Source organism: Bacteroidia bacterium, assembly GCA_019695265.1.
Classification (GTDB): Bacteria; Bacteroidota; Bacteroidia; order JAIBAJ01; family JAIBAJ01; genus JAIBAJ01.
On sequence record JAIBAJ010000019.1, the window covers coordinates 1 to 44444 of the forward strand.

Here is a 44444-nt window from a genome sequence, read left to right on the forward strand (position 1 = left end):
CCGCCCAAACTAGCTTTTTGCTAAACCACCAGCAACTTGCAAGGGCGTTCGGGTCACGCTATCGGCTGTAATCCTCGTCCCACTTGGCTAGCGCCGCGTGGTCCTGTGGGTTACTTGCCTCTATCGTTGCCCGAGGCACAACCTACAAAAGGAATCACTCATCCAACTTGTAACGGTATCTATTAATACCTTGCTATCCTTTTTTGGTAAAGCAAGAAAAAACCTTGCTATTGAGGAAAATGATTACCTAAATCATAGATAATAATTGGCTTAAATATTTATAAGCCATTCCTAAAATTGAACCTTATTAAACCGACACACCAAAATCTCGTAAAGCATCGTTTAACGAAGTCTTTAAATCCGTTGATTCTTTTCGCTTACCAATAATCAGGGCACATGGCACCTGATAGGTTCCCGCTGGAAATTCTTTAGAATAGGCACCAGGAATTACTACAGACCGCTCAGGAATATAGGATTGGTACGTTTTTGGGGAATCTCCGGTAACATCAATAATTTTAGTGGAAGCAGTCAATACCACATTAGCCCCAAGAACTGCTTCTTTTCCTATTCTTACGCCTTCTACTACAATACACCGAGACCCTATAAAACATCCATCTTCTACAATAACCGGCGAAGCCTGTAAAGGCTCCAATACTCCTCCTATCCCAACACCTCCGCTCAAATGAACATTCTTTCCTATTTGGGCGCACGATCCAACAGTTGCCCACGTATCAACCATGGTACCTCCATCTACGTAAGCGCCAATATTTACATACGAAGGCATTAAGATAACTCCCGGAGCTAAATACGAACCATACCGGGCAATCGCATGAGGAACAACCCGAACTCCCAAATCTTTATACCCCTTCTTAAGCTTCATTTTATCATAAAATTCCATTGGTCCACTTTCCCATACCTCCATTTTTTGAATTCCAAAATAAAGTAATACAGCCTTTTTTACCCATTCGTTAACCTTCCATTCGCCTTCACTTGATTCTGCCACCCGAAGCTCTCCCTTATCCAGCATCGCAATGGCATGGTGAATTGCAAGTTTAACTTCCTCTTTTTCAAGCAGTTTTCTATCTACCCAAGCCGATTCTATCAAGTCTTTCATTTGATCCATTTTTTTGCAAACTTAGTTTTTATTCAGAATTAAACCATTTATTCAGTACTTTGCAAGGATGTTAACTAGAGAAGAGGCAATTCAAATTTGTATTCATTCACTTGAAGAAAAAATTAAGTTCATTCAAAATCAATTAAATGAACTTAGCCAAGGTATCGAAAATGACGGTAAAAGTTCGGCAGGCGATAAACACGAAACCTCCATCTCTATGATGCAATTGGAACAAGAAAAACTGGGCGAACAGCTATTCTTGACCTTGGATCAACATGCCAATCTGCTGAAATTAACTAACCAGGAATTTTTACCAATTGCTTGCAATGGTCGACTCATCCTTACTTCTAATGGGTATTATTTCCTTGGTGTTAGTTTAGGAAAAGTAACTACAACTGCAGGAACTACCTTTTTTGCACTAAGCATTCAAAGCCCTTTCGGGAAATTATTGGTAGGAAAAAAAATGGGAGAGAGTTTCCAATTCAATGGCAAAAATTATCAGATTTTAAATATCGAATAATTCTAAGCCCAAACTTTAGTGCCTTCAGTACAATTGGTACAAATATCAATCTCTGATCTCGACTTTAACAAGGACGTTCTGAACTGTGTATAATTCTCATTATGCCAAAGTTCCTGGAAATCAACTTGCTTTAAATCACCTAATTGATGTGTAGCATCTTTATCAAAACAACATGGGACAACTAAACCATCCCAAGTAATTACACAAGAATGCCATAGTTTCCAACAATGATTAGATAAGGAATTTTTAATGGTCCATTTTCCTGGTTCTGTCTCTTTATACCTGCTATACTTATCAATAGTTGGAATTAAATCGTTACCATTTTCATACTCATAAACCTGGGCTGTTTTAAATCTAACCTCATCAACACCTATCTCCTTACCTAGTTTCTTTACATCCTCAATTTGATGCTCATTCGGCTTTACCACCAAAAACTGAAAAATGATGTGTGGAGTTGAACTTTTTAACTCCCTTTTCCATTTAACAACATTTTTTGCTCCTTCTATCACCTTTTCTAATTGCCCTCCTACTCTATAATTCTGATATGTTTCTTGGGTAGTTCCATCAATAGAAATAATTAAACGATCTAAGCCACTTAAAATGGTCCTTTTTGCTACCTCATCTTTTAAATAATGTGCGTTTGTGCTTGTGGCAGTATATATTCCTTTATCTGATGCATATTTCACCATATCAAGAAACTTGGTATTCAGGTAAGGTTCTCCCTGAAAATAAAAAATAAGATAATTGAGACTAGGGGCCAATTGATCTATAGTCCTCTTAAAAAAATCTTGATTCAACATTCCGGTTGGACGAGAAAATGCCCTCAAACCACTTGGACATTCCGGACATCTTAAATTGCAACTGGTAGTAGGCTCTATGCTGATACTTATAGGTAAGCCCCATTGGACAGGCTTTCTTAAATACTTAGATACATAATAACTTGAAACTACTTTAGCCATGTTCCAAACACGACCGGGACTAAGCTTTAAAGTATAATTCAAAGCATCCCTAAATTGACTTCCATTCATAGATTTGTCGCAAAGGTAATCATAGGAATAATACCACTAATGATGATACTTTTCATTCCTTAAAATTGTAAATGCTCTATAAAGTTGCTCTGCAATAATTGCCCTAACCATTTGATGAGTAAAGGTCATTGATGACAACGAAATCAAACCATTGGCGCGTTTATAAACATTTTCGGAAAACCCAAATGCTCCACCGGTTACAAAAAAAATATTCTTGCCTGCCATAAATTGCTTCTGAAGAAATTGCGAAAATTCAACCGAGGAATACGTTTTCCCCTTTTCATCAAACAACAATACTATATCAGCAGGCTTAATTAATTTGAATAAATTTTCTTCTTCAATCAGCTTTAATGAAGCAACACTCATTTGCCCTTTTGAATCAGGCAAGCAAATATGCTGAACGTTTGCATAATGGGAAAGCCGGTCTAAATAGTCTTTCTCTAGAACTTCTATACTTTTATCGTTGGTCCTCCCCTGGTGAACAATTGTTATTTTCAAATGTTACAATTGATTTATTGAACTTGCAAAATTAAACAACCATGATTCTGCAAACCGGAAGGAGCAGTGGTATTCCCACCTGCATAAAAACTATCGAAGGCATATTTACAAGCCCTAACTGATATAGTGTAGGTTCCCGCTGTGGAAATATCAACGTATCCGGTCATTGACCATAAACCAATTGTACCAGACCAGCCACTTGCATCATTTACATCTACTACCTGATACATTTGAGGTATACCAACTCCGTTATTAAAGACTTGAATTACACAACCTGAACCTCCGTAAGTAGAAGAAAAGGTTTCCAAATTACCCGTTGTAAAAATATTTATCCTTGCAGGAACTGTTGTTATAGTGATGCTTTGAGTTAAATTGGTTATTTGAGTAAAAGTTGGATAGGTGGACGAAACCGATGTTCGAGTTGCATAAGCACCATAATAGGAATTAAAGGCACTAGCCCCGGTTGCTCCGGTCGCTCCGGTGCTGCCATTTGCACCGGAAGGCCCTGTAGGTCCGGTTGCCCCATTAGTACCACTTGCTCCTGACGGACCAGTTGGACCGGTTACCCCATCAACTCCACTTGGACCAGTAACACCTGTTACACCTGTAGCTCCTGTTGCTCCATTTGCTCCACTTGATCCTGATGGACCGGTTGGACCGGTTACCCCATCAACACCACTTGGACCAGTAACACCGGTTACACCTGTTGCTCCATTAACACCACTTGCTCCTGATGGACCGGTTGGACCGGTTACTCCATCAACACCACTTGGACCAGTAACACCAGTTACACCTGTTGCTCCTGTTGCTCCAATAGCACCACTTGCTCCTGATGGACCAGTTGGACCGGTTACCCCATCAACACCACTTGGACCAGTAACACCAGTTGCTCCGGTTGCTCCATTATTTCCTGTTGCTCCTGTTGCACCGGCAACACCACTTGGTCCTGCGACACCAGTTGCTCCTGTTGCTCCATTATTTCCTGTGGCTCCTGTGGCTCCTGTGGCTCCTGTGGCTCCTGTTGCACCGGCAACACCACTTGGTCCAGCAACACCGGTTGCTCCGGTTGCTCCATTACTTCCTGTGGCTCCTGTGGCTCCAGTTGCACCAGCAACACCACTTGGTCCTGCGACACCGGTTGCTCCGGTTGCTCCATTATTTCCTGTGGCTCCTGTGGCTCCTGTGGCACCAGCAACACCACTTGGTCCAGCAACACCGGTTGCTCCGGTTGCTCCATTATTTCCTGTTGCTCCTGTGGCTCCATTAACACCACTTGGCCCAGTTGCACCAACAGCTCCTGTGGCTCCTGCACTGCCTGTTGGACCGGTTACTCCATTCGCACCGGTTACCCCAATTGGTCCTGTAGGTCCTGTAACTCCGGCAATTCCATTGGTTCCAGTTGGACCTGTAGGACCTGTAGGACCAATTGCATAAACCCAAACAGTTCCATCAAAATACCAAAATCCATCCAAATTATTTGTCTGGTATATCATCAACCCTGTTGCGGGTGATACAATGGCATTTTTTTGTGCCTCAGTCATTCTTGGAACCAAAAAACCTTGGTTACCTGATTGAAGTTCAAGTATGGCAGAAGGGTTCGGATTATTAGTTCCAATTCCCATATTCTGCTGAGAATTAGCCAAAAAGGATATAGAAACTAATGATCCAATTAATAGAGGGAGTAATTGTCTTTTCATTTTATTGCCGACCAATGTAATAATAAAATGAATTGACAAAAAAAAAGCCTTCAATTTGAAGGCTTTTTTTTAATATGCAAGCTTAATGTTTAATTACAATTATACTCGAGTTTTCTGTTCCGGCAACAGGAGAAGACACTCTCCATAATTTATAAAAATAGGTACCTGCAGACAATCCGGATTCACGTTCACTAATGCTATTTGAAATAAAAGTATTTGCTGCCGGTGGAGTTGAACCTGAATTTCCAATCAATGTTCCGGCGCTTCCAGAGCCGGATACATTATCTCTGGTTAATTTAGTAAAAACATCACTTGTGGTTGATGTTTTTACTGAATAATTACAATTAACTATAGCAGTTTCACCTGCTGCTATTGTTACCGATGCTTCTCCTACAAATACGTAGGTTCCAGTGCTTGTGGAAATGGTTAATACCGCAGAATTTAAAGTTCCCACATCTCCTGATAAATCGTCAGTAATTGTAAAAGTCCAAACACCATTCGGACTTGTTCCTGCAAAACTTGACATTGGCTGCTCGGGTATAAAACTACCTGCGAAAGGCGCTGTACCTGCTGTAATGGAACCACTTCCTGCATCCGTAAAAATGGTATTGGAATAATTATCCCCGGAGCCTCCATTGTCTGAGCTTAAATCAATGGTAACTCCTCCTCCGGGATTCGACAAAGTCATATCCAAATCATTATCGAAGGTATGTGTAATATTAACAGTCAGAATAACATCGCAAACAGTTCCGGTTAGTCCGGTAACATTGAATGTGGTGCTTTGAGTTGCCAAATCGTTAATTGTCAATGGCAAGGTAAGTGCTGTGAAATTAGTCCCTAATCCACAACCTGAACCTGCTGTTAAAACATTCGAATTAGAATCGAAAGAAGAAGATGACAAAATCCCTGTTGGTCCTGTTGGTCCTGTTGGCCCTGTTGATCCTGTTGATCCTGTTACTCCGCTAGCACCGGTAGGTCCGGTTGCCCCTCCACCACCACCGACAATGACTACAGAGTTTCCATTTGAAATACTCAAGGTATTTGTTCCGGAATTGTAGCTTAAAGTTTGTGAATCAGGGCCCGTTGGTCCAGTAACTCCATCAACACCGCTTGGACCGGTTGCCCCTGTTGCTCCAGTTGGTCCAACACCACCTGTGACACCATCAACTCCACTAGGACCAGTTGCACCAGTTGGTCCTGTAGGACCGGCAGATCCTGTAGGACCAACCCCTCCTGTAACACCATCAACCCCACTCGGCCCGGTGGCTCCAGTTGGCCCGGTAATACCTGTAGGTCCAACACTGCCTGTAACACCATCAACTCCACTTGGACCTGTTGGCCCAGTTGAACCTGATAATCCAGTAACACCGGTTGCTCCTATCGAACCTGTAGCTCCATCAACTCCACTTGGACCTGTAGCTCCTGTAGCACCGGTAATACCTGTTGCTCCAACCAAACCTGTTGAACCTGTAGCACCAGTAGCTCCGGTAGCTCCAGCCAAACCTGCTGGACCAGTAGCTCCAACTGCTCCTGTTGCTCCTGTTGCTCCTGTTGACCCTGACAATCCAGTTGGCCCTGTCGCACCGGCTGCTCCTACAGCTCCGGCAACTCCGGTTGGCCCGGTAATACCTGTTACTCCATTTATTCCTGCTGGTCCAGTAGGGCCTGCCGGACCAATAGATAACACCCAAATTGTTCCATTAAAATACCAAAACCCGGTTTGATTATTCGTCTGATAAATCAATAGGCCTGTGGCAGGTGCTACAATAGAATTTTTTTGTGCTTCCGTCATCCTTGGAATCAAAATCCCTTGTGTTGAAGAATTTAATTCTAACAATGAAGATGCATCGGGGGTACTGGTTCCAATACCCATATTTTGCTGGGAAAAAGAACATAATGGCAAACTAATTGCCGCCAAAATGATTAGCTTATTAATTGTATTTTTCATTTTTCAATGGCTAAAAGTATACAATAAGGAGATAAAGTTTCACTTCCTCTAATTCCCAATTTCCTTTCCCCCTGTTTTAGGTATTATTTCGAAAATACTGAAAAAAAGGAATTTATTTGAAACAACGATTATTATTAAATTCAGCTCATTAAATTTCAAACAGATTTTATTCCTATTCCTTTGGAAGCCCATGAAATATAAAAAACCTCAACCTATTTCTGCATATTTATTTTTTTTCCATATACATGCCATATTCATACATTCCCGGGAATTGTTATTTATAATTAATTAGGAAAATATTTTTTACTCCTTAAGTCTTAATCTTATCTTCTCAACTTCTCTTCATCGAAAAGAACTTATGCAGGATAAGATAAACAAATGCTTCGCAACCTTAAAATGCCTTCCTAATTGGAATTTGGTCGAGATCACATTAGCAGGCACCAAACTTTTCTACCTAAAATTAGAAACCAATTCTAAATTGGTAAATTTTAGACCGGGTAATTCTTTCAAGAACACTAGTTGCTATTAGGCTAAAATGATTTGCCCTCTATCAAAAATTAATATGATGAATGCCTGAAAAGTTAGAAATGCAACACATGCCAGGATACAACGGGGAGGCACTATGGTTAATAAGGATAACTATAGTTAAGGTAAAGGCACTGATATTCAAGCTTTCGAAAAACAACTTTTGCATCAGCACATGCTACTTATATTATCAAAATTGAATGAGAGAATTTATCCAATAACATGGCAATTAACTAGGAGGTTGCGCATCGGGCAACGATAGAGGCAAGTAGCCCACAGTCGCACGCGGCGCTAGCCAAGTGCGGCGAGGACTACAGCCGATAGCGTGACCCGAACGCCCGTGCAGGTTGTTTTGGATTTAATAAAAAGCTAATTGGGCGGAGGGGGCCCGCATAAAAATTATAAAAAGTCGTTTTCTCCTAATTGATTTTTCTACAGACTTAATTTATTCCAGTCGAATCACATTTATTGAAATCAAATCTTTTACACTACTATTGAACAAAAAAAGGCATCCTTTCGAATGCCTCTTTTGAATTTTATTTGAAAAAAGATTAATTCTTATAACCGGTATTAAGTAAAATTTTCACCTTACCGTTTTGACTGTCCTCCAAGGCAACGCCAATATAAACACCTTGACCTTGCAACTTTGTCAATTTCCCGCTTTCATCTAAAGTAAGGTACTCACCTTTATTAATTACTTCTCCCTTTTTCAAATTAACATAAACCATACCTTTTGACTGAAAAATATCAGTCATCAGTTGATTCGAATTAGGGTCCGGTTTGTTGTATATACCAATAAACTTATCCAAATTTTCTTTATTGGCTAGAAACCAATTTCCTCCAAGTAATTTACCATTGGTAGAACAAATAGCATCGCCGGTTTCAAAATCATGTTTCTTAGTATCAGCGTTTTGAGCATGCATGTAGGATGCTCCAAAAACAAATAGAAGTGTTAGTAGTTTTTTCATAGTGGTTAAGGTCTAATTTCGATAACATTAAGGTAAGAGTGTCCGAGGAAAAATGATTCATTGCTGCCGGAATATCCGTTTGACATCCAAAACTCTACAGCATAGGTATTACTTCCTGCTGGTGCACCACTATCATTTATTGACATATCAACATTTCCGGTAATAATGTTATATGCAACTCCTCCTTCAGAAGTCCAGGCAGCAGTTCTTCCAATTTCAGTTCCATTTCTGGTAATTCGAAATGCTATAATCTCAGACTCGTAAAAATTCAAAAAATCTGTTCTCCATTTGCCGGTAAAAGTTACTAAAACATTGGAACCGGATGTAATTGTCCTAGTTACTGTAAGTCCGGTTGCTTGAAAAGTTCCAGGCGTATAGCCTGAGTTTACAGATGCAGCATTGCTATAGGTTCCGGTATTATTACTAACCAATTGCACTTCTGTTGTGCGAGTAGCAGTCGAAATCCCTTGACCGGTAGTGGATGAACTTCCGGTTGCACCTGTGGCACCTGTGGCACCTGTGGCACCTGTAACACCTGTGGCACCTGTAGCACCATTACTTCCATTTGCTCCGGTTGGGCCGGTTGGGCCTGTAGCTCCAGATCCGGAACCGTTTAAAATAACGGAATTACCATTGCTTATGGAAAGTGTGTTTGTGCCTGAATTAAATGATAAGGTCTGAACATCTGGACCAGTTGGACCTGTTGGGCCGGTTACACCATCAACACCTGATGGACCTGTAACCCCGGTAGATCCGGTGGCACCTGCTAATCCGGTTGCCCCTGTTACCCCATCTGCTCCGGAAGGTCCTGTTGCTCCTGTTGCTCCGGCAGCTCCAGTTGCACCAGCGGCTCCGGTTGCTCCGGTTAAGCCTGTAGGTCCGGTAACACCATCTGCTCCGGAAGGACCAGTAACTCCCGTTGCACCAGCGGCTCCGGTTGCCCCGGTCAATCCGGTTGGCCCGGTTACGCCATCAACACCTGATGGTCCAGTTACCCCGGTAGCACCAGCTGCTCCAGTTGCTCCAGTTGCTCCTGCGGTTCCTGTAGCTCCAGTTGCTCCAGTTGCTCCAGCCAGGCCGGTAGCCCCGGTTGCTCCAGCCACTCCAGTTGCTCCAACAGCGCCTGTTGCGCCTGCAGCTCCAGTTGCTCCGGCCACACCGGTTGCCCCGGTTGCGCCAACAGCTCCGGTTGCGCCGGTTGCACCTGCAGCACCAACTGAACCAGCAGGTCCTGTTGCACCTGTTGCTCCCGCCAAGCCATTACTTCCGGTTGGTCCGGTTGGTCCGGCAGGGCCCATTGAAAAAACCCAAACCGTGCCATCAAAATACCAAAATCCAGCTTGGTTATTGGTTTGATAAATTAATAAACCTGTGGCAGGTGAAACAATCGCATTCTTTTGTGCTTCCGTCATCCTGGAAATTAACAAACCTTGATTGGTTGAATTTAACTCAAGTAAAGAGGAAGGGTCGGGATTGGCTGTACCAACTCCCATGTTTTGCTGAGAATTGGCAGTGTAACCAATAACCAGACCGAAAACTGATAGTAAATAACGCTTCATTAAATGTTTAGAAAATGGGTTTGAAAAGACTGGCAAATCTAAACAAATTTAAAATAAACATTATATATTTTTTAAATACAAATTTTCTTAAAGTGTTTCTACCTTCTAGCTTGCCTATTACATTCGCCAAAAGATAATTTTTCTTGAAATAATGATTAAACAACTCCTTAGCGTTATTGCACTTACCTTACTGTTTCACAATGCTTTACCTCAAAAAAGGAACTACAAATTTGCAACTGTAATCAATCCCGAAAATGTCACCATAGCCAGAGATAAATGGGGCGTTCCTCACATTTTCGGCAAAACAGATGCCGAAGTAGGATACGGCCTTGGATGGGCAAATTGTGAAGATGACTTCGAAACTATGCAGGAATTAATCTTCGCAGGCCGAGGATTAAGTGGTAAATTGTTAGGGGTAGAAGGCGCAAAAAGAGACTTCATTTACTACTCGCTTGGAATGGACGATATAGTAGATAAAGATTTTGAAAAGAAAATTTCTCCAGAATTCAAAACTTACCTGGAAGGTTATGTTCAAGGGGTCAATAGATACGCTGAATTACATCCCAATGAAGTAAAGGCAAAAGGGGTTTTCCCGTTGGAACCAAAAGATGCCATAAAATCATATGTTTTTGCACTATCCATTATTTCCGGGGCCCATGATGACGTTAGCCAAATCATTGATGGAAATTACGAAAAAAAACCTGTTGCCATGGGTAGCAATGCCATGGCTTTTAATTCCAATAAAACTAAGGATGGAAGTAGTATTCTGGTCGTTAACCCCCATCAACCAATTTCCGGACCTTTTTCATGGTATGAAGCTCACTTATGCAGCGAAGAAGGTTTGAATGTGCTTGGAGCTATGTTCCCTGGAGGAGGTTTGGTATTTTTAGGTTCCAACCAGAACCTTGGTTGGGCACATACCTGGAATCAACTTGACTTGGTAGACGTTTTTAAATTGGAAATGCATCCAAGAAAAAAAGGATACTATAAGTTTGATGGACATTGGCAAAAATTAGAAAAATCTACCATTAAATTAAAGGTAAAATTAAATAGCTGGCTCACCATAACCGTAAGGAAAAAACAACTTTGGAGTGTTTATGGTGCCAGCTTCCAATCTAAAAATAAAAAAGATTACTTTGCTGTAAAGTTCGGAGCCAATGAGGAAATCCGCTGCTCTGAACAGTGGTATAGAATGAATAAGGCTAAAAACTTTACCGAATTCTCCAATGCTGTTAAAATGAATGCCGGCCCACGATTTAATATCGTTTATGCCGACCGATACGATACCATCATGTACATCTGTAACGGAATGGTTCCAAAACGCCCTAAAGGATATGATTGGAGCGGAATAGTTCCCGGAAACACCTCCAAAACCTTATGGAATTCATACCACGATTTCTATGAAAAACCTCTTTACATTAATCCTTCTTGCGGCTATGTTTGGAATACCAACAATACCCCGTTTAACGCATCGGGCAAGGAGTGCAACCTAAATAGCAAAAAATGGGATGATGAAGGATATTGGAATTTTGATCCGGGCGACAACAATAGGGCTGAACGATTCATGGAACTAATCAAAAAATTCGACCGAGTTGATGTTCAGGATGTAATGACTTTAAAATTCGATTACACCTTCCCCGGTAGCAGCAGATTCTTGGATTCCCTACATATCATTCAAAAAATCAATCCGGATAAATACCCCGACATTGCATCCTTATTGGATCGAATGAAAAAATGGAACAAAATAGCTGACAGAACAAACAAAGAAGCCAGCCTTTTTTTAATTTCCTTAAATTACATATTTAAAAAAGCAAACCTTTGGGATAATTCTTTTCGGTTAGGTTTTCATTTGCCCGAAGATTTATATGTGGAAGGCGTAAGATATGCCAAGGATTACCTATTAAAGCATTTCAATAGCCTGGAAGTTCCTTTAGGTGAAATTCAACAACTTAGGCGAGGCCAATACAAGGTTCCATTGGATGGAGTAGCAGACAATTTATCTCCTAACTATACCGAAGAACAAAACGACGGTTGGTACAAACCTTGGGTTGGTGATAGCTATGTTCAAATTACTAAATTCTCCAAAAACTTAACTTTTCCGGAAATTGAATCATTAATACCTTACGGAGCCAGCAATAGACCAGATTCCCCACACTATACTGACCAAATGGAATTATATGCCAACCATAAAACCAAAACCATGAGTATGGATAAAGTAAAAATTATGGCTGAGGCAGAAAAGATTTACCACCCAAGGTAAACTCTTGGCCTAGTTTGTCGTAAAATTGTACCTCATTTTTATCTAAGGTATGATTGTTGCATCATATTGTCCGGGTAAATGCCAAGATGGAAGAACCAAAGCTAGAAAATCAAGAAATCCCAATACCAAAGCCTAAAAGCCCGTGGTATAAAACCCTACTGAGGGGGCTTTTCTTATTTTTGGGATTCCTTTTTATTTTACTATTCTCTGCCTATACAGCCTTCCGTAGTCCTTTAGTTCAAACAAAATTAACCCAATTCCTAGCCAAAGAATTTTCTAAAATTATCCATGCTAAGGTTGAAATTAAAGGGGTCGATATTGAATTAATAAATAAGGTTGTTCTGGAAGGATTGTATGTGGAAGACCAACACCGGGATACCCTGGCATACATTGCAAAACTTAAAGCAGGATTGTATTCTATCGACCTAACTAACCATTTTATATCCGGTCAAAAAGTTAAAATCGAAGACCTGAAGTTTTATCTTAGACACTACAAAAACGAAGAAGACCTTAACCTGCAATTTATTATTGATGCCTTGGCCTCCAAGGATACTACCACCGACACCACCCGCACGCCTCGGTGGGTTTTTAACTTTGACGGATTATCCATAAAAAACGGGGCATTTAAGTTTAACGACTTCCGCAAAGAACGATACTCACCGGGAATGGAATTTACCTTCCTGGATATTAAAAATATACAATTGGATTTTGACCATGTTAAAATTGAAGGAGATACCATCAATGCCCACATTAATCAACTACAAGCAATGGATAAATGTGGATTTAACCTTCAACACTTTGCTGGCGAAGCTTCCGTTTCTCCCCGCTTTGTTCATGTTAAAAACCTGGAAATTAAAACTCCTTTCTCCGATTTAGATTTGGATCTGGAATTTAACTACCGAGAATGGAACGATTGGGAGGATTTCGAAGACAGCGTTAAAATGAATGCTCAAATCCGTCCTAGCCATGTCAATTTTATTGATATAGGTTTTTTTGCAAGACCTCTGTTTAGATTAGATATTCCATTAGATATTACCGGGAAAATTAAAGGTCCGGTTTCCAACCTGAAAGCTAAAAAACTGGATGTTAGGTTTGGATCAAATACCCATATCGCAGGTAATTTCGACATTTCCGGCTTGCCCGATATCGACCAAACATTCTTTACACTTGATTTCTCCACACTTACTAGCAATTATTCTGATGTAACTTCCATTCCAATCCCTCCTTATTCTGAAAACAAATTTATTCCGGTTCCTGAAATTTTTAATAAACTGGGACTCCTTCAATTCAATGGAAACTTTACAGGGTTCTACTATGACTTTGTTGCCTATGGAAACTTTCAAACCGCCATAGGGCGCGTAGAAACTGATATTTCCATGAAAAATGTTGCTAATCCTGATCTTTGTACTTATTCCGGAAAGGTTTTCACCGAAGGCTTCCAACTTGGTGTTCTAACTGAAAATGAAAATTTGCTTGGTGCCGTTACCGCTAATGTCACAGCCAATGGGAAAGGACTTACCTCCCAATCCTTGGATGCAAAAATTCAAGGAAATGTGGGTGAATTAAACTTCAACAAATACACCTACCAGGACCTAGATTTGGATGGAACTTTTATTAAAAAGACATTCCAGGGTCGGGTAATAAGCCACGACAATAACTTAAAAATGGTGTTCAATGGAAAAATGAACTTTACCGATTCCTTACCGGCATTCGACTTCCACGCAGACCTCGAAAAAGCTAATTTGGATAAAATAAACCTGTTTAAAATTGATTCCAACATCTGTGTTTCAGGAATTATTGATGTTAATTTTACCGGTAATAACATTGATAATGCCATTGGTTCTGCAACCATAGCTAAATTAAGGTATTCCCAACAAAAGGATTCAACTTTTGTTAAAAACATAAAACTTAAAATTGAGAAATTCAACCAACTTAAAACCATAACCCTTCAATCTGATGTAGCAGATGCAAACCTCCAGGGTGATTTCAAATTTGCCGACATTCCGGAAGCAGTAAATGGACTTCTATTCAAATACTTACCAAGATACAGCTCTACTTTCGAATTACTTAAATACCCTTTAAACCTCAATGCAGACCTTCAACTTAAGGATACCCGATTATTGGAAATAATGTTTGCTCCCAATTTACACTTGGTGAAAGAGGCTTCCATTAGTGCAAAATACAATTCTCAATCGGGCACATTCCTTATCAATGGAAATATCCCTTCCTTAAAAATTAATAAAAATTACTTCCAAAACATCCGGGTGGATGGAAAAAACTCTGGAAACTCGTTAGACTTGAATGTTGAAAGCGATCGTTTTGTTTTTGGAGATTCAGTTTGGGTTGATAATATTTCATTAAAAACATTAACCCATAAGGATAGTCTTGATTTTGACCTTTCATGGAAAAATACCGATTCGGTTAAAAACCAAGGTAGTATTCGCGGAATTTGCGCTTTTAACGATGGAAGAAAAATCAAATTGGATTTGCATAGTTCTGAAATTTACCTCGTCGACTCTTTGTGGAATATTTCTCCATTTTCCAAAATAGAAATTGATACCAACACCATTCATTTCAATCGTCTACAATTTAAAAGCAGAGACCAGGAATTAGTGGTAAATGGCACCATTTCGCACAACAAAAACGACATGCTAACCTTGACCATCAAGGATTTTGAATTATCAAATCTAAATGCCCTTACAAAAAATGCAGGAATTGCTTTGCTTGGGAAAATCAATGGAAGAGCTGACATTGCCGATGTTTATGACGATCTTATCGTGACATCAAACATCAAGGTCAATAAACTAAATTTAAACAAGGAATTAGTAGGTGACGGAGATATCAAAAGCATATATGATTTAGTGAATAAGGCTGTTCGAATCGACGCCGGTTTTACCCGAGACGACTATAAAACCCTTTCAGTAAATGGTTATTACTATCCAGAACGTGAAGAAAATGCACTCAACTTTGATGTGCTTTTGGAAAAATTACCTCTTAAAGTAGCACAACCTTTTACCAAAGGCATAGTTTCTAATTTGGGCGGAACTGCTACCGGTATGATTCACTTCGGTGGAACCTTCGAAAAAATCCAAACTCAAGGAACCGTAAAATTTAATCATGCTGTTGCTACCATTGACTATTTAAATACCACTTACACCTTCGACCATTCCGTTAAACTTACTCCTGAAGCTATCGAAATCAATGAACTCAAACTCCTCGATGGTGAAAAAAACGAAGGAATAGTCAATGGAAAAGTTTACCATCACCATTTTAGCAAAATTGAATTCGAACTAAATTTAAAAGCGAAAAAATTGATAGCCCTAAATACCAATGGGCTTCAAAACAATATGTACTTTGGAAAGGCCTACGTAACCGGACTCTTAAAAATGAGAGGTGACCCAAAAAACATACTCTTTGAGGCAGGATTAAAAACAGAAAAAGGCACACAGTTTAATATCCCGCTTGGAGGAACTAGCGAAGTAGGAACCATTGATTTTGTTAGGTTTGTTTCTAAAAAAGAAAAAAATATTAATCAAAAAAAAGCTACCAAGATAGATGCAACCGGAATTTCAGTAAACCTCAATTTAGATGTTACAACCGATGCAGAAGTAAAAATAATCTTCGATGAAAAAGTTGGAGATATCATAACAGGAAGGGGTACCGGCAATATTGAGTTAGGAATCAATACCAAAGGAAACTTTGAAATGTTTGGTGAATTCACTATCGAAAGCGGTGGTTATCTGTTTACGTTGCAAAACCTAATTAACAAACAATTTGTTATTGAAAAAGCAGGTACAATTAAATGGTCCGGTAATCCCTTTGATGCTGATTTAAACCTGGTTGCCAATTATCCAACCAAAGCATCCGTTTACGACCTTTTACTCGATCCCCAATACCAAACAAGTTCCTACAAAATCGATTGTAAAATGTTAATGACAGGTCGATTAATGAATCCTACCATCAACTTTGATATTGACCTGCCCAATGCAACTGCCGATATTCGTCGAAATGTAGAAAATGCCATTCCTGCAGAAGATAAAAACAAACAGGTTTTTGGTTTACTCGTTTTAAATCGCTTCTTCCCCTCCTCTACCAGCGCCAATGTTTCAGGCAGCAACTCCGTAATTGGGGCAGGAAACCAAGGTACCAGCAATGCCAGTTCCCTTGCCAACAGCACCAGCGAATTGTTGAGTAGTCAGCTCAGTAACATGCTTTCCCAAATAAGCAAGGATTTTGACGTTGGGGTGAAATACCGCCCCGGTGACCCACTTACCAGTCAGGAATTGGAAGTGCTTTTTTCAACCCAAATCTTTAATAACCGAATCAGTATTGATGGGGCCTTGGGTTATAAACAAAATAACAGCGGTGCAAGCTCCAGCCAAACCAATATACTCGGCGATATTAACGTGGAATACAAAATCACTTCCGATGGACGCTTTCGTGCAAAAGCATTCAACAAAACCAACGATGTTAATTTGGTCAATTCCAACGCTGCTCCTTATACCCAAGGAATCGGAATCTCGGTAAGAAGAGAATTTGATACTCTCGGCGAATTGTTTAAAATCTTCTTAAAAAAGAAGCAAACAGCCAACAATCCTACTTAAATAAATGTATTCAATTCTCATTCATCTTTTCTTTGCCTTTTAGAATTACCCTTTGAACTATCAACTAAAATATGGATTATTAGGAATTGTATTGACCATGATACTTTATTCGTGTAGCTCGACCCGAAGGTTGAATTCCAATGAATACCTGTTAGTTAAAAATGAAATAGTACTTAATAACCCCAAAGTATCAAAAGAAGATCTTAACTCACTTATCAAACAAAAGCCCAACCGTAAAATATTCGGTTACTGGCGATTCCATTTGATGCTTCACAATTGGGGAAGTGGTAAAAACGATTCAACAAAATTCAAACGTTGGCTTCGGAAAATAGGTGAAGCCCCGGTTGTGCTGGATTCCTTCCAAACGCAACGAACCAAGTCTCAACTTTTGGCCTATTTGAAAAATAAAGGATATTTTCATGGAAAAGTCAGCGATTCGGTTACTGTAAAAAAGAAAAAAGCTAAAGTGCATTATTACATCGAACCGGGCATTCCATACACCATTCGTAATTACACGTATGCGGCCGATGATTCCATCCTTATTTTAATTGCTCACAGCGCAGAACGTATCAATAAATTAGTATTTCCCGGACATGTTTTTGATTCGGATATCCTGGACGAAGAAAGAGCCAAACTTACCCGTGAAATGAAAATGAAAGGGTATTTTTACTTTGAAAAAGATTATATCCGTTTCGATGCAGACACCTCGGTTGGCAATCGTCAGGTTGATTTGAAATGCATCATCAATACCCCCCTCGTTCCCGATTCCATTAAACCGGATTCTCTAGTCCCGGGACACCATCAGATTTACAAACTGGGTAAAATTTTCATTCATACCCAATTTAACCCCAAAGCATTAGAATTTGGGAAACTCGATACCATCGTTTATAATGGATATATTTTCACCTACCAAAAGAAACTTAAATTCAATCCGGAAACCCTGCTCGATAATATCTTTCTGCATTCCGGACGTGGTTACCAAATAAATCAAATTGAACAAACTTACAGACGACTTGGAGACCTCAAAAACTTTCGGTTTACCAATATTTCTTTTGCTCCCGATACCAGCCGAAAAAATGAAAACATTCTCCAAACCTATATTGCATTAACACCTTCGCCAAAGCAGGCTTTTAGCTTCGATTTCCAGGGTACCAATACCTCCAGCAACCTCGGTATTTCCTTTAACGTAGGCTACCAAAACCGAAATATTTTTACAGGTGCCGAAATGCTTGAAGTAAAGCTCCTCGGCGGATTGGAAAACCAAATCGTATCCAGTAGCGTGGACCGAAGAATCTGGAACCTCCCCTTCAACACCCTGGAAGGCGGGGGAGAGATCAACCTCTATTTCCCTAAATTCATTTTGCCCTTTGGTCTCTCCAAATTGTCTCAAAGAGTTAGTGCTCCCAAAACCCAGTTAAAAACCCAATACAATTTGCAACAACGTCCGGATTTTACCCGAAACAACCTGCGATTCTCCTACGGAATTAGCTTCAAAAAAGGTAATTTCCATAAGTTTTTTCTAAACATCTATGAAATTAACCGGGTAAATGTGTACGACCAAAGTCAGGCATTTACCGACCGCCTCAATGCCATTAACGACCTGGCAGTGCGCTTTTCCTATCAACCTCACTTTACCACATCCACTAATTTTACCTACCAATACAGCAACCAAATTGTCTCCAAACTAAGAAGCTTTTCTTACTTCCGTTTTTACCTTGAATCCGCCGGTAGCACGGTTTACGGAATTGCCAAATTAGCCAAAGCCAAAACCGATACGTCCGGAAATTACCTCATTGGAGGAATTCCATTTTCACAGTATATCAAAACCGAAATCGATTACCGGCATTATTTTATCATCAATACCTGGAGCCAATTTGTTGTTCGATTTAACGGTGGTTTAGGAATTCCTCTTACCAATTTAAAAACTCTTCCGTATGAGAGTAACTTTTTCGGTGGTGGAGCCAATGGTATCAGGGCCTGGAAATTTAGGCGTTTGGGTCCGGGTTCATCCGAAGCCTCCCTGCTCGATCAGTTTGGAGATACCAAACTGGAATTCAATGCAGAATACCGTTTTGGAGTTTACAAATTCTTTAAAGCTGCCCTTTTTGCCGATGCCGGAAACGTGTGGTTTACCCCGTGGAATGCCATTAAAAGTCCGAAAGGAACCTTTGCCTTTAGCCGCTTTTACAAGGAAATTGCAGTGGGTGCCGGCTTAGGCTTGAGACTTGATTTTAACTTCTTCATCATCCGTTTAGATGTTGCCTTAAAACTTCATAATCCGGTAAAACCCGAAGGTCAACGTTGGTTCTCTGACTTGACTTACCAAAAAGACGAAAATTCACCTGCTAAATTTAATATCTTAAAAGTGCCTGAATATCAAATCGGTATTGGTTATCCTTTCTAGTATTTCTTCAAGAAAAGCCTATTTTCTAAACTTCATTATCCTATTCGTAAAGGTATTTTTAAAAACTAGTTGGCGGGTCCCATTCGCCTACCAGCCGGTATAAAAACTCCAACTGAACTACAAGGCTCATGGTCGGGCTATCGGCTGTAGTCCTCGTCAACCGCAGTACCGAAAGGATTCGGTACTGCGGTTTCCTGTGGGCTACTTGCCTCTATCCCTACCCGAAAGAAGGTGCAAGTTCGAACCACCATACATGATCCAAAAGGAACAACCATCATAAGCTTAAATTAATACAATAGTCAAAAATCAAATTTACATCGATATTATTGACAATTAAAGTTCAAAAAACTATACTAAGGGCTTGCACCCGGGGCAACGATAGAGGCAAGTAGCTTTAAGGCAACGCAGCGATTAGCGGAGTTGTCTTAAACTACAGCCGAAAGCGTGACCCGAACGCCTTGCACAAAGTATGAATTTTGCAACTATTTGGTTGGCGGAAGGGGGCCCCCCAACTTATAATAAAAGAATATTTAAACTGAATTTATTCGTTAAAAAAAACCGTAGTTGCACCCATTCCATACCGATTATAATCTCCATTGGTAATTGTTACCGCCGGATAAGTACGTAAAATTTTCAATGTCTCCTCTTTTAATACGCCGGCACCAACCCCATGAATAAAAGTCACCTTTTGGGTGTGCTCTGCCATTGCCCGATCCATCACACGCCTCACTTCCTTGAGCTGAATCATCAACTTTTCGTGGTTGCTTAGTCCCACAAAATAGGTTTCCAGCTTTTCAATGTGCAAATCTACCTCCAATTCTACCTTCACAACCGGAACCAAACGAGGGGCAGGAACCTTGATTTTGGGCTTCTCCATGGTAATCGGATGTGAAACTATTTTCTTCTCGGCAGCCAAAACCAATAAGGGTTTTGAAAAATTAGAATAGTCTAGAAACAAATTGGAATTGAATAACTTAGGTGACTTTACTTTCAACAAATCATCTACCACCTCCACTGATTTTTTAATAGGCAAATGATAGGCAATTGCCTGCAAGGAAATCGTTTTCAAGTCACCTAAATCTTCCGGAAAGAAAGTAGAAACGATGCAATTTGAAAGGGCATCAATGGAGCCATGAAAAAGCGTATACCAATTCCCTGCCTTCTCTGAACGAATAGAAAAATAATAAGGCCAAGGATCAGAATTAATTAAAAATAAATCCCAATTCTGAATGGAATTTGATTGTTTATTCTGAACAAAACCACATTTAAGATGAGACAATTTATGGACTTTATTCAATTGAAAACTATCGTTTGAAACAGATTTTAAATCAGGTATTGAAATAGGCTTAACAGCCGTAACAGGCTCGGGTTTATTCGTACTTAGAGGTACAGGGGCTACTTGAGAGGGTGAAGCAAGTGATTTGGCGGACTTTACTTTTACCAACTGACTTAGGGGATAAGGAACTTCAAATCCCAAGTCATTTTTAACAAGCACCGACACTTTATCGAGCAAACGAATGATCATTCCGTGCCCTTCCTCATTTAAAAACCTAACCTCGTCACCCGGAGAAAACATGGCACAAATATAAACCAAGCCCTACTTTGATTTCCATCAGGGTTTGTAAAATAAACATAAAAACCTCTTACTTTTGAAGTATCAATTAAAATACAACCCAACATGAAAAAGCTATTAACCTTAATTATCCTGCTCGTTTCCAATCAGTTATATAGCCAGGACACCTTATACTTTTTGGGTGGAAGTAAAGAAATAGCCAAGGTAGATCAGGTAAATCCGAAAGAGGTTCATTACCATTTGTGGAACTTACCCAATGGTCCGGAAATCATTGTATTGCGAGGAAAATTGGAAAAGATTGTATTTTCAAATGGTATGCCCATGAAATTTAACAGTGCCGAGGATAAAGCGTTGCAAAAGAAAGTGTTGAAGAATCAGGTTATGACTGATTTTAATAGAAATACAGTTGGAATTAACTTAGCAGAATTGTTTCTTTTCAGAATTGGAGGAAGTTACGAGCGAATTTTAGGAAAAAAAGGGTGGTTTTCCATTCGAGTGCCATTTTCCGTTTCATTAAAAGACAAAAAAGCTACGTTTAGAGAAGAAGTTTCTTACTACCCTTACTATGCCGACTATGCTTATGAATACGATAATGGTTACGAAATGGGAGGAAGAAATTATTCCATGTATATCCCAAGGTTAGGCAATTCCTCCAATTTTTCACCGGCAAGTATGGTTTATGAATTAAGTTCCAAAGATATTTACCTCAATTATGGCAATTCGTTTTATACCGGATTGGGAGGCAGATGCTATTTTGGAGGACAAAAACGTAAAAATTTTTATTTAGGACTAGAGTTTCAAGGTGGTATGTTTACGTATAGTTTGCAAAACCTTTTGAGTACTTCATACGATAGCAATGGAGACCTGATTTCCGTTAGCTGGGAAAACACTCAAGGCAAGGTAGGGAGCATGTTTGGCTATTTACTTGAAATTGGCGGCAGAATTAATTCCATGCAAAATCGGCTTAGTTTGAGTATTGGTGCAGGTTTTGGACAACGTTTTCTTTTCAATGTACCCACCCAATCAGGCAATAGAAACAATGGATTTCCATTTTTGTTCAACAACCTTACGTTTCAGCCACACCTGCAACTGGGTTATAGCTTTGGTAAAAGCAAACAAGCTAAATAGGGTCAGCTATAAACACCCAATAGATTCATTATAAATTATCCCGAAATTGTCATTTGAAACGAACCCCGAGCTAGTGATAGTTAGGTTTTCTTACCAATTAAGATTACTTGAAAACCTTACTATCACTTGTCTTGAAACGTAGTTTAAAATTTCTAATGACAATTTTAGGATTATTTAAACCGTAATTTTAATCATACTAGTGCAAGGTTTTGAAATAGATTTTCAGATTTCCTTGCATCCATATTCTTCGAAGATTACTTTGGATCGTTAGTCAGAAATACAGCATCTGATTCGTTGCCTGTTGTTCGCAGTATGAAGTATACAGCTTCACCATGGCGCCTTGCATCTGCTGAAATTCTAACTTTTTCAGCTAACCCTAAATAGGTTGGGATAAACCTAAATCCGGCATTAGAAATCTATTACAGCTTCCAACTGCTTCAAATACAAGGTTTCAGAACAATTTATAAAGCTGAATTTGGGTCAAAAGAAACTTAAGCAATTTAGCACGTTCAATCCCAAAGCGGATTTATTTTCAGAAAAACCGAGTTAGGAGGAAGCATTCTTCCATTGATCATACCCAAGTTCTTGCCATGGCATACCCCGGTTAAAGCGATAAGGCCATGGATAAAGGTTTTCGCCTTGGTCATCCTTCATGGTTCTAACATCCCCTTTAATACTCCCAGGATTTCCAACGAAGAAAGAAAAGGCAGGCAAGTTTATATTAACGTTGCTCATACTACCAACCAGGCAATTATCTTGAATTATTATTCCGGCATGGATGACAGAATGTACACCTATTTGAGAATACTCCCCAATGCTAGGACCCTGAACCAGATGAGTTGGAGGAAACTTATCGTTGGTAAGCACCACAAATGGATAAATCATCACAAAATCGTGCAATTGACTGAACTGACAAATATGCACATTGCTGTGAAGTCTTACATAATTTCCAAATTTAGATTCACCCTGAATATCCGACAAGGTACCAAAGGAGACATGATGCCCAATTTGGTTATTTTCACGGATGGTTACATGATGACCACAAGCAAAATGCTCACCGATGGAATTTCCTGCATACACAACGGTATTACTTCGAATGAGTGCATTTGCACCGATTAAGGTATCCGGATGCATATAATCAGGATTTTGATAATAGGCCTGAAGCGGTTCACCAAGGGTACAATTGTCGCCAATATAGGAATGGGGACCGATTTTTACCCCATCATAAATTTTTACATTTTGTCCAATATAAACGCTTGGATGTATTTCTACATCCTTCCCCGAACGAATATGAGCATAACGTGTACTCAATTAATTTCAGAATAAAACTTGTGCAAAATTATAAGTACCCAAATTCGATTATATAAATGAGTTTCACCGGCAAAAAAACGGGCTTTTAGCTTTTCAACAACTTCGTACTTTACCCAACCTGTATGTTCAATTGTTGACTTACTCAGGTATTGATCAATTAAAAACTTCAAATCTTTTTGCAACCATTTTTCCAAAGGGATAGAAAATCCCCATTTGGGTCGGTCAAATATTTTTTGAGGCAACAATTCAAACAAGGCCTTTTTCAATAGGTATTTTGAAATACCTTGTTTCCACCGAAGGCTTTCGTCCAAACTGTAGGCAAATTCTACCAAGCGGTAATCTAACAGAGGACAACGCGTTTCAAGGGAGTAACGCATGGATGCCCGATCCACTTTAACCAAAAGATCATCCTTAAGGTAATATCCTGCATCAAAAAAAGATTGCCATTCCGGCCAGGATAGGGAATCAGGTTTGGAGATAGAGTCAAAATCCAGTATAAGCTTTGTTGGGTTTACCAACAATTCGGAAAGTTCAGTTCTAGAAAAAAGCGATTGTTCTTGTGAAAAAATATGAGAGCATCGTTCATGAAGTTGATTGTATTTGAACAATTCGGAAACCCTTTTGAAGCGATTATTTCCGAGTGACAAGGCCATTCCTATTGGAGATCTAAAAAGCTGCACCAATGGATTAGAAAGTCTTTTAGCCCAAACATAGGAACCATAACCTAGAAACAACTCATCACCACCATCGCCAGAAAGTGTCACTGTAACATGCTTTCGAGCTAATTTGGAAACTAACAAAGTTGGGAGAGCTGAACTATCTGAAAACGGCTCGTCGTAGACGTTACCCATTTCAGACACCAAACCCAAGGCATCTTGTTCAGTAACTGTAAATTGATGATGATTGGTTCCAAGGTGATTGGCTACTTCTTGGGCATATTTGCTTTCGTTATGTTTAGCATCAGTAAACCCGATAGAAAAGGTATTTAATTTACCTGAAACATGTTTAGATGCAATGGCAGTTACCAAACTACTATCAATTCCACCACTAAGGAAAGTACCAAAAGGCACATCGCTGATTAGGCGGTAAGCAACCGAAGTATGAAGGAGTTCCTTTAAGGTATTAAAAGCAAGCTCTTCATCTTGAATTTTTGGTTGGGAAAATACGGTTTGAAGCTCCCAATATTTCTCCATACGAAAGGTATTACCATCATAAACGCCGTATGACGCCGCAGGAAATTTTTGCACCTCCTGAAAAATGGTAGTTGGTTCAGGAATATAACCCAGGTGAAGAAAATCTTGAATGGATTGGGAATTAACTGTCAGTTTCAAACCCAAGCTTTTCAGTTTCAAAGATTTTAACTCCGAGCTAAAATAGAGAGTTCCATTCTGAATGGTATAAAACAAGGGCTTTTTACCTAGCCTATCCCGAAAAAAATGGAGTTTACGTTCCTGCTTATCCCAAACAATGAAAATAAACATACCATTAAATTCCTTCACACAGGCGGGACCCAGTTTAGAAAACAGTTCCAAAATCACCTCCGTATCACCTGAAGTCTTGGTTTCAAGAGAGTACTTTGATTTAAGTTCGTTGTAATTATATATTTCTCCGTTAAAAATGGTAATATATCGGCCATTGTGACTAAGCATAGGTTGATTAGCCGAAGTGGATAAATCGATAATACTTAATCGTCTATGTCCTAATCCGATACCATTTTCTTCAAACAAACCTTGAGAATCAGGCCCCCGATGTTGGATACAAGTTGCCATTTGCGACAAGGTATCCGATGGCAAAGTTTGTTTTGAATAATATCCTACTACACCACACATAACAATTAGCCTAATGATTTAATCATGTTAGCAAGTAATTCAGCCTGAAAGCGGCGATTATATTTATCCAACAAAATTGGATGATGAGAAACTTCACCGGTTTGAGTCCACTCATCATAATATTTATCTAAAGCAGTAGTAATTTCTTCTTTGTAGGAAAAAACATCTCCACCTTTTGATTCCATTAATATATTCTCAAGTACCCCTTTATCATTTTTCACCAAAAGAATTTTCCTTTCAGAAAGCAAGTATTCAAACACTTTTGCATGGAGTGATTTTGCTTTTTCATCGGTCAAAAGCAAGAGCAGGTTCGATTCTTTCAATTTTGTTAATACCTTCTCATGAGGAATCCGTGGTGTAGTTTTGATAAATGGAAGAAGAAAATCATCATATTTAATTAACCGATCTTTCTGTTCCGGATAAAACTCAATACCTAAAAAGAGTAATTGAACATTGGTCAGGTTTCGGTTGATAATAAACTGTTTAAAACCATCCAGAAATAGCTCCAATTGGTGGTATGGATAAAGAATACCGGCATAGGTTATAGTAAATACATCCTTTCGTTGACTGATATTTTGAACATTTTCAAACAAGCTGGTATCGTAGCCATTAAAAACCACTTTTACATCTTTATGAGAATACTTCTGTTTAAAATCTTCTGCATAGGTTGGCGATGCATTTGTTATTATGGAAACGCTATCCAAATATTTCTTTTCACAATATTCAAAAAACTTATTTACGAGAATCTCAATAGGAGTTTTTGGAATGTTTACTGAATTGGTAGTCCAACCATCACGGTAATCTGAAATCCATGGAATGTTGTTTTTAATTGATAATTCGTAAGCGTACTTAAACAGGAAGAATGGTTCGCCTGTAGCAATGATAACATCACAACCATCATAGTCAATTACCCTTTGACCTTGCTTTTGAAACAAAAAAGTATTATCGGAACCACTGGAAATAAACTTTGCTACTGAATAATAAAAGGTTAGGAACCTTCGAATAAAGTTCATTCGATCCATCCCAAATTTTAATATTACCTTATCCCTCAAATTTGGAAAGTAAGGAACTCGAATAATAGTTCCATTCTCTAGATTAGATCTTGTTTCGAAATTTTGTTCAGAGCCTCTTACAACATCCACCGGGCTTTGTTTTGCACTATCCCATTGCCTTGTGATTACAATAGGATAAATTCCGAATTCATGAAAAAACTTAAACCAGCTAAAAGGTCTTAAAGCTCCAATAGAGGTATAAGGAGGAAAGTCATGAGCCAAAATAATGACTTTCTTCATTTCAGAAGCAAAATCTGGCAGATAGAACTGACTAAGAATTTTATGTAAAACAGCCGTTGATTCCTTTCGGGTATATTTGTTTTGAAATTCTTGGTTAGAAATTAAAGTTTCGTATCTTTTTGATTCATAAATTTGGTACAACTCATTTAGCTTAGTAAATGCATCTTCAGAAGTATTACTAATTTGACCAAGATTATAACCAGATAAGGTATTCTCAATAATATCTCCATCAGAAGGACAAGCTAAAATTGGTTTACCGAAGCCAATATATTCATATAGTTTACTGGATGGGATTCCTACTAAATTCTTGTGAGAAACCATCAATAATAGATGGGCATTACTTTGAATTCTGAAAACTTCTTGCTTAGAAACCCTTGGGGTAATTTCAACAAAACTTTCATATCCGGAAAGGAATTTATAAATACGCTCTGCTTGAATTTTATCAAATAATAGACCTGGGAAATAAATTTTTATATTCTTCTTTTCCCTATTCAAATCCACCAATTTTTTAAAGGCTTTCAAAAAAATCTCAATTTCTTGAGTGGTATATAATGAACCATTGTAAACAATTGAAAACGGAAGATTTGCATCCTGAATAATTGGAGTTGCATTTATTGCAAAATCTTCCTCAAAAAAACCATTTAACATTACATAACCCGGTCTTTTTACAAATTCAGAAATTTTGACTTTATAGGCTTCAGATACTGAAGTTATTGCTTCCGCAGTACCTACCCATTTCTTTTCACTGTAAATCTTTAACCTGTTAAATGCCAAATCAATAAGTCCAAATTTTTTATTAAAATCAGACGTGTTCCAATCATCTCTATAATCTGCCAACCATTTTATTTTATGTTTTTTTTGAAGGAGATAACCAAACCTGAAAAGAGTAAATGGATTAGCAGTTACCACCAAATACCTGATATCCTTATTCTTTTCTAAATACTGATCGGCAAAATCAAAGATATTCTTAAAGGGTATAAAAAAGTTGGTGAAATTCTCAGAAACCAACTCCAAAAAAGTTAAAATTCGTCTCCAAAAACCATATTTTGACTCCCCGTAATTTACAAAAAGTTTATCCCTTAAGCTACTGTCGTAAGGGAGATAATACACTTCATACCCTTCATTTTTTTCATGAACAACCTCTACACCTGAGGGTTTTAATACATCCCGAGGAGTACTTATGGGAATATCCCAATTTCGGGTAATAATAATCGGATAATACCCAAAGGTCTTTAGGTATTTTGCCCAACCAAAAGCCCTTTGTGAGGCAGTAAGATTACAGGGTGGAAAAAAATAAGAGAGAATTAGTACTTTTTTCATAGTTAGGATTCGTCCGACTTGTTGCTTAATGAATTCATGTGAATTTTCATTCAATCCATAATTATAGTACCTCTTTCATCTCGAGAACTCCTTTCCAATTAGAAAGTTTAAGTAGCAGTTTATTTTTCTTAGGAATACGGTTTTTAAGCGGACTCAAATTAAATGTAAACCAAGTCTGCTTGGAATCTTTACAATTCTCCAATTGGGAAGAATGAACAAGAATTAAATTTGTTCGAGGCGGCATGGATTTTTGAATATTTCCATCATTCATCAAATCAAAATGAAAGCCATTACATCCTCCTTGGAAAGAAATTTTAACCAGCAATAAACTATCATTTTTTACAAATGCAGTATCAACACTAAAATCCGGTTCTATGGAATGAACAAAACCAGGTTGTATTTGCAAATACTTCTCAGGCGCTGTGTCACCCAATCCGGTTTTGGCTTGATGCCCCGATTTACAGGAATAAGCCAAAACCAGTATGGCAAGAATGCCTCCTTTTAATAGATTGGAAATCTGCATTCCTATTCTTTTACAAATTTCTTAACAAGTCTTTGACCATTTATTTCCATTTCAAAAAAGTAGAATCCCTTTGACCAATTAGAACAATCCAAAGAAATAGCATTGGTGCCTATTCCAGTAACAGAATTGATGATTTTTTCTCCAACAATGTTTCTAATTTGAACATTCGAAAAAATTCCACCGGTGGAATGAACCTCTACAATCGTTGAACCTGGATTAGGATACAAATCAATTCGTTTTGACAAATCTTCCAAACCAATAGCTGAGTCAGTCCTTAAGTTAATATTGTCTAAATACAAATCATTACCATACCCATTTACTCCTTGGAAGCGAATCAAAACACTAGACGAACCTATATAAGAATCTAAATTGATGGTTTCGGTTCTCCACTGACTAGCAGAAGGAACAAAATTAGAATTGGTAACATTAGAGCCTCCATTGGTTGCTAATTGAGTATTTCCTTTCTGATAAACATAAGTCCATGATCCTCCACAATCGGCAGAAACCAACACATTTAAGCTATCGAAATTGGTATTACTGTACCTGGCATAGGCCACATCAAAAGTTAGCACCACCGGTGATTGTAAATTAGTAAAGTCGGCATAAGGAAGGTTCAAATTATCCTTTGCCCCATCACTTTGGTAATCGAAAAATGCAATTTTTGCTGAAGAAGAAGAGTTTCCAAATCCACCGGCAAGAGTCGTTCTTTCCCAAGTAATATCGGCATCATCATTGTCGATGGAATACCCTGCCGAAGGAAAAGTACCTGCTTGAAATCCCTCTGCAATTGGTAAGGCTACCGGACTTGGCACCAATAAAGTCACTGTTACATTTCTCGAATTATTATTGGAATTTTCATCGCTAACTCCATTTACAGCTAATAAATTAAAACCAATAGCGTTTGATCCGGCATTTAAATTTAATGCTGGCACGTTGAGTGTTGTTGAAGCTCCCGAAGCTAAACTTGGACCTGAGTAAGTTACGGTATCAACCGGTACGCCGTTCAATGTAATTTGAATAAGAGCCGAATTCACTGCATCCGAACCATTGTTTTTAAATGTAAAAACAGGATTGATTGTTTCTGTACATGTTACCAACCCGTTTCCTGGTGCGTTTACCGATTGAATACTTCCATCCAAGGTATAGGCAATTGCATTGGGATCATAGGTATCAACAGTTAATGGTGCTAAATTTTGAGGATCTAACCATTCTTTAAGTCTGGTCGCAGAGGAGGATCCAGCATCCCAAGAAACAGAAAATTTACCATAATAATCATTCAATTGACTGGCCGAATTGCCACAGGCAGATGGTCCACCATACAATTGACCAATAATTCGATGGTTAGGATCGAACAACGGAGAACCACTGCTTCCAGGTTCAGTTACTCCTAAGGTCCATTGTCCCACTCTCCAACATTCTATATTACTATAAGTACCGGAAACAGTTTGGTTTTGAGCTTTAGAAATCTTCTTTATATCGCCGCTTGGATGATGGATACAAAAGGAGGAATCCACTACCACTCCTTCCCTACTCCAACCTGCATAAACTGCGTTGTAACTTGCCGGTGGTGCGGAAGAAAGTTCCAACAATGCAAAGTCGGAACCTGCATTGTGCGCCCGATAAACAGATCCTGTGATTGATTGAGAAGTTGGACCAGTAGTACCCGAACAGGTAGAACTTTCATAATTAAAGCGAAAAATCCATTGGGCAACATTGTCGGAACCATCCGAAGTGCAATGATTGGCAGTTAAAAAATAAGGAGTGCCGCTTTGTGGTACATCATTTATCATTGAACCGGTACAAAACCCACTACCACCCACTACCAAAATACAAACAGCTCTTTTTTCCGTTTGCCAATCATCACCTTGGGGACAATTAATATTCACATTGCAAGCACCTGATGCAGCTTGATTGTTGGCATTTTTTTCTTTTAAATAGCTAAACACATCCCTGTAACCATGAACAACCTGATTAATAGAAATGACTCCATTACCTTTTTCCGATTTTGGTTCGATGTATTCTAGAACAGCCACATTTCCGGGTAGTAAATCGGTTGCAAAAAGTTGATCTTCCCTGTTGTTTTCACTTGTAAAAGCCCCCAATACAAATTGATGGTCTTCTGAATAAATAAAGAACTTACCTCCAGTGGGCATAAAGAACTTATTGTACAAAAAGTTTAAACTCAATGCTCCTTCAGAACGAATAGCCAATCGCCAAATTCTATCTCCATTTGGCAAGGTTTCCCACAATCCTGCATTTTGAAGATTGATATCTACATCGATGTTAGCACCAAAACGATAGGGTTTCATCTTCCCTTTGTTAAGTTCATCTTCTTGTTTAAGAAATTCTATATCTACTCTCGGCATAACCCGAACGGGTATTTCCTGAACCAATTTTCTGGCGTTAAAAGAAACTGGTATTCCACCTTGGGAAATTTGAGCCTTTACAGAAACTGTAGAAGCAATTAATGCAAATAAGGCAATTCGGGTAATTGTTTTATTCATTGTAATATATCGGGTGGTAAAAATACGAAATTAGAAAGAAAGAGAAAGGTCAAATTGTTCCCTCTAAAAGTGCAATAAAAAGACAGAAAACAAGTTGACCTTTCGAAAAAGCTTATTTGGATAGAAACTCCAAAATCTTTGGATCCAAGGGAGAAACTCTACTATCATAGTGAGCTACCAGATTCCCCTTTTCATCAATTAAAAATTTATTGAAGTTCCAAGATACCTTATAGTCCTGAACTCCATTTAAATCCTTGGAACACAACCACCTGAATAAAGGATTGCAATCTGTTCCTTTAACACTACTTTTTTCCATTAATGGAAAAGTAACGCCATAATTCTTTTGGCAAAAATCGGCTATTTCCGAATTGGTTCCCGGCTCTTGACCCATAAAATTATTGGCAGGGAATCCAATAATAATAAAATTCTGATCCTTATACTTTTGATAAAGGGCTTCCAGCTCCTTGTACTGAGGCGTATAACCACATTTACTGGCTGTATTAACAATTAGGACTTTTTTTCCTTTTAATTGAGAAAAGCTATACTCCTTACCATCCAAAGCTTTGAACTTAAAGGAATAAAAGGAAGGTTTTTGGGCAAATAGGTTTCCTACCAAAACCATTGCCAGCAGGGATAAAATAATTTTTTTCATTTGTTAAATGTTGTTGTTTTTTAGATGGGACAAAATTGCACTTTTTTTACTTTCTAAGCTCATTCAATTCGTTAGATACCGTTTCCATTAAACGGCTTATATTTTCCGGAGAAAAATCAAACTTCACTCCAGCAGCCTTATAAACTTCCGGAATAGATTTGGTATTACCTAAACTTAGGGCTTCTTTATAGTTTTTTAGTCCTAAACTTTCATTGTTCCGGTAGTTTTGCCATACCGCCAAAGCCCCCAATTGCGCAAATCCATACTCGATATAGTAAAAAGGCACTTCATAAATATGAAGCTGGTTTTGCCATTTTTTAGCCTGATAGGCTTCATAACCTGTCCAATTTACCAAAGCATCTACCTTGGAATTAATGGAAAGCCAATAAGCCCCCCTTTCTGCATCAGTATGATTAGGATTGACATAAAGCCAATGTTGGAATTTATCCACGGTGGCAATCCAAACCAAACCTGTAACAATCTTTTCCAATTGCTCAATTTTAGCCTTCTTTAAATCTTTTTCATTTTTATAAAACCTGGACCAATGTTCCATAGTTATCAATTCCATGGACATGGAAGCAAGTTCTGCTACTTCAGAAGGCATTCCTTTAAAATAGGTCAATTCTAAATCCCTGGTTAAAAAGGAATGAACAGCATGTCCGGCCTCATGAACAAAGGTCACTAAATCGCGTTGAGCCCCAACCGAATTCATAAATATAAATGGAACTCCGGTTTCATATAATGGGTAATTAAATCCTCCGGGTGCTTTACCCGGTTGACTTTCCAAACTAAGATGTCCCATTTCTTCCATAGTGGCAATACACTGACCAAAATAGGAATCAATATCCGTCAAGCAAGCAATACACCCTTCCAGCATTTCCTTTCCCGATTCAAAGGGCGTTAATGGCTTCCCTCCTACAGGCTCAGCATCCATGTCAAAAGGTCTTAGTTCCGGCAAACCAAGTTTCGATTTCTTGTTCTCCAGTATTTGACTATAGACAGGAACTACAAACTTTTCAACCGAGGAATGAAAATCTTCGCAATCTTTGACAGAATAATCAAACCTACCCAATTCGTCAAACATATAATCCCTGAAGTTGGAATAGCCTGCATTTAAGGCCAATTGATTACGCATTTCCTTTAATTCATCAAACAACTTATCCAATTCAGCAGCATGTTCCAAGCGTTTTGATACCAGCTTATTAAAAACGACTTCCCTTTCCCTTCTATCCGGATTTTTCAGCATAAAACTGGCTTTCTGCATGGTTAACTTTTTTCCATCATGCTCAATTTCCATGCTTGCTTGAATAGTGCCGTATTTTTGAGATTCGGTTGTTAGCCTTGCTTTTAGTGGAATGTTTTCTTCTCTAAAAAGCCTAGCTTCCATTTCAAGCCCTTTTAAGTATACCGAATAAGTTGAAGGATCCAATTCCTTAATTAAAGGAGAATCCAAAAATTTTTTGTTCAAATCATTTGATACAAGTGCAAATTTTGGCGATATATCTTCAATAAAGCTATTGAATTTTTCAGCCAATAATTCATCTCTGGTATCAATATTCATCCGAATATATCGCCAGGCAAGTTCTTCTTCCATAGCTGCATCCAATTCACTTCTATCTGATAACCAAGTTTTCAAATCGGATAATTGAACTAACTTCCTATTTTGTAAACTTTCAACAAATGGTAGAACTTCATTCCAGTCATCCAAATGGATGTTGGCGGGTAAAAACACCCTTTCCTTTTGCAAGGCTATGCTTGTATTTTCCATAATACTAAAAAAAAAGGAGGCAAAATGCCTCCTTATCTATAGGTTTAACTTCATTAACCGGTTTTTCTAACACCTGTCGATTTAGGAACTTTAGGTGCTTGTTTTACTGGCTTAGCGGCTTTTTCCGGAGCCTTTGATTTTACAGTACTTGCTTTTTTATCTGACTTTGCTACAACTTCCTTCTTCTCCTCCGCTACTTCCTCTGCCTCTTTTGAAGGAACCAAAGCTCCTGCACTTAGAAGCAAATTAAACCAGGCAAACAATTTCTTTAAATCTGAATTATATACTCGTCCGCGGTCAAAATTTGGCAGTACTTCTAACAAATAAGAAGCTAAAACCTCTGGATCTGATTTAGAATCAAGCGTTGTCTCTCCATTTGTTTTTTCATAAATCTTACCGAAAACTTCCTTTAAGGGAGTATCACCATCTACACAAAAAATACTGATGTCTTCCAAAGCCAATACCTTTTGATTAGCATAAGCCGGAATTCTTTTTTTGTCTACAAGCGACTCCACTATTAAACCATTTTTGGCTTGAGAAATAATCTTGTAGAGTCCTCCCTGACCAGAAATTGAAACGTAACCTTTTAAATCCATCCGAATAAAAATTGAGAGGCAAAGTTAAGCAAGTTTTGCCTTAACCTTAACTAAGTCAAAAAATTCATTGCAATTAGCAAAATTCTTCGAAAGCAGCCTTTAAGTTTCCGGCAATCATTTCGGCAGATCGTCCTTCAATATGGTGACGCTCCACAAAATGAACCAATTGTCCGTCTTTAAACAAAGCGATGGCCGGCGATGAAGGAGGATATGGTAAAAAGTGTTGACGTGCCTGAGCAACAGCCTCTTTATCAAAACCTGCAAATACAGTAGTTAATTTAGAAGGTTTTTTTTCTGTTGTTTGCAAAGCCAACTTTACACCCGGGCGAGCTGCACCTGCGGCACATCCGCATACGGAATTAACAACCATCAAATGAGTTCCTTGGGTGCTTATGGCAGTTTCTACTTCTGCCGGAGTGGTTAAATCTTCAAATCCTGCTGAAACTAAATCAGCTTTCATTGGCATAACAATTTGTTCTGGATACATAACTAATTTTTTTGCAAAGGTAAAACTAGATTCCTAAATCTGTCATGCCAATGATTGTTAAAGAACTCCATGATCTTGAATTTCAATACTTAGTAAACCAATACAAGTTGAGCAATCTTCACCGGACTTTTTCCTGTACAGTTAATTCTTAACCAAACCATTTACTCTGATTTAATGCCAATGCTTTTTTGAGAAATAGTACAAAACTCCATTGAAATTTAATGGCATGTACCGATGCTTATGCTATTTGCGACCCTTTAATCGAGACCTAATCGGAAGATGCTGAAAAACACACCAATTATTTATTTTCAATTACTTAAGTTCTTAATAGCCCCGGCTGGTTGCATTGATTTTTCTTAAAATACCACGAATTCATTGCAGGACAAAGATAGATACCGTGATACCGGACAATATATAGTCCAATTATGCTTCGAAATAGTTAGCCTAAACATCTTTTGAATTGGAAAAACATGTTGGATTAGAAAATAAACTTGGAGGTTGCGCATCGGGCAACGATAGAGGCAAGTAGCTCCAAGCCAACGAAGCGGTTTAGCGGAGTTGGCTTGGACTACAGCCGATAGCGTGACCCGAACGCCCGTGCAGGTTGTTTTGGATTTAATAAAAAGCTGGTTGGGCGGAGGGGGCCCGCATAAAAAGTATTAAAAAAAACTTGTCGTTTCCTTACTAATTAACTTTTCGGCATACCCCAAATAAACTATAGAATATTTGCAATTCGGTTTATATGCCAATACAAATCGGTATAAAATGAATGAGAGAATAAAAAACCTAGTCCAAAGTTGTTCATTTGTTAATATCCATTAGCCAGGTTTTGCCAACTTGTTAGTTTATTAAATTAAATGCATTGATTACTTTTGCCCATCTTCTGATGATGAACAAGACTCCTAATTTTTTCCGGTTACTTGCCGGGTTTGCTATTCTTATTTTTTCAGGTTGCGATAAAATCGAACCACCATTTACTGAAATTAACCAAGCTACAGGCCTTGATACGGTTACTTTCGAACCAGTGGCTAATCCTCAAAAAAGAATACTAATTGAAGATTTTACAGGACATTTATGTGGCAATTGCCCGTCTGCTGCCTCCATTGCCCATGATTTGCATGATCAATACGGTGAAAAGATTGTTATTATGGCTTTGCACGTCAGCGATCAATTTGCGGCCCCACTTAATGATGGTACCGGAGAATTTACCTATGATTTCAGAACAGAAGAAGGAACAGCCATAGACAATCACTTTAGTTGTTCCAATGCAGGATTACCTCAAGGGATGATTAATCGACGTACCTTTCAAGGATCAAAAGTATTGGATCGTTTCATTTGGGGCAGTGCTGTAGCTGATATCATAAACCAGGCTCCTCAGGCAGATATTCAGATTAAATCTTATTTAACCCAAACCGATAGCCTGGTAGCCTACGTTCAATGTACTTTTTTAGAAGATGTTTCAGACGAATACACCTTAGGAGTTTTTGCCGTGGAAGATAGCATCATCGATTGGCAAAAAGATTATTCTTTACCTCCTCCCAAAACCATCGAAAATTATGTACACATGCATGCGTTGAGAGATGCATTTGCAGGAGCTTTTGGTGAAAGTTTGGGAAGTAGCGGATTTAAAGCCAATGAAACTGTAAAAAAAGGATATTCATTGGTAAAGGGAAATGATTGGGTAGGTAAAAACCTTCGAGTAATTGCCTACCTTTATAAAACCAGCTCCGAAGAAATTATTCAAGTTAGCGAATCTTCCGTTATCCAAAAATAAACAATCAACCTTTGTTACTTTTTTTAGATAGCTTTAGATGGTTAGATGCAATCGATATTGTATTGGTTGCCCTAATCCTTTTTCAACTATATAACCTTATAAAGGGAACTGTTGCTATCAACATTTTTATAGGAATTTTATTAGTTTATCTGGTCTACTTAGTGGTTAGACTCTTAAAACTGGAATTACTTGAAAATTTATTAGGTCAGTTTGTTGGAATAGGAGCTATTGCCTTGGTGGTAGTTTTTCAACAAGAAATAAGACGTTTTTTAATTTTAATCGGAACCAATGGATTTGTTGGTGAACAAGGAGTTTTAAAAACCATCTTTTCTTCCAATTGGAAACTTAGGTCCGGAAGTAAATTAGAAATTGGAGCTATTACCAAATCGGTTGGTTCCATGGCAGATCAAAAAACAGGTGCTATCCTAATCATTGCCAATAAAAGCGAGTTAAATTTCTACATTAATACCGGCGATATTCTGGAAGCCCAGGTTTCATCCAGATTAATAGAAAGTATCTTTTTCAAAAATAGTCCCTTACACGACGGGGCTGTGATTATTTCAGGTAATATTATTAAAGCTGCACGTTGTGTATTGCCAGTAAGCGAAAATGAGAATTTCCCGGGAAATTTGGGTATGCGACATCGGGCAGCCGTTGGGATAACAGAAAATTCCGATGCCATTGCCATAGTGGTGAGCGAACAAAGTGGTGAAATTGCCATTGCAAAAAATGGCAACCTGAGTTTAAATATCAGCAGAGAAGAACTTAAACGGATTTTAGAAGAAGAAGGCCAATAACATGAACCAACTATTTTTAGATAAAACAACGGCCATTGAAGCGGAACTAATCTCCATTCGCCGTCATTTGCACCAATTTCCGGAACTTTCTTTTGTTGAATATAAAACCTCTGAATTTATTCAAGCCAAATTAACTGAATGGAATATTCCATTTACCACCGGTTGGGCTAAAACAGGTATTGTTGGGGTGCTTCATGGTAAAAATCCTGAATCAAAATGCATTGCGCTTCGTGCTGACATCGATGCACTGCCTATTCAGGAACTTAACCAGGTGGATTATAAATCCTGCAACAACGGAGTGATGCATGCATGCGGACACGATGTTCACAGCACCTGCCTTTTGGGAGCCATTCAGGTTCTATACCAAACCAGAAATGAATGGGAAGGTACCGTGAAATTTATTTTCCAACCGGGAGAAGAAAAATTACCCGGAGGCGCTTCTATTCTTATTCAAGAAGGAGTACTTCAAAATCCCAAACCCGACGCAATTATCGGATTGCATGTTTTACCCCAAATGGAAACGGGTTTTTTGGGACTTAAGCCCGGTATGTTTATGGCTTCGTCGGATGAGATTTACTTGACCATTAAAGGTAAAGGCGGACACGGTGCCTTGCCTCAAACATTGATTGATCCGGTGCTGATTTCAGCTCATGTACTCATTGCCCTCCAACAAATTGTTTCCAGAAACGCCTCCCCTATTGTTCCCAGCGTTTTGTCGTTCGGTAAAATTATTGGAAACGGCGCAACCAATGTTATTCCGGATGAAGTAACCATCGAAGGTACTTTCCGCACTTTTGACGAAACCTGGCGTGAAAGAGCCCACCAAAAAATTCATGAGATTTGCTCGGGTATTTGTACAAGTTTCGGTGCCAGCTGTGATGTAAACATTGTTAAAGGCTATCCTTTCCTTGTCAACGATGAAAAAATTAGTCAACAAGTTGAAAAAAGTTTAAAATCCACCTTTGGGGAGGATCAAATTCTTTCACTGGAAACCCGCATGACTGCTGAGGATTTTGCCTACTACTCCCAAGAAATCCCGGCCTGCTTTTTTCGTTTAGGTACAGGAAACTATTCGAAAGGTATTACTGCCGGAATTCATACTGCCACCTTTGATGTGGATGAACGTTGCCTGCTAATCGGAACTCGGGCTTTATTGGCTTCTGTTCTTGGAATTCATACAGCTTAAGTCCAACTTTCTACCACCCGGTTAATAAAAAGCACTCGAATGTTGGTTAGATTAATCCTTAATTTTCAATCTGTTACAACTGGTTTCTAGATTTTTTAGGTCTGTTTTAAAATTCACACCTTTTTATACATTATTTATGTATACTTTCGCACCTCCAAAAAAATTCGCTTAATCTAATCCTGAAGATACGAAATGAGGCAGCTAAAGATTACCAAATCCATTACCAATAGAGAAAGTCAATCCCTTGAGAAATATCTACAAGAAATCGGTCGAGAAGGGCTTATTACCGCAGAAGAAGAAGTGGTTTTAGCCAAGAAAATTAAAGAAGGTGACCAATTAGCTCTTGAAAAACTTACCAGAAGTAATTTACGTTTTGTTGTTTCGGTTGCAAAACAATACCAAAACCAAGGCTTAAGTCTACCCGACTTAATTAACGAAGGTAATCTTGGATTAATTAAAGCCGCTCAGCGTTTCGATGAAACCAGGGGTTTTAAGTTCATTTCCTATGCGGTATGGTGGATTCGTCAATCTATCCTGCAAGCTATCGCAGAGCAATCTCGTATTGTTCGTTTGCCTCTTAACCAAGTGGGTTCTCTGAATAAAATCAACAAAGCTTTTTCCAAATTGGAACAAGAATTTGAAAGAGAACCATCTCCAGAAGAATTGGCAAAAGTATTGGAACTGCCCGAAGATAAAATCGCCGATACCATGAAAGTTTCCGGACGCCATGTTTCAGTGGATGCTCCGTTAATCAATGGCGAAGAAAGCAGCTTGTTGGATGTAATGGTTAACCACGACTCTCCGCGCGCCGACCAACACTTGATGACCGAATCGCTTCAACGTGAAATTGAGCGTTCCCTAAGTACCCTTACCGATCGTGAAAGAGAAGTGGTAAAAATGTTTTATGGCATTGGCTATAACCACGGACTTACCCTCGATGAAATTGGAGCTAAATTTGACCTGACTCGTGAACGAGTTCGACAAATTAAAGAAAAGGCTATTCGCCGCCTTCGCCATACATCGCGTAGCAAATTATTAAAAGCCTACCTGGGCTAAACCTTACGAACGGAGTGCTTTTTGCCTCCGTTTTTTGTTTTATTTTGTCTCTAACAAACCAATAATACACCTCACAAAATGGATACCTTAACCCCAAATCCTAAAGTAAGTTTTGAAAATGAACTTCACGGCTGGATCGGCCAGGAAAAAGCTGCCGTTGAACTTATCAACATGATTGCTACTATGTGGTACGACCGCTCCGTTGAATTGGTTATTTTCAGAAATACAATCTACAACAAAGGTGCTGCCGAAATTCTTAGCCTGCACACCTATGCCGACCAGGTTATGCACCTGCCTATTTCTATTTTCGATACCCTCGAAGTTGTTCGAACCTTGTTTAACACCGAACTCTCTCCTTCCCGTATCGATATTGGCAGATTAACAGCAGAATACACCAAAGAAAAAGCAAACTTCGAATCCACCCAGGCCTTTATTGGTTCCAAACTTGGATTCATGATAGGTAAAGAAAAAAGAGTTTTAGTACCTAAAGATGTGGTATTATACGGTTTTGGACGTATCGGTCGTCTTGCTGCCCGCGAACTTATTTCCCAAGCAGGAAAAGGTGAACAGCTAAGACTTAGAGCCATTGTTACACGTACCAATTCTGATTCAGATATCATTAAACGTGCTGCACTGCTAAGAAAAGACAGCGTGCATGGTCCTTTCCACGGAAATATCATCGAAGATCTTCAAAACAAAGCCATTATTATTAATGGACACGTGGTTCAAATGATCGCAGCAAATAACCCGGAAGATATTGATTACGAAAGCTATGGAATTACCAATGCTTTGGTAATTGACAATACCGGAGTTCTTCGTGACAGAGATGGACTAAGCCGCCACCTAAAATCAAAAGGGGTTAGCAAAGTACTTCTTACAGCTCCCGGTAAAGGAAATATTCCTAACATTGTTCATGGAGTTAATCATGAGAAATTTGATATCAATAATGAACAAATTTTCTCTGCAGCTTCTTGTACTACCAATGCCATTATCCCTCCTCTTAAAGTAATGAATGAAAAGTTCGGTATTATTAAAGGACATATCGAAACCATTCACTCCTACACCAACGACCAAAACCTTCTCGACAACTTCCACAAAAAGGAAAGAAGAGGCCGTTCAGCCGCGCTTAACATGGTTTTAACCGAAACAGGTGCCAATTCCGCTATCACCAAAGTTCTTCCTGAACTTTCCGGTAAATTTACAGCCAATGCCGTTCGAGTACCAACCCCAGACGTTTCTTTGGCCATTCTAAATCTTACTTTAAACCGAGAAACTTCTGTTGCCGAAGTAAATGAAGCTCTTCGGGATGCCGCTTTAAATGGTGACCTCGTTGAACAACTTCAGTTTTCTACCGATGAAGAATTGGTATCCTCTGACTTAATCGGAAACTCCTGCGCCAGTATTATCGATGCGCCAAATACCATTTTGAGCGAAGATAAACGCAGCGTGGTGGTTTACGCCTGGTACGACAATGAATATGGCTATACCCGTCAGGTAATTCGTTTGGCAAAACACTTAGCCGACGTAGTTCGCTTGAGGTATTACTAATCCAACTTGACCTACTTTCTAAAGACTGTCTTTTTAGGCAGTCTTTTTTTTTATTATATCAATTTGGCGGGCCCCATTCGCCACCAAAATCAGGTTGAATTCCCAACATTCACATAGGCGAATGGTCGGGCTATCGGCTGTAGTCCAAGTCCACTCCGCTAAATCGCTGCGTTTACTTGGAGCTACTTGCCTCTATCCCTGCCCGACGCAACTACAACTATTATCAAACATCTTAATTTAGTATTCCAAACAAGAATTTAGTTCGTTTAAGAAATCCCGATTAGTACCATATCAAGTAATAAGCAACTTGAATAGAAGAACTACCTATTAACTTAGCAACACGTATTAATCTTAAATATTTGCTTTCTATCCGGTTAATTAAAAGGGAATCCTAGGTATTAATATTACCTAAACAGAGGTATTTGATTATCAGATACTCATCCAAACCATACTTGCTCCCTTCCCTTCCAAATCCACTTTCCTTAATTCCACCAAACGGACCAATTTCGTTGGAAATGATACCTTCATTAATTCCAACGATACCATATTCCAAAGCTTCTGAAATCCTCCAAAAACGGTTTAGATCACGGGTATATAAATAGGCAGCCAATCCATAAGGAGTATCATTGGCCATTTCAATAGCTTCCACTTCTGTTTCAAAAGAATATATCACACTCACCGGTCCAAAAATCTCCTCCCGGGCCAATTGCATAGATGAATTTCCATTTAACAAAACTACCGGCTGGTATAACAAATGTTCAGAATCTACACGCTTTCCCGGCAGAACAGTTTCTGCTCCCAACGAAATTGCATTTTCTACTAACTCTTCCACTTTTTTAACAGCCTCTTCATTAATCAATGGGCCTAACTGAACCCCTTGATCCAGCCCATTCCCTAAAACCAATTTTTTACTTTCTTCGGCCAAACGTTGAGCAAATAATCGGGCCTTGGAACTATGAACTATAAACCGATTTGTACAAACACAGGTTTGTCCGGCATTTCGGTATTTACTGGCTATGGCTCCTTGAATAGCTAATTCCAGGTCAGCATCTTCAAAAACCAAAAAAGGGGCATTTCCACCCAATTCCAACGATAGCTTTTTTACAGTACCTGCAGCCATACTCATCAATCTTTTTCCGATTTCTGTACTTCCGGTGAAGCTTACTTTTTTAATCCGCTTATCGGTACATAATTTCTCCCCAATGCTACCCGAATGTGTGGAAGTTACCACATTAATCTCCCCATTGTTTAAACCGGCTTCCAAGGCTAGTTGGGCAAGGGCAAGGGAGGTTAATGGAGTATGCTGGCTTGGCTTAAGTACAACGGTACAACCGGCTGCAAGAGCAGGAGCAAGTTTTCGAGTTACCATGGCCGCAGGGAAATTCCAAGGAGTAATTGCAGCGACCACACCAACCGGTTGTTTTAAGGTTATTATGCGATGAGTTGGAGATGGATGAGCCATAGTATCCCCATAAATTCGTTTAGCCTCTTCAGAAAACCATTCGATAAAACTTGCCGCATATCGAATTTCGGCTTCAGCTTCGGCCAATGGTTTACCTTGTTCTTTGGTAAGGATGAAAGCTAAATCAGGCAGAGCTTCCATTACCCGGTTATACCAATTTCTGAGAATTTCTGAACGTTGCTTACCTGATTTCGACTTCCAAAAAACCTGGGCTTTTTCAGCACTCGCAATGGCCCAATCAGCCACCTGTAAATTAGCATTTCCTACTTCTCCAACAATTTCAGAATTGGCTGGATTGGAAACATTAAAATAGTCACCGGAATCTCCATCTATCCATTTTCCGCCAATACAAAATTGTCGTGAAAACAATCGATCATGCATTGTAATTCAATTTATTCAACCATTCTATCGCCTTTTCTACTTCTTGGGGTTTTACAGTAGTAGAAATAAACCATTCACCGGGTTTTCGGATAAGTACAAACTGCCAGGCATTATGCAAGTTCTTTTTATCTTGGGTAAGGAATGCAATTACCTTGTTAACTTCATCCATTCGAATGGTTTGCCAGCTAAAGAGGTGTTTAAGAGCAGGAACTAAAATATCTAAATAAACCGGATCTAAATCCTCATGTAGGGTTGAAATATATGCTTCAGCCAAAATGCCTGCAGCAACTGCTTCTCCATGCAACATCGGGCGATTTTTTTCTAAAAAGAAACTTTCAAATGCATGTCCCAGGCTATGCCCTAAGTTCAATTGCCTCCTTAGTCCTTTTTCTTTAAAATCTGCCTTTACTATTGAAGATTTAAACCGAATAGAATTGACAATATCCTTTCCATTGATTAGGCTAAAGAAAAATTCAGGATGGTATAATCGTTCATACATTTCCCCTCCTACCAATAAGGCATGTTTAAGCATTTCCGCAAATCCGGCTTTCAATTGCCTTTCGGGTAAGGTATTTAAAAAACCCGGAAAAAGGATGGTGGCTTCCGGTTTTGAAAAAGTTCCAATTGCATTTTTAACTCCTTCAAAATCAATTGCAGTTTTACCACCAACTGAAGCATCAATAAAGGCCAACAAGGTGGTAGGAATATTTACATAATCAATACCTCGTTTATATACGGAGGCACAAAAACCACCCAAATCAGTTATCATTCCTCCTCCAATATTAACTAACAAGGCTTGGTTATCGGCTTTTGAGCTAAGTAGTTTATCCCAAATAAAATTACAGGTAGCGATGGATTTACTTAATTCTCCGGCTGGAATTACGAGAATATTTTCTTCAACAAAAACATCTTTGAAATGAGAAGCACAAAAGCGATACGAGTTTTCATCCATTAAAACAAAAACATCGGAATAGTTTCGTTGTAAAATCCAATGGTTTAAATGTGTTCCTACCGAATCACTCCAATAGATTCGCTCATCTAAATCAACAACAGTCATAGGTTTATTTTCAAATTGTGGTTAAATGTATAGAAAATGGTGTTTGACAGAAATAATATTCAAAAATCATTACCCATTTTAGTTTAGAAAATAGTACGGAAGTGGATAACAATGGTTGTAAATTGTCAATAACTACTAATAACTCCATATTGGTAAAGGAATTGGCACTTTTACCTTTGTCACCCGAATTTAATTCGGATCATGCCAAAAAACCAAACTATTGAAAGCGTATTAATCATAGGTAGCGGACCTATCATTATAGGACAAGCCTGTGAATTTGATTACAGTGGAAGTCAGGCCGCAAGGTCATTGCGGGAAGAAGGCATCAAAGTGGTGTTAATCAACAGCAATCCTGCCACCATCATGACCGATAAAGTTACGGCCGACCATGTTTATTTACTTCCCTTAACTCCGGCATCCATTTCCAAAATTCTGAACGAGCATAAAATAGATGCTGTTTTACCAACCATGGGTGGACAAACGGCACTGAATCTTGCCATTAAATGCGAGGAAATAGGGCTTTGGAAAAAGCATGGGGTAAAAATGATTGGAGTTGATATACAAGCGATTGAAACCTGTGAAAACCGGGAAGCTTTTCGCAACCTGATGTATAAAATCAATGTAGGCGTTGCTCCAAGTAAAATTGCAAACTCTTTTTTAGAGGGTAAGGAAATTGCCCAAGAAATTGGCTTTCCATTGGTTATTCGTCCTTCCTACACCTTGGGTGGAACCGGCGCTGCTTTTGTACATACTCGGGAAGAATTTGATGCAGCCTTAACCAAAGGATTGCATGCCTCCCCAATTCACGAAGTACAAATTGATAAGGCGGTTTTAGGTTGGAAAGAATATGAATTGGAATTGTTACGAGATGCCAATGACAATGTGACCATTATTTGTTCAATTGAGAACTTTGACCCGATGGGAATTCATACGGGAGATAGCATTACGGTGGCACCTTGTATGACCTTAAGTGATACAACCTTTCAGCACATGCGAGATTTAGCCATTAAGATGATGCGAAATATTGGCAATTTTGCAGGTGGTTGTAACGTGCAATTTGCTGTTGAACCCGAAA

At 38.9% G+C, this 44444-nt stretch carries 30 protein-coding genes; 11 read left to right on the forward strand and 19 right to left on the reverse strand.

The features are described from left to right. Positions 1-307: 307 nt before the first annotated feature. Entirely contained in the window at positions 308-1123 is an 816-nt protein-coding gene (locus K1X82_04860; protein ID MBX7181422.1) for a 2,3,4,5-tetrahydropyridine-2,6-dicarboxylate N-succinyltransferase, read from the reverse strand. Between the two features lie 58 nt (positions 1124-1181). Between K1X82_04860 and K1X82_04865 the strand changes: the two genes are divergently transcribed. Further along, entirely contained in the window at positions 1182-1634 is a 453-nt protein-coding gene (locus tag K1X82_04865; GenBank protein ID MBX7181423.1) for a hypothetical protein, read from the forward strand. Positions 1635-1636: 2 nt separating this feature from the next. Here K1X82_04865 and K1X82_04870 read toward each other — a convergent pair whose 3' ends face one another. The 6 genes from K1X82_04870 to K1X82_04895 all read right to left on the reverse strand — a co-directional run bounded on the left by K1X82_04870 (position 1637) and on the right by K1X82_04895 (position 9857). Then, entirely contained in the window at positions 1637-2662 is a 1026-nt protein-coding gene (locus tag K1X82_04870; protein MBX7181424.1) for an SPASM domain-containing protein, read from the reverse strand. Positions 2663-2698: 36 nt separating this feature from the next. After that, positions 2699-3160 (reverse strand): 23S rRNA (pseudouridine(1915)-N(3))-methyltransferase RlmH, encoded by a 462-nt coding sequence (locus K1X82_04875; protein MBX7181425.1) that lies wholly within the window; start codon positions 3158-3160, stop codon positions 2699-2701. Positions 3161-3174: 14 nt separating this feature from the next. Continuing rightward, the gene (locus K1X82_04880) at positions 3175-4857 is read right to left on the reverse strand and encodes an exosporium protein (GenBank protein MBX7181426.1); all 1683 of its coding nucleotides are present in this window, start codon (positions 4855-4857) and stop codon (positions 3175-3177) included. Between the two features lie 82 nt (positions 4858-4939). Further along, entirely contained in the window at positions 4940-6805 is a 1866-nt protein-coding gene (locus K1X82_04885) for a proprotein convertase P-domain-containing protein (protein ID MBX7181427.1), read from the reverse strand. A 1076-nt stretch (positions 6806-7881) separates the two neighbouring features. Then, positions 7882-8298 (reverse strand): hypothetical protein, encoded by a 417-nt coding sequence (locus K1X82_04890; protein ID MBX7181428.1) that lies wholly within the window; start codon positions 8296-8298, stop codon positions 7882-7884. A gap of 5 nt (positions 8299-8303) precedes the next feature. After that, positions 8304-9857, reverse strand: a complete 1554-nt coding sequence (locus K1X82_04895) for a collagen-like protein (GenBank protein ID MBX7181429.1) — start codon at positions 9855-9857, stop codon at positions 8304-8306. Between the two features lie 151 nt (positions 9858-10008). On the opposite strand from K1X82_04895, the gene K1X82_04900 reads away from it, so the two are divergent. The 3 genes from K1X82_04900 (at position 10009) to K1X82_04910 (ending at position 19125) form a co-directional block, all read left to right on the forward strand. Then, positions 10009-12117 carry a penicillin acylase family protein gene (locus K1X82_04900; protein MBX7181430.1) on the forward strand — a complete coding sequence of 703 codons (2109 nt, stop codon included), beginning with the start codon at positions 10009-10011 and terminating at the stop codon, positions 12115-12117. 179 nt (positions 12118-12296) lie between these two features. Further along, the gene (locus K1X82_04905) at positions 12297-16721 is read left to right on the forward strand and encodes a translocation/assembly module TamB (protein ID MBX7181431.1); all 4425 of its coding nucleotides are present in this window, start codon (positions 12297-12299) and stop codon (positions 16719-16721) included. Between the two features lie 52 nt (positions 16722-16773). Continuing rightward, positions 16774-19125, forward strand: coding sequence for an outer membrane protein assembly factor (locus tag K1X82_04910; protein MBX7181432.1), 2352 nt, complete (start codon positions 16774-16776; stop codon positions 19123-19125). Positions 19126-19666: 541 nt separating this feature from the next. Here the strand turns inward: K1X82_04910 and K1X82_04915 are convergent. Next, positions 19667-20701 carry a DUF2027 domain-containing protein gene (locus tag K1X82_04915; protein MBX7181433.1) on the reverse strand — a complete coding sequence of 345 codons (1035 nt, stop codon included), beginning with the start codon at positions 20699-20701 and terminating at the stop codon, positions 19667-19669. 102 nt (positions 20702-20803) lie between these two features. On the opposite strand from K1X82_04915, the gene K1X82_04920 reads away from it, so the two are divergent. Beyond that, a complete protein-coding gene (locus tag K1X82_04920) occupies positions 20804-21826 on the forward strand; it encodes a hypothetical protein (protein ID MBX7181434.1) in 1023 nt (340 codons plus the stop codon). Positions 21827-22372: 546 nt separating this feature from the next. Here the strand turns inward: K1X82_04920 and K1X82_04925 are convergent. The 9 genes from K1X82_04925 to K1X82_04965 all read right to left on the reverse strand — a co-directional run bounded on the left by K1X82_04925 (position 22373) and on the right by K1X82_04965 (position 34108). After that, positions 22373-23137, reverse strand: a complete 765-nt coding sequence (locus K1X82_04925) for an N-acetyltransferase (protein ID MBX7181435.1) — start codon at positions 23135-23137, stop codon at positions 22373-22375. Continuing rightward, the gene (gene asnB / locus K1X82_04930; GenBank protein ID MBX7181436.1) at positions 23134-24966 is read right to left on the reverse strand and encodes an asparagine synthase (glutamine-hydrolyzing); all 1833 of its coding nucleotides are present in this window, start codon (positions 24964-24966) and stop codon (positions 23134-23136) included. The genes K1X82_04925 and asnB overlap by 4 nt, the downstream gene beginning before the upstream one ends. 5 nt (positions 24967-24971) lie before the next feature. Next, positions 24972-27578, reverse strand: a complete 2607-nt coding sequence (locus K1X82_04935; GenBank protein ID MBX7181437.1) for a hypothetical protein — start codon at positions 27576-27578, stop codon at positions 24972-24974. A 61-nt stretch (positions 27579-27639) separates the two neighbouring features. Continuing rightward, a complete protein-coding gene (locus K1X82_04940; GenBank protein ID MBX7181438.1) occupies positions 27640-28101 on the reverse strand; it encodes a hypothetical protein in 462 nt (153 codons plus the stop codon). A gap of 2 nt (positions 28102-28103) precedes the next feature. Further along, the gene (locus K1X82_04945) at positions 28104-30605 is read right to left on the reverse strand and encodes a trypsin-like peptidase domain-containing protein (protein ID MBX7181439.1); all 2502 of its coding nucleotides are present in this window, start codon (positions 30603-30605) and stop codon (positions 28104-28106) included. Between the two features lie 112 nt (positions 30606-30717). After that, a complete protein-coding gene (locus K1X82_04950) occupies positions 30718-31257 on the reverse strand; it encodes a glutathione peroxidase (protein ID MBX7181440.1) in 540 nt (179 codons plus the stop codon). Positions 31258-31303: 46 nt separating this feature from the next. Then, on the reverse strand, positions 31304-33025 hold the full coding sequence (locus K1X82_04955; protein ID MBX7181441.1) for a M3 family oligoendopeptidase: 1722 nt from the start codon (positions 33023-33025) through the stop codon (positions 31304-31306). Between the two features lie 53 nt (positions 33026-33078). Further along, positions 33079-33621, reverse strand: coding sequence for a DUF5606 domain-containing protein (locus tag K1X82_04960; protein MBX7181442.1), 543 nt, complete (start codon positions 33619-33621; stop codon positions 33079-33081). Between the two features lie 73 nt (positions 33622-33694). Further along, a complete protein-coding gene (locus K1X82_04965; protein MBX7181443.1) occupies positions 33695-34108 on the reverse strand; it encodes a BrxA/BrxB family bacilliredoxin in 414 nt (137 codons plus the stop codon). Between the two features lie 886 nt (positions 34109-34994). Between K1X82_04965 and K1X82_04970 the strand changes: the two genes are divergently transcribed. The 5 genes from K1X82_04970 to K1X82_04990 all read left to right on the forward strand — a co-directional run bounded on the left by K1X82_04970 (position 34995) and on the right by K1X82_04990 (position 40469). After that, entirely contained in the window at positions 34995-35882 is an 888-nt protein-coding gene (locus K1X82_04970) for an Omp28-related outer membrane protein (protein MBX7181444.1), read from the forward strand. An 11-nt stretch (positions 35883-35893) separates the two neighbouring features. Then, positions 35894-36679 carry a diadenylate cyclase CdaA gene (cdaA, locus tag K1X82_04975; protein MBX7181445.1) on the forward strand — a complete coding sequence of 262 codons (786 nt, stop codon included), beginning with the start codon at positions 35894-35896 and terminating at the stop codon, positions 36677-36679. Between the two features lies 1 nt (position 36680). Then, complete coding sequence (locus K1X82_04980; GenBank protein MBX7181446.1) at positions 36681-37865, forward strand: amidohydrolase; 1185 nt, start codon at positions 36681-36683, stop codon at positions 37863-37865. Positions 37866-38057: 192 nt separating this feature from the next. After that, on the forward strand, positions 38058-38921 hold the full coding sequence (locus K1X82_04985; protein MBX7181447.1) for an RNA polymerase sigma factor RpoD/SigA: 864 nt from the start codon (positions 38058-38060) through the stop codon (positions 38919-38921). 78 nt (positions 38922-38999) lie between these two features. Beyond that, complete coding sequence (locus tag K1X82_04990; protein MBX7181448.1) at positions 39000-40469, forward strand: glyceraldehyde-3-phosphate dehydrogenase; 1470 nt, start codon at positions 39000-39002, stop codon at positions 40467-40469. A gap of 391 nt (positions 40470-40860) precedes the next feature. On the opposite strand, the gene K1X82_04995 is transcribed toward K1X82_04990, so the two are convergent. Then, positions 40861-42312 (reverse strand): NAD-dependent succinate-semialdehyde dehydrogenase, encoded by a 1452-nt coding sequence (locus K1X82_04995; GenBank protein MBX7181449.1) that lies wholly within the window; start codon positions 42310-42312, stop codon positions 40861-40863. Beyond that, positions 42305-43369, reverse strand: coding sequence for a 3-dehydroquinate synthase (locus tag K1X82_05000; GenBank protein ID MBX7181450.1), 1065 nt, complete (start codon positions 43367-43369; stop codon positions 42305-42307). Before K1X82_05000 ends, K1X82_04995 begins: the two co-directional genes overlap by 8 nt. A gap of 201 nt (positions 43370-43570) precedes the next feature. Between K1X82_05000 and K1X82_05005 the strand changes: the two genes are divergently transcribed. Beyond that, positions 43571-44444 (forward strand): carbamoyl-phosphate synthase large subunit (locus K1X82_05005; GenBank protein ID MBX7181451.1); only part of this gene is annotated, 874 nt, incomplete at its 3' end.

What these genes read in the sequence shown, in the direction of transcription:
- K1X82_04950 (MBX7181440.1), bottom strand. Translation starts at nt 31,257, where the DNA reads ATGAAAAAAATTATTTTATCCCTGCTGGCAATGGTTTTGGTAGGAAAC.
- K1X82_04995 (MBX7181449.1), bottom strand. Translation starts at nt 42,312, where the DNA reads ATGCATGATCGATTGTTTTCACGACAATTTTGTATTGGCGGAAAATGG.
- K1X82_04960 (MBX7181442.1), bottom strand. Translation starts at nt 33,621, where the DNA reads ATGGATTTAAAAGGTTACGTTTCAATTTCTGGTCAGGGAGGACTCTAC.
- asnB (MBX7181436.1), bottom strand. Translation starts at nt 24,966, where the DNA reads ATGTGTGGTGTAGTAGGATATTATTCAAAACAAACTTTGCCATCGGAT.
- K1X82_04940 (MBX7181438.1), bottom strand. Translation starts at nt 28,101, where the DNA reads ATGCAGATTTCCAATCTATTAAAAGGAGGCATTCTTGCCATACTGGTT.
- K1X82_04980 (MBX7181446.1), top strand. Translation starts at nt 36,681, where the DNA reads ATGAACCAACTATTTTTAGATAAAACAACGGCCATTGAAGCGGAACTA.
- K1X82_04870 (MBX7181424.1), bottom strand. Translation starts at nt 2,662, where the DNA reads ATGAATGGAAGTCAATTTAGGGATGCTTTGAATTATACTTTAAAGCTT.
- K1X82_04895 (MBX7181429.1), bottom strand. Translation starts at nt 9,857, where the DNA reads ATGAAGCGTTATTTACTATCAGTTTTCGGTCTGGTTATTGGTTACACT.
- K1X82_04890 (MBX7181428.1), bottom strand. Translation starts at nt 8,298, where the DNA reads ATGAAAAAACTACTAACACTTCTATTTGTTTTTGGAGCATCCTACATG.
- K1X82_04945 (MBX7181439.1), bottom strand. Translation starts at nt 30,605, where the DNA reads ATGAATAAAACAATTACCCGAATTGCCTTATTTGCATTAATTGCTTCT.
- K1X82_05000 (MBX7181450.1), bottom strand. Translation starts at nt 43,369, where the DNA reads ATGACTGTTGTTGATTTAGATGAGCGAATCTATTGGAGTGATTCGGTA.
- K1X82_04965 (MBX7181443.1), bottom strand. Translation starts at nt 34,108, where the DNA reads ATGTATCCAGAACAAATTGTTATGCCAATGAAAGCTGATTTAGTTTCA.
- K1X82_04860 (MBX7181422.1), bottom strand. Translation starts at nt 1,123, where the DNA reads ATGGATCAAATGAAAGACTTGATAGAATCGGCTTGGGTAGATAGAAAA.
- K1X82_04880 (MBX7181426.1), bottom strand. Translation starts at nt 4,857, where the DNA reads ATGAAAAGACAATTACTCCCTCTATTAATTGGATCATTAGTTTCTATA.
- K1X82_04920 (MBX7181434.1), top strand. Translation starts at nt 20,804, where the DNA reads ATGAAAAAGCTATTAACCTTAATTATCCTGCTCGTTTCCAATCAGTTA.
- K1X82_04885 (MBX7181427.1), bottom strand. Translation starts at nt 6,805, where the DNA reads ATGAAAAATACAATTAATAAGCTAATCATTTTGGCGGCAATTAGTTTG.
- K1X82_04900 (MBX7181430.1), top strand. Translation starts at nt 10,009, where the DNA reads ATGATTAAACAACTCCTTAGCGTTATTGCACTTACCTTACTGTTTCAC.
- K1X82_04915 (MBX7181433.1), bottom strand. Translation starts at nt 20,701, where the DNA reads ATGTTTTCTCCGGGTGACGAGGTTAGGTTTTTAAATGAGGAAGGGCAC.
- K1X82_04955 (MBX7181441.1), bottom strand. Translation starts at nt 33,025, where the DNA reads ATGGAAAATACAAGCATAGCCTTGCAAAAGGAAAGGGTGTTTTTACCC.
- K1X82_04865 (MBX7181423.1), top strand. Translation starts at nt 1,182, where the DNA reads ATGTTAACTAGAGAAGAGGCAATTCAAATTTGTATTCATTCACTTGAA.
- K1X82_04935 (MBX7181437.1), bottom strand. Translation starts at nt 27,578, where the DNA reads ATGAAAAAAGTACTAATTCTCTCTTATTTTTTTCCACCCTGTAATCTT.
- K1X82_04990 (MBX7181448.1), top strand. Translation starts at nt 39,000, where the DNA reads ATGGATACCTTAACCCCAAATCCTAAAGTAAGTTTTGAAAATGAACTT.
- K1X82_04985 (MBX7181447.1), top strand. Translation starts at nt 38,058, where the DNA reads ATGAGGCAGCTAAAGATTACCAAATCCATTACCAATAGAGAAAGTCAA.
- K1X82_04970 (MBX7181444.1), top strand. Translation starts at nt 34,995, where the DNA reads ATGATGAACAAGACTCCTAATTTTTTCCGGTTACTTGCCGGGTTTGCT.